General features: G+C 66.0%; 55 protein-coding genes and 1 pseudogene (1 of these 56 only partly in view). 30 read left to right on the top strand and 26 right to left on the bottom strand.

Annotated elements, in window-relative coordinates; genetic code table 11:
* The 5 genes from NA2_RS12000 to NA2_RS11980 form a co-directional block, all read right to left on the bottom strand.
* Positions 1-576 carry the 5' portion of a Gfo/Idh/MocA family protein gene (locus tag NA2_RS12000; RefSeq protein WP_008597160.1) on the bottom strand. It extends 531 nt beyond the left edge of the window, so the window shows 576 of its 1,107 coding nt (coding positions 1-576); the start codon lies at positions 574-576; its stop codon lies off the left edge, out of view.
* The gene (locus tag NA2_RS11995) at positions 573-1,967 is read right to left on the bottom strand and encodes an L-fucose/L-arabinose isomerase family protein (RefSeq protein WP_040677620.1); all 1,395 of its coding nucleotides are present in this window, start codon (positions 1,965-1,967) and stop codon (positions 573-575) included. The genes NA2_RS12000 and NA2_RS11995 overlap by 4 nt, the downstream gene beginning before the upstream one ends.
* Positions 1,960-2,994 carry a tagatose 1,6-diphosphate aldolase gene (locus tag NA2_RS11990; protein WP_040677618.1) on the bottom strand — a complete coding sequence of 345 codons (1,035 nt, stop codon included), beginning with the start codon at positions 2,992-2,994 and terminating at the stop codon, positions 1,960-1,962. The genes NA2_RS11995 and NA2_RS11990 overlap by 8 nt, the downstream gene beginning before the upstream one ends.
* Positions 2,995-3,024: 30 nt before the next feature.
* Entirely contained in the window at positions 3,025-3,930 is a 906-nt protein-coding gene (locus NA2_RS11985) for a PfkB family carbohydrate kinase (protein ID WP_008597157.1), read from the bottom strand.
* A gap of 97 nt (positions 3,931-4,027) precedes the next feature.
* Positions 4,028-5,029, bottom strand: a complete 1,002-nt coding sequence (locus tag NA2_RS11980) for an aldose epimerase family protein (RefSeq protein WP_008597155.1) — start codon at positions 5,027-5,029, stop codon at positions 4,028-4,030.
* A 108-nt stretch (positions 5,030-5,137) separates the two neighbouring features.
* On the opposite strand from NA2_RS11980, the gene NA2_RS11975 reads away from it, so the two are divergent.
* The 6 genes from NA2_RS11975 to dctP all read left to right on the top strand — a co-directional run bounded on the left by NA2_RS11975 (position 5,138) and on the right by dctP (position 10,844).
* Positions 5,138-5,929: a GntR family transcriptional regulator gene (locus NA2_RS11975; protein WP_008597154.1), complete on the top strand. Its 792-nt coding sequence runs from the start codon at positions 5,138-5,140 to the stop codon at positions 5,927-5,929.
* 84 nt (positions 5,930-6,013) lie between these two features.
* A complete protein-coding gene (locus NA2_RS11970) occupies positions 6,014-6,865 on the top strand; it encodes a sugar phosphate isomerase family (RefSeq protein WP_008597152.1) in 852 nt (283 codons plus the stop codon).
* 2 nt (positions 6,866-6,867) lie between these two features.
* Positions 6,868-7,722, top strand: a complete 855-nt coding sequence (locus tag NA2_RS21280; protein WP_008597151.1) for a ChbG/HpnK family deacetylase — start codon at positions 6,868-6,870, stop codon at positions 7,720-7,722.
* Positions 7,710-8,354, top strand: a complete 645-nt coding sequence (locus tag NA2_RS11960; protein ID WP_008597149.1) for a TRAP transporter small permease — start codon at positions 7,710-7,712, stop codon at positions 8,352-8,354. The genes NA2_RS21280 and NA2_RS11960 overlap by 13 nt, the downstream gene beginning before the upstream one ends.
* A gap of 3 nt (positions 8,355-8,357) precedes the next feature.
* Positions 8,358-9,725 carry a TRAP transporter large permease gene (locus NA2_RS11955; RefSeq protein WP_008597148.1) on the top strand — a complete coding sequence of 456 codons (1,368 nt, stop codon included), beginning with the start codon at positions 8,358-8,360 and terminating at the stop codon, positions 9,723-9,725.
* Positions 9,726-9,782: 57 nt separating this feature from the next.
* Positions 9,783-10,844, top strand: coding sequence for a TRAP transporter substrate-binding protein DctP (gene dctP, locus NA2_RS11950; RefSeq protein ID WP_008597147.1), 1,062 nt, complete (start codon positions 9,783-9,785; stop codon positions 10,842-10,844).
* A 268-nt stretch (positions 10,845-11,112) separates the two neighbouring features.
* Here dctP and NA2_RS11945 read toward each other — a convergent pair whose 3' ends face one another.
* From NA2_RS11945 to NA2_RS11915, 7 genes are all read right to left on the bottom strand, one after another.
* Positions 11,113-12,111 carry an Ldh family oxidoreductase gene (locus NA2_RS11945; protein ID WP_008597146.1) on the bottom strand — a complete coding sequence of 333 codons (999 nt, stop codon included), beginning with the start codon at positions 12,109-12,111 and terminating at the stop codon, positions 11,113-11,115.
* Complete coding sequence (locus NA2_RS11940; protein WP_008597145.1) at positions 12,111-13,040, bottom strand: hydroxyacid dehydrogenase; 930 nt, start codon at positions 13,038-13,040, stop codon at positions 12,111-12,113. Before NA2_RS11940 ends, NA2_RS11945 begins: the two co-directional genes overlap by 1 nt.
* 11 nt (positions 13,041-13,051) lie before the next feature.
* Complete coding sequence (locus NA2_RS21780) at positions 13,052-13,525, bottom strand: tripartite tricarboxylate transporter TctB family protein (protein WP_040677616.1); 474 nt, start codon at positions 13,523-13,525, stop codon at positions 13,052-13,054.
* Positions 13,522-15,042 carry a tripartite tricarboxylate transporter permease gene (locus NA2_RS11930; protein ID WP_040677614.1) on the bottom strand — a complete coding sequence of 507 codons (1,521 nt, stop codon included), beginning with the start codon at positions 15,040-15,042 and terminating at the stop codon, positions 13,522-13,524. The genes NA2_RS21780 and NA2_RS11930 overlap by 4 nt, the downstream gene beginning before the upstream one ends.
* Positions 15,043-15,111: 69 nt before the next feature.
* Positions 15,112-16,089 (bottom strand): tripartite tricarboxylate transporter substrate binding protein, encoded by a 978-nt coding sequence (locus NA2_RS11925; RefSeq protein ID WP_008597144.1) that lies wholly within the window; start codon positions 16,087-16,089, stop codon positions 15,112-15,114.
* Between the two features lie 98 nt (positions 16,090-16,187).
* Positions 16,188-17,369: a UxaA family hydrolase gene (locus NA2_RS11920; RefSeq protein WP_008597143.1), complete on the bottom strand. Its 1,182-nt coding sequence runs from the start codon at positions 17,367-17,369 to the stop codon at positions 16,188-16,190.
* Positions 17,370-17,386: 17 nt separating this feature from the next.
* Complete coding sequence (locus NA2_RS11915) at positions 17,387-17,674, bottom strand: UxaA family hydrolase (RefSeq protein WP_008597142.1); 288 nt, start codon at positions 17,672-17,674, stop codon at positions 17,387-17,389.
* Between the two features lie 163 nt (positions 17,675-17,837).
* Here NA2_RS11915 and NA2_RS11910 point away from each other — a divergent pair, with 163 nt between their 5' ends.
* Entirely contained in the window at positions 17,838-18,545 is a 708-nt protein-coding gene (locus tag NA2_RS11910; protein WP_008597141.1) for a GntR family transcriptional regulator, read from the top strand.
* Positions 18,546-18,620: 75 nt separating this feature from the next.
* Here the strand turns inward: NA2_RS11910 and NA2_RS11905 are convergent, their stop codons facing one another.
* The 8 genes from NA2_RS11905 to NA2_RS11870 all read right to left on the bottom strand — a co-directional run bounded on the left by NA2_RS11905 (position 18,621) and on the right by NA2_RS11870 (position 26,668).
* A complete protein-coding gene (locus tag NA2_RS11905; protein ID WP_008597140.1) occupies positions 18,621-19,331 on the bottom strand; it encodes a GntR family transcriptional regulator in 711 nt (236 codons plus the stop codon).
* A 60-nt stretch (positions 19,332-19,391) separates the two neighbouring features.
* Positions 19,392-20,561: a pyridoxal phosphate-dependent aminotransferase gene (locus NA2_RS11900; RefSeq protein ID WP_040677612.1), complete on the bottom strand. Its 1,170-nt coding sequence runs from the start codon at positions 20,559-20,561 to the stop codon at positions 19,392-19,394.
* A gap of 71 nt (positions 20,562-20,632) precedes the next feature.
* A complete protein-coding gene (locus NA2_RS11895) occupies positions 20,633-21,895 on the bottom strand; it encodes an ABC transporter substrate-binding protein (RefSeq protein WP_008597138.1) in 1,263 nt (420 codons plus the stop codon).
* Position 21,896: 1 nt separating this feature from the next.
* Positions 21,897-23,228 (bottom strand): NAD(P)/FAD-dependent oxidoreductase, encoded by a 1,332-nt coding sequence (locus NA2_RS11890; protein ID WP_008597137.1) that lies wholly within the window; start codon positions 23,226-23,228, stop codon positions 21,897-21,899.
* Positions 23,225-24,175, bottom strand: a complete 951-nt coding sequence (locus tag NA2_RS11885) for a branched-chain amino acid ABC transporter permease (protein ID WP_008597136.1) — start codon at positions 24,173-24,175, stop codon at positions 23,225-23,227. The genes NA2_RS11890 and NA2_RS11885 overlap by 4 nt, the downstream gene beginning before the upstream one ends.
* Positions 24,172-25,077 carry a branched-chain amino acid ABC transporter permease gene (locus tag NA2_RS11880; protein WP_008597135.1) on the bottom strand — a complete coding sequence of 302 codons (906 nt, stop codon included), beginning with the start codon at positions 25,075-25,077 and terminating at the stop codon, positions 24,172-24,174. Before NA2_RS11880 ends, NA2_RS11885 begins: the two co-directional genes overlap by 4 nt.
* A complete protein-coding gene (locus NA2_RS11875; protein ID WP_008597134.1) occupies positions 25,077-25,808 on the bottom strand; it encodes an ABC transporter ATP-binding protein in 732 nt (243 codons plus the stop codon). Before NA2_RS11875 ends, NA2_RS11880 begins: the two co-directional genes overlap by 1 nt.
* Positions 25,805-26,668: an ABC transporter ATP-binding protein gene (locus NA2_RS11870; protein ID WP_008597133.1), complete on the bottom strand. Its 864-nt coding sequence runs from the start codon at positions 26,666-26,668 to the stop codon at positions 25,805-25,807. The genes NA2_RS11875 and NA2_RS11870 overlap by 4 nt, the downstream gene beginning before the upstream one ends.
* Before the next feature lie 84 nt (positions 26,669-26,752).
* On the opposite strand from NA2_RS11870, the gene NA2_RS11865 reads away from it, so the two are divergent.
* A complete protein-coding gene (locus NA2_RS11865; RefSeq protein ID WP_008597132.1) occupies positions 26,753-27,142 on the top strand; it encodes a RidA family protein in 390 nt (129 codons plus the stop codon).
* A 176-nt stretch (positions 27,143-27,318) separates the two neighbouring features.
* Here NA2_RS11865 and NA2_RS11860 read toward each other — a convergent pair whose 3' ends face one another.
* The gene (locus NA2_RS11860; protein WP_008597131.1) at positions 27,319-28,056 is read right to left on the bottom strand and encodes an IclR family transcriptional regulator; all 738 of its coding nucleotides are present in this window, start codon (positions 28,054-28,056) and stop codon (positions 27,319-27,321) included.
* Positions 28,057-28,186: 130 nt separating this feature from the next.
* Here NA2_RS11860 and NA2_RS11855 point away from each other — a divergent pair, with 130 nt between their 5' ends.
* The 8 genes from NA2_RS11855 (at position 28,187) to NA2_RS11820 (ending at position 36,860) form a co-directional block, all read left to right on the top strand.
* The gene (locus tag NA2_RS11855; RefSeq protein ID WP_040677608.1) at positions 28,187-29,944 is read left to right on the top strand and encodes an ABC transporter substrate-binding protein; all 1,758 of its coding nucleotides are present in this window, start codon (positions 28,187-28,189) and stop codon (positions 29,942-29,944) included.
* Positions 29,945-30,016: 72 nt separating this feature from the next.
* The gene (locus tag NA2_RS11850) at positions 30,017-30,976 is read left to right on the top strand and encodes an aldo/keto reductase (RefSeq protein WP_008597129.1); all 960 of its coding nucleotides are present in this window, start codon (positions 30,017-30,019) and stop codon (positions 30,974-30,976) included.
* A gap of 16 nt (positions 30,977-30,992) precedes the next feature.
* On the top strand, positions 30,993-31,904 hold the full coding sequence (locus NA2_RS11845; RefSeq protein WP_008597128.1) for an ABC transporter permease: 912 nt from the start codon (positions 30,993-30,995) through the stop codon (positions 31,902-31,904).
* Complete coding sequence (locus NA2_RS11840; RefSeq protein ID WP_040677650.1) at positions 31,904-32,866, top strand: ABC transporter permease; 963 nt, start codon at positions 31,904-31,906, stop codon at positions 32,864-32,866. The genes NA2_RS11845 and NA2_RS11840 overlap by 1 nt, the downstream gene beginning before the upstream one ends.
* A 33-nt stretch (positions 32,867-32,899) precedes the next feature.
* On the top strand, positions 32,900-33,670 hold the full coding sequence (locus NA2_RS11835) for an arylmalonate decarboxylase (protein ID WP_008597126.1): 771 nt from the start codon (positions 32,900-32,902) through the stop codon (positions 33,668-33,670).
* A 10-nt stretch (positions 33,671-33,680) separates the two neighbouring features.
* Positions 33,681-34,703, top strand: coding sequence for an ABC transporter ATP-binding protein (locus tag NA2_RS11830; RefSeq protein WP_008597125.1), 1,023 nt, complete (start codon positions 33,681-33,683; stop codon positions 34,701-34,703).
* Positions 34,700-35,707 (top strand): ABC transporter ATP-binding protein, encoded by a 1,008-nt coding sequence (locus NA2_RS11825; protein WP_008597124.1) that lies wholly within the window; start codon positions 34,700-34,702, stop codon positions 35,705-35,707. The genes NA2_RS11830 and NA2_RS11825 overlap by 4 nt, the downstream gene beginning before the upstream one ends.
* A gap of 334 nt (positions 35,708-36,041) precedes the next feature.
* Positions 36,042-36,860 (top strand): IclR family transcriptional regulator, encoded by an 819-nt coding sequence (locus tag NA2_RS11820; protein ID WP_008597123.1) that lies wholly within the window; start codon positions 36,042-36,044, stop codon positions 36,858-36,860.
* A 123-nt stretch (positions 36,861-36,983) separates the two neighbouring features.
* Here NA2_RS11820 and NA2_RS11815 read toward each other — a convergent pair whose 3' ends face one another.
* The 3 genes from NA2_RS11815 to NA2_RS11805 are packed head-to-tail and all read right to left on the bottom strand — an operon-like array spanning position 36,984 to position 39,450.
* Positions 36,984-37,769, bottom strand: coding sequence for an HpcH/HpaI aldolase family protein (locus NA2_RS11815; protein WP_008597121.1), 786 nt, complete (start codon positions 37,767-37,769; stop codon positions 36,984-36,986).
* A gap of 49 nt (positions 37,770-37,818) precedes the next feature.
* Positions 37,819-38,616, bottom strand: coding sequence for a creatininase family protein (locus NA2_RS11810; protein ID WP_081582672.1), 798 nt, complete (start codon positions 38,614-38,616; stop codon positions 37,819-37,821).
* Positions 38,617-38,676: 60 nt separating this feature from the next.
* Positions 38,677-39,450 (bottom strand): creatininase family protein, encoded by a 774-nt coding sequence (locus tag NA2_RS11805; RefSeq protein WP_192814178.1) that lies wholly within the window; start codon positions 39,448-39,450, stop codon positions 38,677-38,679.
* Positions 39,451-39,647: 197 nt separating this feature from the next.
* Between NA2_RS11805 and NA2_RS11800 the strand changes: the two genes are divergently transcribed.
* The 7 genes from NA2_RS11800 (at position 39,648) to NA2_RS11770 (ending at position 47,034) form a co-directional block, all read left to right on the top strand.
* A complete protein-coding gene (locus NA2_RS11800) occupies positions 39,648-41,198 on the top strand; it encodes an ABC transporter substrate-binding protein (RefSeq protein ID WP_008597118.1) in 1,551 nt (516 codons plus the stop codon).
* 181 nt (positions 41,199-41,379) lie between these two features.
* Positions 41,380-42,300, top strand: a complete 921-nt coding sequence (locus tag NA2_RS11795) for an ABC transporter ATP-binding protein (protein ID WP_008597117.1) — start codon at positions 41,380-41,382, stop codon at positions 42,298-42,300.
* A complete protein-coding gene (locus NA2_RS11790; protein ID WP_008597115.1) occupies positions 42,297-43,334 on the top strand; it encodes an ABC transporter ATP-binding protein in 1,038 nt (345 codons plus the stop codon). The genes NA2_RS11795 and NA2_RS11790 overlap by 4 nt, the downstream gene beginning before the upstream one ends.
* Positions 43,331-44,764 carry a dipeptidase gene (locus tag NA2_RS11785; RefSeq protein ID WP_008597114.1) on the top strand — a complete coding sequence of 478 codons (1,434 nt, stop codon included), beginning with the start codon at positions 43,331-43,333 and terminating at the stop codon, positions 44,762-44,764. Before NA2_RS11790 ends, NA2_RS11785 begins: the two co-directional genes overlap by 4 nt.
* Positions 44,761-45,195: a GlcG/HbpS family heme-binding protein gene (locus tag NA2_RS11780; RefSeq protein WP_008597113.1), complete on the top strand. Its 435-nt coding sequence runs from the start codon at positions 44,761-44,763 to the stop codon at positions 45,193-45,195. Before NA2_RS11785 ends, NA2_RS11780 begins: the two co-directional genes overlap by 4 nt.
* Positions 45,196-45,228: 33 nt before the next feature.
* On the top strand, positions 45,229-46,149 hold the full coding sequence (locus tag NA2_RS11775) for an ABC transporter permease (protein WP_008597112.1): 921 nt from the start codon (positions 45,229-45,231) through the stop codon (positions 46,147-46,149).
* Between the two features lie 3 nt (positions 46,150-46,152).
* A complete protein-coding gene (locus NA2_RS11770; protein ID WP_008597109.1) occupies positions 46,153-47,034 on the top strand; it encodes an ABC transporter permease in 882 nt (293 codons plus the stop codon).
* 24 nt (positions 47,035-47,058) lie between these two features.
* Here NA2_RS11770 and NA2_RS11765 read toward each other — a convergent pair whose 3' ends face one another.
* Positions 47,059-47,706, bottom strand: a complete 648-nt coding sequence (locus NA2_RS11765) for a GntR family transcriptional regulator (RefSeq protein WP_008597108.1) — start codon at positions 47,704-47,706, stop codon at positions 47,059-47,061.
* A 146-nt stretch (positions 47,707-47,852) separates the two neighbouring features.
* Between NA2_RS11765 and NA2_RS11760 the strand changes: the two genes are divergently transcribed.
* The 6 genes from NA2_RS11760 to NA2_RS11735 all read left to right on the top strand — a co-directional run bounded on the left by NA2_RS11760 (position 47,853) and on the right by NA2_RS11735 (position 54,688).
* A complete protein-coding gene (locus NA2_RS11760; RefSeq protein ID WP_008597107.1) occupies positions 47,853-48,836 on the top strand; it encodes a TRAP transporter substrate-binding protein in 984 nt (327 codons plus the stop codon).
* A gap of 61 nt (positions 48,837-48,897) precedes the next feature.
* Positions 48,898-49,464, top strand: a complete 567-nt coding sequence (locus NA2_RS11755; RefSeq protein ID WP_008597106.1) for a TRAP transporter small permease subunit — start codon at positions 48,898-48,900, stop codon at positions 49,462-49,464.
* Positions 49,461-50,780, top strand: a complete 1,320-nt coding sequence (locus NA2_RS11750; RefSeq protein WP_008597105.1) for a TRAP transporter large permease — start codon at positions 49,461-49,463, stop codon at positions 50,778-50,780. The genes NA2_RS11755 and NA2_RS11750 overlap by 4 nt, the downstream gene beginning before the upstream one ends.
* Positions 50,777-52,177 carry a malonyl-CoA decarboxylase gene (locus NA2_RS11745; protein ID WP_008597104.1) on the top strand — a complete coding sequence of 467 codons (1,401 nt, stop codon included), beginning with the start codon at positions 50,777-50,779 and terminating at the stop codon, positions 52,175-52,177. The genes NA2_RS11750 and NA2_RS11745 overlap by 4 nt, the downstream gene beginning before the upstream one ends.
* The gene (locus NA2_RS11740; RefSeq protein ID WP_008597103.1) at positions 52,174-53,712 is read left to right on the top strand and encodes a malonate--CoA ligase; all 1,539 of its coding nucleotides are present in this window, start codon (positions 52,174-52,176) and stop codon (positions 53,710-53,712) included. The genes NA2_RS11745 and NA2_RS11740 overlap by 4 nt, the downstream gene beginning before the upstream one ends.
* 112 nt (positions 53,713-53,824) lie before the next feature.
* Entirely contained in the window at positions 53,825-54,688 is an 864-nt protein-coding gene (locus NA2_RS11735; RefSeq protein ID WP_008597102.1) for a lytic transglycosylase domain-containing protein, read from the top strand.
* A gap of 76 nt (positions 54,689-54,764) precedes the next feature.
* Here the strand turns inward: NA2_RS11735 and NA2_RS11730 are convergent, their stop codons facing one another.
* Entirely contained in the window at positions 54,765-55,010 is a 246-nt protein-coding gene (locus NA2_RS11730; RefSeq protein WP_040677605.1) for a hypothetical protein, read from the bottom strand.
* A 333-nt stretch (positions 55,011-55,343) separates the two neighbouring features.
* Here NA2_RS11730 and NA2_RS11725 point away from each other — a divergent pair.
* Positions 55,344-55,719, top strand: a pseudogene (locus NA2_RS11725) (homoserine dehydrogenase); the annotation flags it as partial.

Raw genomic sequence — 55,719 nt, 5'->3', positions numbered from 1 at the left:
GCCGGTCATCAGCCGCATCAGGTCGAAGAAGTGGCAGCATTTCTCCACCAGCGTCCCGCCGGAAGAGGCGTTGAACCGGTTCCATGAACCGACCTTCTCGAGGAAGGGATAGCGGCGCTCGATGATCGAGACCATCTTCAGTTCTCCGGAGCGCCCGGCCCGCAGTTCCTCCAGCAGCCGGGAGACCCCGGGCATGTAGCGGTATTCCATCGCCACCCAGATCGGCGCACGGGCCTCGCGTGCCTTGGCGGCAATGCGCCTGGCCTGCGCTAGGTCCTTCACCACGGGCTTCTCGATCAGCACAGGGCGCCCGTCGTCGATCAGCCGGTCGAGGATGTCGGCATGGGTGTGGTTGGGCGAGGCGACCAGGAACGCGTCCGCATCGGTGCTGCCGAGCAGATCGCGCATGTCGGCGTGGAGGGCGACGCCCGGGCCGGCCAGCGCCGCACCCGCGGCGCGCATCGCCGCATCGGGCTCGGCGATGGCGACGATCTTCGCATCCTCCACCAGCGCGAGATTGCGGATGTGTTCCTGGCCCATCATGCCGGAGCCGATGATGGCGTATCTTATGGTCATTGCGTGAGATCCAGAACAGGCAGGCCGAGGCCATGCGCGACGTGTTCGAGCGCATCGCGATGGTCGCCGTAGACGAGGGCGAGATGATGTTCCAGTCCGGCAGCGAGGAGGCGCTGCCGGACTGTCTTCGCCGCGGTGTCGAAGCGCACGACACCGGACGTTCCCGAAAAGGAGGGCGGTGCGGCGATCATCTCGCCGCCTGCCACCACCATGGATTGCGCGCCGCGCGCCTGGCTGATGCGCGCCAGCGTGACGCGCCCCGGCTTCAGCGGAAACTGGAACAGCAGGGGCATGCGGCGGTTGGAGTGTATCGTCGCCTCCAGCGGCGCTGCCGGATCGGCCATCGAGGCGGGGGCCTGACCGCAGTGCCAGACGACGCCCGTATCCGTGGCATCGTCGATGTCGACGATGTCGGCCAGAAACGCCGGAGCGTCCGAAAGCGCCTGCAGCATCAGCGAGGTGAGGGCGCCGTAGACATCGGCCTCGCAGGCGCAGGGCGTCCGCTTCTCTCCCATCATGCCGACAGGACCGCAGATGGCGCCGCCATATTCCGTGAAGGTCTCCGGCCAGCAGCGCAGGGCAAAGCCGTCGAACCGTCCCCGTTCCTTCAGCGCATCCAGGGCGCCCTTGAGCCGGAGCGAGCGAAGGAGCTGGTCCGGGTCGAGTTCGCCGATCCCCGAGACGGCGGAGCATTCCTCCAGAAGCGCGCCGACGGCGCTGTCCGGCACTTCGCGGGCGGCGGCGAACAGGTCCTCGAGCGCCACCGGCTCCACATGGGCATCGCAAAGCCTTGACAGGCGCGCCGGCTCATAGGCGCAGGTATCGAAGCCCGCCGGATGGGCGCCGATGCGTCCGATGCGGGCGCCCCGCAGGGCGTCCAGCCCCCTCGCTCCCGCCTCGGAGGGAACAGGCTCCGCCACGCGTGTCCGGGGCGGCGCGGCGGGTTCCGCCGCGAGCCAGCCGGCGATTTCGGTTTCGATGGCGGGCGCATCCGGTGCCGCGTAGAGGCTGATGCAGGGCACGTTCCTCAACCCGAGCGCGTGCGCCGCCAGATTGAGGCCGCAGAAGGCATTGAGCCTCAGGCGTCCGCCGGTGCGCGGTTCCGGAAGCGCCCAGATGTAGAGCGGCAGTCCCGTCCGCTCGGCGATCATGCAGACGGCTTCCGCGTCGGTGAAGGTGCTCTGCACGACGACGATGCCGTCCAGTTTTTCCTCCGCGATATCGTCCAGCGCCGCCGTGACCTCGGCATTGTCGAAGAGGATCGCGCCGGTTCCGGCAAGCCTGCAGTCCTGCATGCGCAAGACCTCGACCGCACGCGCGGCGCAGGCGCGCGCGTAGTCCACGTCGAAGGTGGCGCGCCCGAGGACGAACAGGCCCAACTTTCTAGCCATGGTCGAATTCCGGGTAAACGGCGCGGAACCCGGCATCGTCCGGCGCGAAAAGCTTCTGGCCGGCAAAGCGCGGGTGGTCGAACCAGGGCTGCGCATGGTCGTCGGTCAGGCGGTTGATGCGCTCCATATAGGCGACGGCGTCACCGCGCAGGCCTTCCTCTATCCGCTGCCAGTCCGGGAAATGCGCGAAGGCGTCCAGCCAGATCGCGCGACCGGCGAGATAGCCGGAGGCGCCGGCGGCATAGGCGTGCCGCAGGATGGTCTCGAATTCCGGCTTGCCCGCACCCGCCGAAAGCATGACCCAGGGCCTGCCGGCAAGCCGCCCCATCTCGCGGAACAGGCCCGCCACGTCGATCGTATCGTTTTCGAGATCACCTGCCGCGACCGGGCTCTCCAGCTTGAACACGTCCACCCCGTATTCCGGTCGGGCGAATTCCTCGACGCTGGCGAGGACGTGATCGGCGCGCTTGGTCTTCATCTCCACATAGTCCCGCGTCTGCTCCGCATCGGAGGCCAGCGGGTAGACGAGCAGCTCGAACAGGAAGGGAATGTCGTAGCGCGCACAGGCTTCGCCGATCCGGCGCGTGAAGGCCTGCTGGGCCTGGCGGATTTCGGCCGCGGCGTCGGGCCGGTACCAGGCCAGAACCTTCACGGCGTCGCCGCCGGCGCGCTTGATCTTGCCGACGGACCAGTTGTCGATTTCCGAGGAAATCCGCCCGCCCGGCGTTTCCTCGAACAGAGAATCCTCCAGGGTGAGGATCAGCCCCTTCTGCGGGGACAGGACATCGACGGCGCGCGGATAGGCGAAATGCGGATCGAGCAGGAGGGCGGTGGACTGGTCCTGCAGCGTCTCTACGAGAAGGCGCTTGAATTGCGCCACGTCGTCATAGGGCGCCTCGGCGGTTCCGCGCGCCTTGGCGATGGGGTTCTTGATCGGGGGGCGCTGGTCGACCGCCGTCATCTTGAAACGCCCGGCGGCATCCGCCATGCGGCGAAGCCCCCAGTATTTTCCGGCTGATACGCTCATTGTCGCTCCCCTTGTGATTCTATCGGCGGCTCAATGCAGCGTGCCGCCGCCGGTCATCAGCGCGAGCGTTTCCTCGCGCCCCGGCAGGGCTTCCTGACCGGTGCCGTTCATGCATTTGAGGCCGGCCGCCGCATTGGCGAACCGCACCGCCTGGAAGACCGAACGCCCCTCGCCGAGGCCCAGCGCGAAGGCGCCGTGCCAGACATCGCCGGCACCCAGCGTGTCCAGCGTGCGCACGGCAAAGGCCGCGACATGCGCGACGCCGCCCTGGTCCAGATAGATCACGCCCTTCTCGCCATGGGTCACGCCGAGCCAGGCCTTGAAGCGTTCGGCGCAGTATTTGAGGCCGAGCACCACGTCCTCCTCGCCCGAATAGCTGCGCAGCCCCTGGGTGGAGAAGGCGATGTGCGTGCAGAGCGCCATGGCGCCCTCGAGCGCCTCCAGATCGCTTTCAGCGTCGAGCACGGACGGGATGCCCCGCCTGGCGGCCAGGGCGGCGAGGCGCTCGGCCCCTTCGGGCCAGCGCGGATCGAGCAGGACCGCGTCCACGCCATCCAGCAGGCTTTCGCTCAGCATGTCGGCGGAAACGGCGAGGTCCTTGCCGCGAAAGTTCACGATCTGCCGTTCGCCGTCCTCGTCGATATAGACCGCCGAAACCGGGGCGACAGCACCCGGCAGAACGACCGAGGGCGACCAGTCCACGCCCGCGGCGTCGAGTTCCGCCATGATGGTCCGCGAGTTGGCGTCTTCGCCGAGGCGGGCGCACAGGCTCGCCGAGCCGCCCAGCCGCTGGATCGCCAGCGCCGCGACGGTCGCCGGCCCGCCGATCTGAGCGCGGTAGCTCTCCGCGCGGTATTTCTCGCCGCTTTCGGGAAAAGCAGGGAGTTGGAACACATGGTCGAGAACGGCCATGCCGAGGGTCAGGATGCGAGCCATCGAGAACTCTTATATAGGAATCTGACATTCTGATATGTCAGAATTCTTCTATAGGATATTCATATGTCTTTTACAAGACTGATGGCGCGATCCGCATTCAGCCGATCTCGATGGCGCAGCGATGCCGGTAGGGCGCGCCCGGCTCCACGAAGGGGTTCGGGAAATGCGCATGGTTGAGTGAGCCGGGGAAATTCTGGTCCTCGAGACACACGCCGCCGAACGCTTCGTAGCGCGCTCCTGCCAGCCCTAGCGCGGGAACGTTGAGCTTCCAGCCATTGTAGACCTGGATGCCCGGCTGGTCGGTGAAGAGGCGCAGCGACAGCGACCCATCCGGCGCGGTGAGGATTGCGGCGGGCTGCGCGCGGTCGCGGCGCGTGTCGAGCACGAGATTGTGGTCGAAGGACAGCGGCTCCCCGTCACCGTCGCGCAGGGTCTTTTCCGTCCGGAAGTCGTAGCTCGTGCCGTCGACGGGGAGGATCGCGCCCGTGGCGACCTGGCCCTCGCCGACCGGCGTATAGGCGCCGGCCTCGATTTTTAGCCGGTGATCGAGCACATCGCCGCGTCCCATCAGGTTGAAGTAGTTGTGCTGCACCAGATTGACCGGCGTCCGGCAGGACGGATCGGCGGTGAAGGTGATTTCGAGCCGGTGCCCGGTCAGGCGGTAGCGGACCGCGATGGCGAGCGCGCCGGGATATCCCATGTCGCCATAGGGGCTTTCCAGGGAGAGCTTTACGGAGGCGCCGTCATGGTCCTCGATGCGCCAGACCTGCTTGCCGACGCCGCGCGGCCCGCCATGCAGATGGTTGCTTCCCTCATTGGCGACAAGGCGATGCAGCCGCCCATCGAGCATGAACGCGGCGCCGGCGGTGCGGTTCGCCACCCGACCGGCGACGGCGCCGAAATAGGGGCTGTGCTTCGGGTAGGAATCGAAGTCGTCGAAACCCAGCGTGACCGATCGCAACGTGCCGCCGACCGGCACTTGCCAGTCGCGGATCGCCGCCCCATAGGTCATGATGGCGACCCGAACCCCCTCCCGCGAGGAGAGAACGACTTCCTCCACGTCCCGTCCCTCGAACGAGCCAATCACCCGACGCTGCATCCGTTTCCTCCCGATTGCGTCCTGCCCCTCGGAGACAATATGGTTGGCACCAGCCGGCAGACGCGGTATCAATACCTATAACTTTTATATAAGAGTTTGGACATAGGCGTGACCGACAGCAATGATGGCAACGGCGGAACCGGAGCCGCGACCGCCTCCGTTTCATCTTCGTCCGGGCGCGCGGGCATGCAGCTCGGATACACTCCCCTTTACATGCAGGTCCGGCAGCAGCTTCTGGACAAGCTGATCTCGGGGGAGTGGCAGCCCGGCACGCTGCTGCCTTCCGAACAGCAGCTTTCGGTGCAGATGGGCGTGTCGCAGGGCACTGTCCGCAAGGCGCTCGACGCGCTGTCGGCGGACCGCATCGTCGTCCGCCACCAGGGTCGCGGCACGTTCGTGGCGGAGCACGACCAGCGGCGCACGCTCTTCCAGTTCTTCAAGATCGCCGACGACAAGGGTGACCGGGTTCTGCCGGAAACCGTCTACAGCCAGCTGAAACGGGCCGAGCCGAGCGCTTCGGAAAGCAGACTGCTTGGTCTGCGCCCGAAGGGTGACGTCTGGCGCATTGTCCGCCACCGCGCGCTGAAGGGACGGGTCATGCTCAGCGAGCAGATCGTGCTTTCGGCGGATCGGTTCCCGGGTCTCGACGTGCATGTACCGCTGCCGAACAACATCTACGAGCTGTACGAGCGGCATTTCGTGACGACCGTCACGCGCGCCGCCGAACAGCTTCGGGCGGTGGCCGCCTCCGCCGAGGATGCGGACGTGCTGGGCTGCTCCGAGCACATGCCGGTGCTGCAGATCGATCGCCAGGCATTCGCCCTCAACGGGGCGCTGGTCGAGCTGCGCCGCAGCAGGTGCCTTACCGAGCAGTTCCACTATGCCTCGGATCTTCGATAGGCCGATCGAGGAGGTAATCGGGCGTGATTGACGGAATTCATATATAAGAGTTATAAGAGTCGTTCACTGTGGGAGGAGGACGCCTTGGGAGCGTATCAGGGCATAGACGCGGATACCCAGGCCGCGCTGCGGGCGGACGAGCAGGCCCTGCGCGCCTTCGACCGTCCGGCCCTTTCCGTTCACGACGATGCGGAGGCCCTGTGCCTTGCCATGGCAGAACGGCTGTTCGCCGACATCCGCGACTGTCTTCGGGAGAAGGGCGTCTGTTCGCTGATCGTGCCGGTCGGCCCGGTGGGGCAGTACCAACTGCTGGCCGAGCGCTGTGTGAAAGAGCGCCTTTTCCTGTCCGGCGTCACCTTCATTGTGATGGACGAATATCTCCAGGGCGACAATACCTGGATCGGCGAAGACGATCCGCTGAGCTTTCGCGGCCATATGCGGCGTAACTTGGTGGAACGGCTGCCCGAGACCATGCGGCCCCGCCTGATCGTGCCCGACCCGCACGAGCTGGATGCGATCCCGCGCCTGATCGAGGCGCATGGCCTCGACTTCGCCTATGCGGGGGTCGGCATCACCGGACATCTGGCGTTCAACGACCCGGTGGAAGGGGTGACCGACGCGGACTGGTTTGCCGCGCTGCCGACGCGCATCGTGCATCTGTGCGAGAAGACGCGCCTGATCAACGCCGTCACCGCGGCGCGCGGTAACATCCAGAGGATCCCCGTCATGGCCGTCACGGTCGGGATGAAGGAGATCCTGAGCGCGCGCAGGCTGCGCATCTGGATGAACCGCCACTGGCAGTCGGCGGCGATCAGACGGATGCTGCTCGCCCCGGAGACTGCGGCGTTTCCCGCGTCGCTGGTGCGCCGCCACGCTGATTTCTCGGTGGATGTCACCACGGAGGTTCTGACCATGCCCGAACCGGGATTGAGGTAGCGATGACCGCCCGGACCTTCCTGCCGCATCTCGACGATGTCGGGGCCACCGCCGGCTCGGTGACCGCATGGAAGGCCCTCCGCGCCGCGGGCACCGTGACCAGCGCGTCCGCCATGGTGCCCTGTCCCTATTATCCGATGGCCGTCGAGGACCATCGCGAAAATCCGGGCCAGGACATGGGCGTCCACGTTACCCTGACATCGGAATGGAACCGCTATCGCTGGCGGCCGCTGTCGGGGAAAGCGGGCGGTCTGGTCGATGACGAGGGCTTCTTCCACCGGCGGCCGCAGGAGGTGCTGAAGAGCGCCGACCCGAACGCGGTGGAGGATGAGATCGCCGCGCAGGTGGAGCGCGCCATCGCCGACGGTCTGAACCCGACCCATCTCGACGCGCATATGGGGACGGCCTATCTGCCGGGCTTCATGGAGCGCCTGTGGGCGGTGGCCTCACGGCACGGGATCCCCGTCCCCTTCTTCCGCAATGCGGGCCAGCTTTTCGACGCCGTCCGGGTGCTTCCCGCCGATGACGGGCTTCACCGGGAATATCTCGCCGAAGCCAGCCGGCGCGGAGACCCGATCTTCGACGATTTCATGATCGGCTTCACGCCGGAGGGCGAACCCGCCGGCGCCTTCTTCGCGTGTCGCATAGCGGCGGCCGGTCCCGGCCGGCACTGGCTGGCGCTGCACGCCAACGCGCCGGACGATACGGCGACCTTCGCCCCGCACATGGTCTGGCCGCGCACGCAGGAGCATGCGCTGTTCTCCGGAGTGGCCGGGGCCGAACTCTTCGCGGGCAGCAGCGTGATCAACTGGCACGACCTTCCGAAGCGACAGGAGGACGGCGCATGCGTCTCCTGATTGATCTCATGGGCCGGCTGAACCGCGTGATGTCGAATCTCGGCGTCATGATCGCCTGCATCTTCCTGACGACGATGACGGCGGCCATCATCCTGCAGGTGATCAGCCGCGAGCTGCGCGCGCCCATCGGCTGGACCGAGGAGATCGCGCTCGCTTCGATGGTCTGGGTTTCGTTCCTGATCGGGCCCTGGGCCTATCGCCATCACCAGTTCACGCGGATCGACGTTCTGGTGGAGGCGATGCCGGTGCGCCCGCGAACCTTCTTCAACGTTCTGATCCACCTGCTCGAGGCCGGCCTCCTGATCGGCGCGATCTACTACAGCTGGCTGTTTTTTTCCGGCGGCAACAGCCTGCTTCCGCAGACGACCCGGCTCATCCGCACGCTTGCCGCACCGCTCATCGGCGCGGAGGCCGCAGGCTCGATCGTCGTCAAGAACAAGTATGTCTACGTCATCCTGCCGATCGGCTTTGCCGGTCTCCTGATGATCTCGGTCGAGCATATCCTGAAATCCGTCCGCGCCTTCGTCAGCGGCGAGGAGGACATACGCAATTTCGACCTCGACGGGATGGCGCGCCTGCCGGAGGGCGAGGCGGCCGCCAGGGACGCGGACGACGCAGAGGGGAGGGGCTGAGACATGGGCGGCTTTGCATTTGCCTTCAAGGGCCTCACTGTCTTCTGGGGCTTCCTGATCCTGCTGGCGCTCGGCGTGCCGGTCTTCTTCGCGATGATCGGGGCCGGCGTGTTCCAGCTCTGGCAGATCGAGCGCATGGCGTTTCTCGGCATGCAGGTGAACCGCGTCTATTCCGGCATATCCTCGTTTCCGATCATGGCGGTGCCGTTCTTCATCCTCGCTGGCGAGATCATGAATTCGGGCATGGTGACGCGGGCGCTGGTCGATTTCTCCCGCGCCATGCTCGGCCATATCCGCGGGGGGCTGGCGCATGTGAACATCGCGGCCAGCGTCCTGTTCGCCGGTCTGTCCGGCTCCGCTGTCGCCGACACGTCGGCGCTCGGCTCGATGCTCATCCCGGCGATGGAGAAGAACGGCTATTCGCGCAAGTTCGCCGCCGCCATCACCGCTGCCAGTTCGGTCATCGGGCCGGTGATCCCGCCGTCCGGGCTGATGGTGCTCTATGCCTTCGTGATGAATGTGGACGTCGCCCGCATGTTCCTCGGCGGCATCGTTCCGGGCCTGATGCTGGCCGGCGCGCTGATGGCGGTCACCGCCTTCATGGCGCACCGGTTCGATTTTCCCGTCGCCAACGAGCGGATGGCGTGGAAGCAGCGGGGGCAGGCGGGCCTGCGCGCCTTCTTCCCGCTGCTCACGCCCATCATCCTTCTCGGCGGCATCCTGTCGGGCTATTTCACCCCGACCGAGGCCGCGGCCGTCGCGGTCGCCTATGCGCTTCTCCTCAATATCGGGGTGAAGCTTGGCCACCGGTTTGGCCTGATCGACGAGGACGGTTTCGGCCTGCGCGCCTTCTACGGAATCCTGAAGCGCACCTCCATCCAGTCGGGCGTCGTCCTGCTCCTGGTGGGCGTCGCGAGCGGTTTCAGCCAGATCGTCGCCATCGCGGGCGTTCCCGCCATGCTGACCAATGCCATGCTGTCGGTGTCCGACAACGTGCTGGTGTTCCTGCTGCTGGTGAACATCTTCCTGTTCATCGTCGGCATGGTGCTCGACGCGGGGCCGGCCATCCTTATTCTCGGGCCGATCCTGGCGCCCGCCGCCACCGCCTACGGCATTGAACCGGTGCATTTCGCCGTGATGATGTGTCTCAACGTGACGGTCGGCCTGGCGACGCCGCCGATGGGCCTCGTGCTGTTCGTCGCCACGTCGATCTCCGGCGCGCGCTTCTCGGAGATCGTCCGCGCCATCATCCCCTTCTTGATCGCCGAGATCGTGGTGATCCTGCTCGTGGCCTACATCCCGGTCCTCACGCTCGGCCTGCCCTGGCTGTGGGACAACTGGGGCACCATCGTTTCCGGCATCGGAGGATGACCGGCAAGTCTCAACAAGAGCACTGGGAAAGTGCCGTGCAAATCAATGGAGGTATGAATGAGTGTTCTGAAACGCGCCCTTGCGGCTTCTGCCGTGGCCCTGAGCCTGTCGGCCCTGCCGGCATCCGCCCAGGAAGCTGAATTCAAGCTGGTCACGCCGCTCGCGACCGGCGAGGACAACTACAACTACCAGGCGGTCCAGGCGTTCCGCCATCTGGTCAATACCAAGTCGAACGGACGCATCGACGTGGAGATCTACACGGGCGGGACGCTGTGCGCTTCCGGCCGCGAGTGCTTCGAAGGCATGCAGGCGGGCCTGGTCGACATCTATCAGTCGAACTTCGGCGAGCCGGGCAATCTCTGGCCGGCCTTCGCGGGCCTCGACCTGCCCTACATGCTGCGCGATGACGAGGTCGCCGAATGCGTGTTCGATGATCAGGACTTCATGAGCATGCTGCGCAAGGGCATGCTGGATGAGACCGGCAACATCCGTCTGATGGTGGTGTCCAACTCCGGCGGCTGGCGGAACTTCGCCACGACCGGCAAGCCGATCAAGACGCCGGAAGACGTCAAGGGAATGAAGCTGCGCACCATTCCCGCCGAGATCCAGCAGGAACTCGTGCGCCAGCTCGGCGGCGCGCCGACGGGCATCTCCTGGCCGGAGGTCTATACCTCGCTTGCGACCGGCGTCGTCGAAGGCACCAAGAACGGCATCACCGACATCGTGGCGATGAACTTCCAGGAACACCTGAAGCACATCACGCTCGACGGGCATGCCTATATGGGCGGCACCTGGTTTATCAACAACGACAAGTTCATGTCGATGCCGGAGGACCTGCGCAAGATCGTCGTCGAGGGCTTCGACGTGATCGAGCAGTATCTGCGGGCCTATCCGAAATACCACGAGGTGCGTTCCTACAAGGCCTTCACCGATGCCGGCGGCACGATCCATAGCCTGAGCAACGAGGAGAAGGCGGCCTTCCGCCAGGCGGCCAGCGGGATGGAGACGTGGTTCACCGGCCAGGACCCGGCGAACCAGGCCTTCCTCGACAGCTACAATGCCGCCATCAACCAGTGCACGGCCTCCGTGGATGCGAGGCTTGGTGCGGCCGCGCAGTGAGCTGAAACCAGCAATGCGATGACATGGCCCCCGGCCTGCCTGGCCGGGGGTTTTTTCGTTTGAAGAGCAATCGGGTGGGTCGGGGGCCGGGTTCCTGCCTTGTGCCTGGCAAGGGTGTTGTGCGTGGTTCGACAAGCTCACCATGAGGACGGGTGGGGGCTGCATGACTTACCCGCGCCGCTACGGAGCCGGACTCACTGCAATGCCCGGCATCCCTCATGGTGAGCTTGTCGAACCACGCACAACGTCAATGCAGCAGCATCCTGAACTACCGGCCCAGCGCCTCGATCTCCCGCAGCAGGGCGTCGTCGCAGGGCACGCCTTCGGCAAGCAGCCTCGCCTTGAGCGCCTGCCGGCGTCGGCCGGGAAGGCGTGCGCCGTCCATTCCGTCGATGGCCCCGGCCAGAACCGCGAAACGGTCCAGCGCGCCATCGCCGAACGCCGTGGGATCGATGGCGATGACGAGCTGGCCGGTGCCCGGCGCGGCGCCCTCGCCGTCGAAGAAGGAGCTGGCCTCGTAGCCGTAATTGGCGCCGGTCAGCCCGGCGCAGAGCAGCTCCACCATGATCGCGAGCGCCGTGCCCTTGGCGTCGCCCATCGGCACCATCGTGCCCTTCAGCGCTTCCTTCGCGTCGGTGGTCGGGTTGCCGTTCGCATCGAGCGCCCAGCCCTCGGGGATGTCCCTGCCTTGCTGGCTGGCCGCCATGATCTTGCCGCGGGCGACCTTCGACAGGGAGATGTCCACGACCACGGGATCGGCGCCGTCAAGCGGCGCGGCGAAGGCGATCGGGTCCGTGCCGAACAGGGCGTGCCGGCCGCCCCATGGCGCCATGGCGCCGGGCGTGTTGGCGAACAGAAGGCCGACCAGCCCGTCCTCCGCGAGCTGCTCGACCACCAGACCCGCCACGCCGCAATGATGCGAGCGGTGGATGCCGGCCATGGCGATGCCGTTCCGCCGGGCGGCGGCGGGCAGCCATGCGAGCGCCAGCTCCAGCGCGGGATAGGCGAAACCGTGCGCGGCGTCGACCGAGAGGGCGGCGGGCCGCGTTTCCCTGGAACGCGCGGCGGCCATGCCGTCCACCTTGCCTGACAGCGCCTGCGCGCAATAGGAGGGCATGCGGCGAAGTCCGTGGCCCGCCTGGCCCGCCAGCTCTGCGCCGAGCAGGGCGCGCGCCACGGCCTGCGCGTTCTCCCGGCTGGTGCGGCAGCGAATCAGCGTCTCGGTGACCAGCGCCGTGATCTCATCGGCGGAGAGAAGTCTCGTCATCACTGACCCCGCAGGTGCTTGAGAATGGTCTCGGCCGTGACGCGGCTGACCCGAACATTCGATTCCACTGTTACGCCGGCGATGTGCGGCGTCAGAACCAGATTGCGGATGCCTTCGAACTTCGTGCCTGCCGCCGTCGAAAGCGGCTCTTCCTCGAAGACGTCGAGCGCCGCGCCGGCGAGCTTGCCCGCCCGCAGGGCCGCGCACAAGGCGTCCTCGTCCACCACGCCGCCACGGGCCGCGTTGATCAGGATGCCTCCCGGCTTCATGGCCGCGAGCAGCGATGCGTCGATCATGTGCCGCGTCTCGGGCGTCAGGGGCGTATGCAGGCTCACCACGTCCGCCTCGCGGACGAGCGCCTCCAGCGTGCGCCTGCCCGCCGATTGCCAGGCCGGATGATTCTCCGGCAGGAACGGATCATGGGCGATGACCGACATGCCGAGCGCCTGCGCGCGCGTCGCCACCTCGCGGGCGATCGCGCCGAAGCCGACGAGGCCCATCACCTTGCCGGAAAGCTCGCGCCCGATGAGCGCCGAACGGGGCCATTCGCCGGCGATCACCCGGTCGCTATAGAGATAGGCGTCGCGCAGGAGGTTGAACGCATTGGAGATCACATATTCGGCGACAGCCAGATCGTTGGCGCCCGTCGCAGGATAGACGGCCACGCCGCGCGCGCCGCAGGTATCGGTGTCGATGTTGTCCAGCCCGACGCCGAGACGCCCGACGCATTCCAGCCGGCCGGCGGCCTCTAGGAGCGCGCCGCGCAGCTGGGTGCGGTTCCGCACCACCAGCGCCCGCGCCGTGGCGACCATGTCGCGCAGCGCCCCGGGATCGTCCACCAATGCGGGATCGTAATGCGTGTCGAATTCCGCGCGCAGCATGTCGACCGCCGCCTCGTCCATGAATTCCGTGATGATGATGTCCGTCATGATCGTCCAGTTCAGAAGAGAATGCCGCGTGGCATCGGTATGTTGAGAACGCTGTTCATCAGGAGATAGAAGCAGATCACGAGCGCGAGCACCGCGCCAAGCTGGATGGCGAGGCGTCCGGGCGACAGCCGTTCGAAAAGGCCCGTGAACATCAGGATCGCGCAGGCGGCGAGACTGGTGACGAACATGCCGATGACCGGGAAGAGGAGCGCCCAGCCGATCATCGTCGCCAGCAGGACGATGCGGCGGCCGAGGCCCTCAGCCTGATCGCCGACCGTGCTGCCGTTCTCGACGGCCTCGCCGCGATATCCGCGCATGGCGGCGAAGACATAGAATGCGGCAAGAAGCGCGAGCGCGGCGCCCACCGTGCGCGGGAACATGGCCGCCAGCGGCGTCATCTCGAAGCTCATGGCGAAAACCGCTGCCCCGACGAGGAAGAAGAAGACTGAGCCGACGATCCCGGCGATATCCCTGCCCGCGTTCATGGTTGTGCCTCCTTGCCGTTGCCGGACCTTGCGCGCAGCAGCCTCAGGAGCGGCAGGCCGAGCGTGATGACGATCAGCGCCACGATGGCCCAGCTGATCGGGCGGTCAAACAGGAGCTGCCCGCCGAAATTGTCGCGTGCGCCGCCGATCATGTAGGCGCGGATGAAGCCCTGCTCGGCGATCTGGCCGAGAACCAGGCCGAGCACGATGGGCGAGGGGCCGAAACCGCCGAGGCTGAGCAGCCACCCCAGAACGCCCATCAGGACCATGACCACGACATCGTGCGGGTTGGAATGGATGGCGAAACTGCCCACCACCGTCATGAAGGCGATCAGGGGCACGAGCAGCGATTTCGGCGTGTTGACGATGAAGCGATAGGCGTAGCGGCCGATGAGCAGGCCGACGGGCAGCATCATCAGCGTGGCGATGAGCAGGCCGAACATGAAGATGTAGACGATGCCGCTCTGCTGGGTGAACAGTTCGGGTCCGGTGCGGATGCCCTGGACGAGGAGCGCGCCGAGGATGACCGCGTCCGGCGGAGTGCCGGGAATGCCGAGCACCAGCGTCGGGATGAAGCCGCCGCCGACGGTCGCGTTGTTGGCGCTTTCGGTGGCCAGAAGGCCGCCCGGTTCTCCCTTGCCGAAACGCTCGGGATGGCGGCTCGAGCGCCGCGCCTCCGAATAGGAGACGAGCGATGCGATCGAGCCGCCGGCCCCCGGCAGGATGCCGATAAGCGTGCCGATGGCGGAGGACCTGACGAGATTGACCGTGTTCTTCGCGCAGAGGCCCAGCGCCTCGAAAAAGCGGAAGCCGCGCCCGAGCGGCGCCGGCTCCAGATGCCGGTCGGGCCGGGCGACGAGATCGATCAGGACGGGAATGCAGTAGAGTCCGATCAGGGCGGAAACGATGTCGATGCCGCCGAGCAGCGCCGACGAGCCGAAGGTGAAGCGCACGTCGCCGCCGACGACCGCCACGCCGATCATGGACAGGATCAGGCCGAAGGCGCCGCCGATCAGGCCCTTGATGACGTTGCCGGTGGAAAGGCTGGCGATCAGGGTCAGGCCGAGAATCGCGAGCCAGAAATACTCGCTTGACTGGAAGGCCAGCGCGATGTTGGCGAGAAGCGGCGAAAGCGTCATCAGCGCGATGGCGCCGATCACGCCGCCGACCACGCTGGCGAGCGTGGCGAGCGTCATCGCCAGATCGCCATCGCCGCGCTTGGCCATCGGGAAACCGTCGAAGGTGGTGGCGATGGCCGAGGGCGTGCCCGGCGTGTTGACGAGAATGGCGGCATAGGCGCCGCCATAGATGGCGCCGGTGTAGATCGCGCCCAGCATGATCAGGCCGGAGGCCGGATCCATGGCGAAGGTGAACGGTACCAGGACGGCGATGGCCATCGTCGCGGAAAGCCCCGGCAGCGCGCCGATGATCGTGCCGAGGACAACACCGAGCAGAGCCAGCAAGAGATTGAACGGGCTGAAAGCCTGGACGAGAACGGAACCGAGATCGAAGGCCAAGGACAGCTCCCTGCAATGACCGGGGGACGGGCAGCCGGCGGCGTACCATGCCGCCGGCGCTAATGGCTGTTACTTCAGCGAGCCCAGCTGACGGGCCACGTCCTCGTAGATCTTCTGCCGCTCGCCCATGAAGGCTTCCATCCCGTCATAGGGAACATCCAGCATGGCGAAGCCCGCCTGTTCCATCTCCTTGATGAATTCGGGGTCGGCATTGATCTGGCCGATGATGTCGGAGAGCTGCTGGCGCACCTCCTCGGGCGTGGATTTCGGCACGGCGATGCCGCGATAGGCGCCGCCCACCATGTCGATCCCCAGTTCCTTGAAGGTCGGAACGTCCGGGAAGAGGGGATGCCGCTTGTCCTGTGCGACGGCCAGCATGCGCACCTTGTCGCCCTGACCGGCGGCCACGGTGGTGTAGCCCCAGAGCAGTTCGACCTCGCCGCCGAGCAGCGCGGGGATGGTGGCGCCGGTGCCGGTGTAGGGGATGTATGTCATCTCGGCGCCGGTCAAGGTCGAGAAGCGCTGGTTGGCGATGTGGTTCGCCGTGTTGGTCGCCGTGCCGCCGACCGTCAGCGCCCCGGGGGTCTCCTTCGCCGCGTCGATCACCTGCTGGATCGTTTCGAACTTGCTGTCCGCGCGGACGAGAAGCGCATCCGGCGTGAAGTGGAACATGTAGATGTTCGTCAGGTCGGCGGTCTCGTATCCCGGCTTCTGCAGGAGCGGCTGCAGGATGATGTGGGGCAGGTTGGTGCCCATGATCGTGTAGCCGTCGCCCGGCTGGTCGTTCAGCACGGACCAGGCCTGCGCGCCGCCGGCACCCGCCTGATACTGGATGATCAGGTCGTCTCCGGTGATCTTCTTGAAATAGGGTTGCTGCAGGCGGGCGGAAATATCGCTTTCGCCGCCGGCATTGAACGGAATGATGTAGTTGACGGGCTTGTCCGGAAACGCGAATGCGCCGCCCGTTGCCCAGAGGACCGTGGCTACGGTCGCCAGTACGCCAAGTTTTTTCTGCCCGAGTTTCTTCAGCCCAAGTTTCTTCAGCATTGTCATCCTCCCATGATTTCCTGAAGCGTATCGCCATCGCCTGCTCGTCAGGCGATGGAAAACGGCGAGGCCCCGCAACGCGCGGGGCCTCGGTGGAATCAGGCGCTTCGGTAGAGTTTGGTCATCACGAATTCGCGGTGACCCAGCGCCTCGGCGGCGGTGTTCCGCCCGTTGGACGTGCGCACGATCATGTCGATCAGCGCGTCGCCGGCATCGTCGATGGTCATCTCGCGGCGCAGGATTCCCGACACGTCGACATCCACATGCTCACCCATGGTGCGCACGGTGCGCGGGTTCGCGGTGATCTTGATGACCGGTACGATCGGATTGCCGATCACGTTGCCCTGGCCGGTCGGGAAGGTGTGCACCACATAGCCGCCCGCGGCCATCAGGGTCACGCATTCGGCGGCGGCCGAAGACGTGTCCATGAAGTAGAGACCCTTGCCCGACTGCGGCGCCTCCGCCGGCTCGAGAATGTCGATGTATTTCGACGTCCGGCCGATCTTTTCCAGATTGCCGAGCGCCTTTTCCTCGATGGTGGTCAGGCCGCCCTCGATATTGCCCTTGGTGGGCTGGGATTCGGAAAGATCGTCGGTCTGGTTGGCGAAGATGACGTCGTCCTGATAGGCCTTCCACATCTTGTACCAGCGCTCGCCGACCTCGTCGTTGACAGCCCGCGCCTTGCAGATGTGCTCGGCGCCGGTGATCTCCGAGGTTTCGCCGAAGCACCCGTAGATGCCTTCGGGCAGGAGCTTGTCATACATGTTGCCGACGGTCGGGCAGGAGCCGAGGCCCGTGGTCGTGTCGCTCTCGCCGCATTTGGTGGAGACCCAGAGTTCAGAGATCGAGCATTCCTCGCGCTGCAGCTCGGATGCGTAGTGGACGAATTCCTTCGCCTTGCGCGAGGCATCCATGATCGTCTTCAGGTCGCCGTTCTGCTCGATCGAGAAGCCCGCCACCGGCTTGCCGGTCTCGGCGATGCCGTCGGCGATCCGCTTGGTCCAGCCCGGTTCGATGCCGATGACGATCACGGCGGCGACGTTGGGATTGGCACCGGTTCCGATCATGGTGCGGAAATGCAGGTCGAGGTCGGCGCCGAACTGCAGGCGTCCATAGGCATGCGGCAGCGCCAGCGTGCCCTTGATGTTGTTGGCGACCGCCTCGCAGGCGGCGTTGGAGATGTCGTCCACCGGCAGGATCACGACGTGATTGCGGACGCCCACGCGGCCATTGTCGCGCCGGTAGCCCTTGAAGGTGAGGTTTGCGTATTTCGATGCCATCGTGCTTGCTCCCCGGCCTACCAGCGCTTGGTCTTCAGATTATGGACATGGACATGGCCGCCCTTCTTCACGTCGGCGACGAACTTTCCGATGTCCTCGCCGTACTTGATGGCCGTGTCGCCGGAGCCGATATCGCTCAGCGCCACCTTGTGACCGATCGGAACGTCGTCGTTCACCTCCAGCTCGAAGCTCGAATTGTCGTGCGTCACCACGCAGAGCATCTTCGTGCCGGCTTTCAGGTTTTCGACGACGACGACGCCGACATTGTCCTTCTTTTCATGAACCAACAGGTGGGGAACCGTCACGAATGATCTCCTCTCAAACGGTGTCTGGCCGGTGTCTGGCGCAAGACTTATGTCTTATATAAGATATAAGCTAGAAGAGAATGGATTTGTCAAGCAGGGTGCGGTAAACCGGATTTACCGGTATGGAAGCGGCAGCCCGGCCGCACCGCAGTTGAGAGACGCCATGGAATACAAGCCGCTTTACATGCAGATCCGCGACCATCTGGTGCGCCGCCTCGTGGACGGGAGCTGGTCGCCGGGGATGCTGATCCCCAGCGAGATGGAGCTGGCGCGCCAGCTTGAAGTCAGCCAGGGCACCGTGCGCAAAGCGCTGGACACGATGACGGCCGACAATCTCCTCATCCGGCGCCAGGGCAAGGGCACCTTCGTCGCCGAGCCCGAGGACGCGCGCATCCTGTTTCAGTTCTTCCGACTGGTTCCTGACGGCGGGCAGGCCGTGTTCCCGCAATCGCAGGTGCTGTCGCGCGCGGAGTCCACGGCCAGCTACGAAGAGGCGCGGGCGCTGGACATCCTGGAGAAAAACCCCGTGTGGCGCATCGAGCGGCTCCGCCATCTGGCAGATGCCTGCGTGCTCGTGGAGACCATCGTGCTGCCGACGGAGCGGTTCCCGGATTTTCCGGAGATGGCCGAGATCCCCAACAACATCTACCAGATGTTCTCGGTCCGCTGGCGCATCACGATCGCGCAGGCGGAGGAAAGCATCAAGGCGATCGCGGCGAGCGCGACCGACGCCGGCCATCTGGCGTGCGCCGCGGGCACGCCGCTCCTGCGCATCCACCGGGTCGCGCGCGACCTGGAGGGCCGGCCGGTGGAGCTGCGCGTCTCGCGCTGCCTGACGCAGAACATCCAGTACTCGGTGAACCTGCGCTAGACTCATTCAGCCTCTCATGGACCCGTCCAGCGTTTCTGCGAAACGGTGAATGGGTCCAGGCGGCCCGGACCGCGGTCAGGCGACCGCTTCGTTGACGCAGAGCTGGCGCAGCAGCGCGTGGGTGCCGTCGATATCGGCCACGGTGTGCCTGCGCGCGGCGGCGGCGTCGCCCGCCTTCAGCGCATCGAGGATCGCGTGGTGGTGTTCGGAGAAGGGTTCGTGCAGGCCCGTTTCAAGCCGCGGCGCGATGTATGAGGACAGCGCCCGCATATAGGGGCCATAGCGCAGCCAAAGCGTGTCGATCAGCTGGACGAGTACCTCCGACCGCGACGCCCGGTAGATCGCGAAGTGGAAATCCCGGTTCTTCATCAGCATCTCGTAGACGTCGCCGGCCGCGCGGATCGATTCATGCGCCAGCATGAGCCGTTCCAGCTCGGGAAGCTCGGAGGGCCTGATGCGCTCGGCCGCCTGCTCCGTGGCGAGGCCTTCGAGCGCGACGCGGGCGTTGCGGATGTCGTCCAGCCGCTCGACGGAAATGCTCGGCACGCAGGCCGACCCGTTCGAGGCCATCTCCAGCGCGTTCTCCGCGCCCAGCCGCCGCAGCGCCTCGCGCACCGGCATCTGGCTGGTGCCGAACGTGTCGGCCAGCGACCTGATGGTGAGGACCTGGCCGGGATCGAAGCGCCCCACGGTGAGGGCGTCGCGCAGCTGCTGGTAGACGCCGTCGCTGATGGTGACCCTGGAAGAGACAGGCTCGAATCCGTTCTCGATGTGTCGCTCGTGCATGTCCTGTCCCCATTGTCGCCGGCGAACCGGTGGCGGATCTATATGCGCCGTGACGCGAGCCTACAAGCTGTTGAAGAAGCGGCTCAGTCGGTCCATCGCCTCTTCCAGCCGTTCATAGGTCTGCGAGCCGAAGCAGACGCGCAGGTGATGCTCGCCCGCGCCTCCGTAGAAGCTGCCGGCCTCGACCACCACGTCGGCCCTGTCGAGGATCGCCTCGGCCGCCGCCTGCGCCGTCAGCCCCGTGCCGCCGATATCGGGGAACGCATAGATCGTGCCCTCCGGCCGCGCGCAGGTGACGCCCGGCATCTGGTTGAGGCGGGAGACGACCAGATCGCGCTTGCGGCAATCGTCCTCGACCATCTCTTCCAGGGCGGAAGGAGGCCCCTTCAGCGCGGCGATGGCGGCATGCTGGATGAAGGTGTTCACATGGGTGACTTCGGTCGTCGTGACCTTCATCAGGGCCGGGATCGCGTGCGCGTCGGCGACGAGATAACCGAGACGCCAGCCGTCCATCGCATAGGCCTTGGTGAAGGCGAACATGGTGATCGTGCGTTCCTTCATGCCCGGCAGCGAGGCGATGCTGACGTGCTTCGCGCCATCGAACAGGATCTGTTCGTAGACCTCGTCGGCCACCACCCAGAGATCGTGCTCGATGGCGAGATCGGCGACGATCTGGAGTTCCTCGCGCGTGTAGACCCGACCCGTCGGGTTGCACGGATTGACGATGGCGATCATGCGGGTCTTCGGCGTGATGTGCTTCTCGATCAGGTCGCGCCGGATGGCGAAGCTCGCCTCCTTGTCGAGCTGTGCCAGCACGACCCGTCCGCCGGCCATCTCGATCTTGCCCACATGCTGCGGGTAATAGGGTTCGAGGAGGATGCATTCCTGATCGTGGTCGAGAAGCGCCATGAACGCGGCGAACGACGCCTGCGTCAGGCCGTTGGTCACGATGATCTCGGACGCCTTCGCGTCGATGCCGTTATAGGCGCGGACCTTCTCGGCCATCGCCTCGCGCAGCGGCAGGATGCCCTGCAGGTCGCTGTAATGCACATGCCCGTCCTGCAGCGCCTTGATGGCGGCCTGCTTGATATGGGCCGGCGTGTCATGGATCGGCTGTCCGAGCTCGAGATGGATCAGATCCCGTCCCTCGGTCGGAACCGATGCCGCCCTGGCGACCATGCCGTAGCTCTTCTTCGACGTGTGTGTGATGCGTTTTGCGAAACTCGGCATGGTTCGTCCGGTCCTGTTGTTGTCTCAAAGCGGGCGCCGGCCGGCGGGTTTCGGCGGCCGGCGCCTCGGGTCTATTGCAGCTTCTCGAGCGCGGCGCCGACGCGCGCCTTGTCCCAGCGGTCGAGCGTGGCGAGCTCGCCGTCCTTCACGCCGTAGATCAGGTAGGGGCCGGTTACGTCGCCATTGGCGTCGAAGGTGATCGGTCCGGTCGCGCCGACATAGCGGATCGGCTTGCCCTCGGCGATCAGCGCCTTGGCCTTCTTGAAGCCCTCGACGCCCGGATAGACCGGCTCGCCTTCGCCGCCGGTCACCTTGCGGACATTGTCGCGGATGGCGGTGCCGTCGGGCTTGCCGGCCTGCTCCATCGCGAGCAGCGCGACCGCCGCGGCGTCATACATGGTGTGGAGGCCCGGGCCGTTCGGATCGGAGCCCTTCGTTTCCTTCCAGCTTGCGTTGAAAGCCTCGACGGATTCGCCCTCCACCTGGGCATTGTCGATGCCGTAGGCCTCGGTCAGATACTGCGCGCCGACGGATTCGACGAACTCGTCGGCCCTGAGCGCGTTGCTCAGGATCAGGTTGCGGCTGCCGCCGAACGAGATCCACTCGCGGGCGACGGTCGCGCCATCGGCGGGGAAGGCGACGAGGAAGAGCGCATCCGGCTCGCCCTGCAGCGCGGCGTTCACCTCGGCGCGGTAGGAGGCCTGCTCCTGATTGTAGGCCACCATGTCGGTCACCTCGGCGCCCAGCTTCTGGACGTCGTCCCGGAAGCGCGCGGCCAGGCTGACGCCGTAGTCGGAGTTCACGTGGATGATGGCGACCTTCTTGTAGCCCCGCTCCGCCGCGATGGTGGCGAGCACGCCGGCCTGCGGGCGGTCGGTCGGCAGGGTGCGGAACCAGTAGCCGCCGGTGCCGCCCTCCTCGGCCAGCGCGGTGAAGCTCGGCGCGCTGGAGCAGCAGGAAATCTGCGTCACCTTGGCCGGAACCGTGACCGAGGTCAGGATCGGCAGCGAAACGCCGGACTGGATCGCGCCCAGCAGGATCGGCACCTTCTCGATCTCGACGAGCGTCTTGGCCGCGTCGACGCCGACATTGGGCGATCCCTGGTCGTCGCGCAGGATGTAGTTTACCTGGCAGCCGGCGACGCCGCCGGCAGCGTTGAAATGGTCCACGGCAAGCTTGCCAGCGTCGCCGATGGCGGAGCCGATGGCCGCCATCGACCCGGTGATGGACAGAACCGAGCCGACGGAGATCTTGCAGTCCTGCGCGGAAGCCCCTGAAGATGCGGCCAGCAGCACGCCCGCACCGATGAAGCATGAGGTGAGAAGTGTCTTCATGTCATGTCCTCTGTTGTCTGGAGGTGGTTTCGCGGCGTTGGGGCCGTCTTCTTGTTGCTCGCCGGTCGTCCCACATGCCCTTCGCAAGGTAGGCGGACGGTGCGAGGCTCGATATGGCTCGAAACGGAACGGGCTGCGCCCTGGCCATCGGCACCGGCAGCGCCTCGAGGGGCGTCCCGGTCGCGGCATCGGCGAGCACTTCGCCGAGCATCGTGGTCATGGCTACGCCGCGGCCGTTGCAGCCGATGGCGCCGAAAAAGCCCGGCGCGAACATGTAGAGATGCGGCAGGAAATCGGTGGTGATCGCCGCCGTGCCGCGCCACACATGGGCAAGGCGCGGCCGCGTCGGAAGGTCCAGCTCATCGACGAGGCGCTGCAGGATGCGCGGCCCCATGCAGGCCTCGCCGCTCAGCGGGTTCAGAGCCATCCCGCCGGAAATCAGGCGGTCGTCGGCGTCGAGGCGGTAGGTGAAGATGTTGGCGCGGGTGTCGGACACCGACTCGCGTCGGGGAGCGATGCGCTGCACGGTCTCCGCCGGCAGCGGGTCGGTGGCGATCTGGAACACGGTCAGCGGAATTGCCGAGAGTCCGAGCCGCGACGCCGCGCCCTGCGTCTCCCCGTTGGTGCACAGGATCACCTTCGAAGCGGAAATCCGGCGATCGCCCGACACCAGAACCCAGGAAGCGCCCTCGCGGGTCACGCGATCGACGCCGGCATTCTCGATGATGGTCGCGCCGGCCTGCATGGCGAGCCGGGCGAGGCCATGGACATAGGCGAGCGGGTTGATCATACCGCCGGACCGGTCGCGGAGCGCGCCGTGATAGAGAGGCATCCCGGTCCGCGCCGCGGTCTCGTCGGCGTCGAGCCATTCGACGGGACGGCCGAGCGCCTGCCAGTCGGCGGCGGTTTCCCGAAGCGCGCGCGCGGCTTCGGGCGTGTGCGCGGGCTGCAGCCAGCCGGTCTGCTCGGCCTGCCGGCCAAGCCCCGCCCGCTCCGCCAGTTGGAAGACCCGGTCTCCGCCGGCGCCGACGAGACGCAGCAGCGCGTCGCCTCTCTCGTTTCCGAGGCGCGTCCGCACGGTCTTCGGGCTTGCCTTGGAGAAGTTTGGTACGACGAAGCCGGCATTGCGCCCGCTGGCGCCGAAGCCGATCTCATACGCCTCCAAAAGAACGACCTTCACGCCACGCTCCGCGAGCGCCAGGGCGGTGCCGAGGCCGGCGATGCCGCCGCCGATCACTGCGACCTCAGCCTTCACATCGCCTGCCGGGGCGGTGAAGGAGGGTTTTTCGCCGGCGGTCGTGCGCCAGAGCGTGTCGGGGAGGGGAGCCGTCATCGCGCGCCGGTGTGCTTCGATACGGAATCGGATTCGCCGATCAGGCCACGCGGGCGGAAGATCAGCGTCACGACGATCAGGAGGCCGATCAGGATGACCTGGATCGCACCGCCCTGCGACTGGTAGGCGACGGGCAGAAGACGGCTGATCGCCAGCCCGCTCATGGCCCACAGCGCCCACACGCCGATGGCGCCGGTCACGGCCCCCAGATTGTTGCCGCTGCCGCCGACGATGAGCATGGCCCAGATCTGGAAGGTGAGGATCGGCAGGAAGTCGAGCGGGCTGACATAGCCGATGAAGCCGACGTAAAGCCCGCCGGCCAGTCCCATCAGCACGCAGCCCAGCACGAAGACCTCGAGGCGGATGGCGGCGGGATTCTTGCCGAGCGAGCGCGCCGCGGTCTCGTCCTCCCGCACGGCCTTCAGGACACGCCCCCATGGGGAGCGCACCGCCGTTTCCAGCGCGAGGAACACCAGCCCGGCGACGGCGGCCACCACGCCGAGATAGAAGAGATTGTAGCTCGCCGGGCTGTCGAACAGGCCGAACAGGGGACGCGGCAGGCCGACAAGGCCCTGCGCGCCGCCGGTCAGGCTCTCGAAGTTGAGCGCGACGAGCTGGATCGAGATGGCGATGCCGAACGTGGCGATCGCGAGATATTCCTCGCGCAGCCGCAGGGTCGCCATGCCGACGATCAGCGCCGCGACGGCGCAGAGGGCCATGCCGCCGAGCACGCCGACAGGAAAGGGCAGGCCGAAGCCGCCGATCAGATGCGCGCGGTCGGGGCCGATGAGGATCGCCGTTCCGTAGGCGCCGATGGCGAAGAAGCCGACCACGCCGGCATTGAACAACCCGGTGTAGCCCCATTGCAGATTGAGGCCCATCACGACGATGGAATAGGTCAGCGCGACGATGAGGAAGAAAACCAGATAAGCGGCAAAACCGGTCATTTCGCGCCTCCGACGGTGCCGGCGAAGATGCCCGTGGGGCGGATGTAGAGCACCAGCAGCAGGATCATGAAGGGGACGGCGAGCTTGTAGCCCGCGGGGATGACGAGCACGGAAAGGGATTCCGCAAGTCCGACGATCAGGCCGCCGATGACCGCGCCGAAGACGTTCCCGACGCCGCCGAGGATCGCTGCGGCGAACAGCGGAAGCAGCAGGTGGAAACCGATCTCCGGCCGCAGCTGCACGGTCAGTCCGTAGAGCACGCCCGAGATGGCGGCGAGCGAGGCGCCGATGATCCAGGTCCAGCGGACGACCACCTTGGTGTCGATGCCGTTGACGCGTGCGAGTTCCGGGTTTTCCGCCAGCGCCCGCATGGCCAGCCCCAGCCGGGTCTTCTGCAGGAAGAGGTGAAGCGCGACGACGATCACCGCCGTCAGGCCGAGCGTGAACACCTGGTCCGGGAGGATGCGCAGGCCGGGCGCCACCGGAATCGCGATCTGCAGCGTGTTCGAATAATACTGCGCGCCGCCGCCGAAGATCAAAAGGATGATCATCCGCACGAGAAGCGACACGCCGAAGGAACCGAACACGAGGGTGAGGTGATTGGCGCGGCCGCGCAGCGGCCGGTAGACCAGCCAGTCGATGGCCAGCGCGAGGGCCGCGGTCAGGACCATCGCGACGAGCGTCGCCATGATCAGGGGCACGCCGAAGGAGAAGGGTTCCAGAGGCCCCATGAACGCGCCGGTCAGCGCCAGGACACCGAGCGCCATATAGGCGCCCCATGTGACCAGCTCCGCATGGGCGAAGTTGGCGAAGCGCAGGATCCCCATGGTCAGCGTCAGTCCGATCGCGCCAAGCGCGATGATCGAACCGCTCAGAATGCCGTCGGCAATCGCTTGAAGCATCAGCGTTTGCGCCCCCCTGCGCCCAGATAGATGGATGTGACTTCCTCGTTGCTCGCCATTTCCTGCGATGGGCCGTCGATGCGGTTCCGGCCTTCGGCGAAGACGTAGGTGCGGTGCGATATGGCGAGTGCCGCCTTGGCGTTCTGCTCGACCATCAGGATGGCGACGCCGGTGTCGACGAGCGCTTTCAGCCGCTGGAACACGTCGCTGACCATCAGCGGCGAAAGGCCGGCACTCGGTTCGTCGAGCATCAGAAGGCGCGGTTCGGTGAGCAGCGCGCGCGCCACCGCCAGCATCTGCCTCTGCCCGCCCGAAAGCACGCCGGCCTTCTTGTGGCGGAACTTTTTGAGGTCTGGAAAGGCTTCGTAACCGCGTTCGATCCGGCGCGCCGCGTCCTCCTTGGAAAGCGCGGTCGCGCCGACCTTCAGGTTTTCGTTGATCGTCAGCGTCGTGAAGACGTTCGCCACCTGCGGCACATAGGCCATCGAGACGCTGGCCATGCGGTGGGTCGGCAGGTTGGTTATCTCCTTGCCTGCAAGGCGCACGGTTCCCCGCGAGATTGGCAGGATGCCGGCTACGGCCTTGATGAGCGTCGACTTGCCCGCCCCGTTGGGGCCGATGATGGTGACCATCTCCTCCGGCGCGACGGTCAGCGAGATGCCGTGGATGATCGGCAGGTCGGGGCGGTAGCCGGCGACCACGCCGTCGACGGCGAGCAGCGGCGCCGTCATTGGATCGCCCCGCCCAGATAGGCGTCGATCACCTGCGGATCGGCGATCACCGTGTCCGGTTCCCCTTCGGCGATGACCCTGCCGGTCGCCATCACGACGATGTGGTCGCAGAGCGACATGATGAAATCCATGTTGTGCTCGATGATGAGGAAGGAGAGACCGCGCTTGTTCAACTCGACGATGCGGTCGACGATGGTGTCGAGAAGCGCGGGGTTCACGCCGGCGCCGGGCTCGTCCAGCAGCACGATCTTCGGATCGGCCATCAGCGCGCGCGCCAGTTCCACCAGCTTCTGCTGGCCGCCCGAGATCGCGCCGGCCAGTTGCCGCTCGACCTTCGTCAGGCCGCAAAACTCGATGATCTCGCGGGCGCGCTCCATGTTGCGGCGTTCCTCGCGGGCCACCAGCCCCGGCCGCAGCCAGCTGTTCCAGAAGCGCTCGCCGGCCTGCCGCTCGGGAACGCACATGACGTTCTCCAGAACCGTCATGCCGCCGAAGGGGCGCGGGATCTGGAACGTGCGGGCGAGGCCGTGGGAGAAGACGCGATAAGGGGGGAGCGAGCCGATCTGCTCGCCGTCGAGACGCACGGAGCCGGCGTCGAGCGGGTACTCGCCGGCCACCGCGTTGAACAGGGTGGTCTTGCCCGCCCCGTTGGGGCCGATCAGGCCTGTGATCCGGCCCGCCTCCGCCACGAAGCTGACGCCGTCCACCGCCCTGTTCGCACCGAAAGCCTTGACCACGTCGGCGACTTCCAGGCGTCCCGCGCCGCCATCTCCGGCCGGGCGACCGGTGCCGCCGCTGGTTGCCGGGCGGCCATTGCCGCCGTGTGCGGAAAGCTCCGGCGGGCGTGTTCCTCCGCTCATGCCGTTCCCCTTTGTCCGTCTTATTGACCATGAACCCTATCTGTGATCATATGATCACGTCAAGATATTTTGAGGTTAAAGTTTATGGGCGACAGCCAGCGTTGGACGATCAATTCGGGTTCGAAGTTCGAGGAGATGGCCGGTTACTCGCGCGCGGTCATCGACGGGGAATGGATCTTCGTCTCGGGCACGGCGGGCTTCAATTTCGAGGATGGAAGCATTTCGGACGATGCCGCCGAGCAGGCGCGCCAGGCGCTGCGCACCATCCGGACGACGCTGGAGAAGGCCGATGCAGGCATGTCGGACATCGTGCGGGTGCGCGTCTATCTCGCCGACCGGGCGGATGTTGTCAGCGTGTCCAAGGTGCTGGGGGAGACCTTCTCGGATCCCCGTCCGACCAACACCACCATCATCTGCGGTTTCGCCGAGGAGGTGATGAAGGTGGAGCTGGAGGTCACGGCGCTCAAGCGCTGAGACCCCACGCGGCCGGGCGCTCGCGCGGCGCCGCGAGAACGCGGGGCGCCCGGTGTGTCGACACGGGTGCGCGTCGATCGTGAATCCCGCCGCAGCGGAATCATCGCGGCGGCGCGTTGCGGATACCGGGGCGGGCGAAGGCGCGCCTCAGCGCCATTCGCAGAGGGCCTGCCCGGTCAGCCCAGCCTTTCGTTGATCTGCCGTCCATGGTCGAGAAGCAATTGTGCCTGCGTCCGGCGGTTCTCCTCATCCGAACGGGTTTCCGGCGTCGATATGCTCAGGGCGGCGATGGGGCCGCCGGACGGGCCGATGATCGCGACGCCGGTGGCGAAAACGCCGTCGCGCCAGGATGAGGTGGTGGCGTAGCCGAGACGCCTGACCTCCTCCAGTTCCAGTTCGAGGGCATCCCGCTGCGGCACCGGGGTTCCCGGGTCGTTCCGCTCCACGGTCGCCGCGTGGATCGCGTCCACCTCCTCGGTTGAGAGCCTCGCCAGAATGGCCTTGCCGGTTGCCGTGACGAGCATCGAGGCCCTGCCGCCCAGCGGCTCGACATGGCGCACGGCATGCGGGCTCTCCAGGCGCTCGATCAGGACGATCTCGCTGTCGTCGAACACGGCCAGGTGAACCGTCTCGCTGGTCTGGCGGCGCAACTCCTCCATATGCGGCAGGACGGCCTCGCGAAGGCCGAAATGGCTGCCCGCCTTGCGCGCGAGCCGGCTGGCGCGGAAGGTCAGTTCCCAGCGCGTGCGCTCTCCCGACGACGGCCTGATCCAGCCCGCGCCATGCAATGTCTCGAGCGCGCGCTGCACGGAACTCTTGGGCTGCCCGAGCTGCGACGCCAGTTCCGAAACCCCCACCGGCTGATGGTCCGCTACGGCTTCGAGCACGAGCAGGGCCTTCCTCACGCTGTTCATGTCTTGACAACCTCGTTTCGTCTCAAATAGGTTTTGTTCCACAATGCAATATCACGTACCGTATTGTGGAACAGAAATGAAATCAAGCGCATTGTTGCCCGAGGGCGGCAATGATGATGGGAGGACAGTCATGAACATTCGTTTGCGTTCTGGCGTATTGGGGCTCGGCGTCGCCGCGATCGCGGCAGCCGGTTTGGCCACCGTCGCGCCGACCCGGGCCGAGGAGCCGAAGACGGGCGGCACGTTCAAGCTCGTCGGCGCCGGCGACGTCTACAGCTTCGATCCGGCTTCGGCGCGCACCGCGGCGCTTTTCCTGCACCGCGGGCTGACGCGGACGCTGCTGGCGTTCCCGACGAGCGACGACGCCGCGGTCGCCGGCGCGCCGGTCGCTGATCTGGCGGAAGCCGTGCCGGAGGCTGAAGAGGGCGGGCTGGTCTACCGTTTCACGATCCGTGAGGGCGCGCAGTGGGGCAGCGACCCGGCCCGGCAGATCACGGCCGAGGACGCGGTGCGGGGCTTCAAGCGCCTGTGTAATCCCGTCCAGCCGACCTACGCGCCGACCTATTACATCGGCATCATCTCGGGCTTCGCCGAATTCTGCCAAGGTTTCGCTGCGGTGTCGCCGGAAGTGGACGCCATTCGCGACTACATCCAGAACAACGACGTCGCCGGCCTCGAGATCGAGGACGACCGCACGCTGAAGATCACCCTCGAGCAGCCGACCCCGGACTTCCTCTCCATCCTGGCGCTGATGTCTTCCGCGCCGGTCGCCGCGGAGATGCTCGACCACCTCCCGAACTCCCCGGATTTCCGGCGGAACTACGTGTCCTCCGGTCCCTACCAGGTCGAGGATTATGTGCTGAACGAGAGCGTGAGCCTCGAGCGCAACCCGGCCTGGAACGCCGACAGCGATCCGCTGCGCAAGGCCTATGTCGACCGTATCGAGGTTGCCTTCGGCACGCCCGACGCCGGCAAGACCCAGCGCATGATCGAAGCCAGCGACATCGACGGCTATTTCGATCTCTCGATCGCCACGGCAGACCTGACGCGGATCATGGCCAATCCCGAGGATCCGCAGCTCCTGCAGTTCGCCGACGGCGCCGTCAATCCGGCGCTCGTGCTGAACATCCAATCGCCCAACAACAACGGCGCCCTGGCCAATCCGCTCGTGCGGCAGGCGATCAGCCACGCGGTCAACAAGGCCGCCGTCGTCCAGGTTGGCGGCGGGCCAGCCGTGAAGCGCCCCACCGCGCAGATCCTGACTTCGAATGTGGACGGCTATGAAGAGTTCGACCTCTATCCGACGCCCGACAGCGAAGGCGATGCGGCCAAGGCCAAGGCGATGCTCGCCGAGGCCGGCTATCCGAACGGCGTCGAACTGAAGTTCTCCTACGCCGCCGGCGGGCGCTACGAGCTCTATGCGGCGGCCCTTCAGGCAGACCTGGCCAAGGCCGGCGTCAATCTGATCATGCAGCCGGCGCCCTCGCGCACCGTGTACACGCAGATGTACCAGAACAAGAACGCCGTCCGCGGCGGCGCCTGGGACCTCGGCATGACCAGCGTCAAGCCGGACTGGGTGGGCGATTCCGCCCGCACCATGATCGTGCCGATGTTCCACGGGGAAGCCTGCGAGAGCAGCAGCACCAACTGGATCTGCTACAACAACCCCGAGGTCAACGCGCTGATCGATGCCGCGCTCACCGCCACCAGCGGCGAGGAAGCGGCGGAGGCCTGGCGCAAGGCGGACCGGTTGATCATGGCCGACGCGCCGATCATCCCGCTGATCACGGGCAAGATCTCGCTCTACGCCTCGGCGCGGCTGCGCAACACCTCGATCAACCTGCTCTTCAACAACGTCGATCCGACGCTGGTCTGGCTCGACGAATAGAAAAGCGAGAGAGCAGGTTCTACTGGCCGGCGGCTCTTCCGCCGGCCCTTTTCAGTCACGATGGAGACCTTGATGGAATATCGCCGCATCGGCACGACCGATCTCAACACGTCCGTACTGTCCCTGGGGTCCTATCAGACCTATTCGCGCATGGAGTATCGCGACGTCGTCGGCGTCATCCGCCGCGCGGCCGAACTCGGCATCAACCTGTTCGACGTGGCGCATTACCGCACGGCACCGCACACCGAGGTGGTTCTGGCCCGGGCGCTTCGCGACGCAGGCCTGAAGCGCTCCGAGGTGATGATCATGGACAAGGTCTGGTGGTACGACCACGATGACCCGTCGCTCAGCCAGCAGCTCGACGACCTGCTGTACCGCCTGGACACGGACTATGTGGACGTCCTGATGTGCTACGGGATGCGGCCCGGCCGTGACGATCCGGCCGAAACGGCCCGCCTCGTCGCGGGTTTCGTCACCGACGGCAAGGCCCGGGCCTGGGGCGGTCTCAACTGGTCGGCGAAGGACCTGCGCATCGCCCACGAGACCTGCAGCCGCGAGGGCCTGCCGCTGCCGCAGATCGTCCAGCTCAAGTACAACATCGCCCGCCGCCACATCGTCGAGGCGGAGGACTACACGGCGCTCCGCGCCGAGACCGGCATCTCGATCCATGCATCCGACAGCATCGAGGGCGGCATCCTGGCGGGCAATCTGGTGCGCGAGCGCAAGCTCGGCCGCGATCCCGGCAACATCCGCGAAAAGATCATCGCCCTGGTGCCGCGTCTGCGCGAGATCGCCGACGGCTTCGGCTGCTCGATGGCGCAGCTCGCCATCGCCTATTGCATCGCCAATCCGCAGACGGCGTCGCTGCTGTTCGGCGCGAGCCGCATATCCCAGCTCGAGGACAATGTCGGCGCCGTCGAGGTCGCGCAGAAGCACGGCGCCGCGATCCGCGAGGCGCTGGCCGACATGGGCGTCGCGGAGCACGAGTTCGACCTGCCGCCGAACCACGCCACGCCGCTGACGCAAGACTGACGAGCAGGTCCCGCAGATGCAAACGTCATCGACTTCGGTTTCCCAAGGGCTCACCGCCCGGCGCCGCGTCCTCCGACGGCTCCTGCGGGACCGATCGTTCATCATCGCCTTCGCGGTGATCCTCATCCTGGTGCTGACAGCGGTCCTCAATCCGCTGATCATCCACCTGATCGGCCACGGTCCCAACGAGCCTTTCCGCGAGACCGGGCTGACCGCCGGCGGCGTGCCGCTGCCGCCGGGCGGCGACTTCCTGCTGGGAACGGATGTCGTCGGCCGCGACCTGCTGGCGCGGCTGGTGGCCGGCACGCGCGTCACCGTCTTCGTCGCGGTGAGCTGCGCCATGCTGTCGATCAGCCTTGGCGTGGTGGTCGGCCTTTTTGCCGGCTATCGCGGCGGAATCGTCGATGCGATGCTTTCGGGCTTCATCGACGTCGTGCTGGGGCTGCCCTTCCTGGTGACGGCCATCGCGCTGGTGTCCGTCTACGGCGCGAGCTTTCCGGTGATGATGGGCACCATCGTCTTCTTCACCTGGGGGCCGATCGCCCGGATCGTGCGCAATCTCGTTGTGTCGGCCAAGGAGAACGAGTTCGTCGACGCCGCGCGCATGCTCGGCGCCGGCGACCTGCACATCATGTTCCGCGAAATCCTGCCCAACATCGCCGGGCAGGTCGTCGTCTATGGCAGCCTGCTCATTCCGCAGGTCATCGTCCTCGAGGCTTCGCTCTCCTTCCTCGGCCTCGGCGTGCCGCCGCCGACGGCGACCTGGGGCGGCATCATCGCCGAGAACCAGACCAACTATGCGGTGGCCTGGTGGTCGATCCTGTTTCCGAGCCTGGCGCTGCTCATGGCGACGCTCGCCTTCAACATCGTGGGCGACGGCCTGCGTGATGCACTCGACCCATCGGCCAGGAGCCGGGGAGGCGCATGATGGTCCATTTCCTTTTGCGCCGCGCGGCTTTCGGCCTGCTGACGCTCTGGCTGATCAGCCTGGCCGTGTTCATCCTGTTCTACGTGGCCACGCCCGGCGACCCGGCGCTGATGTTCGCCGGCGAATACGCCACGGCCGACCAGGTGGCGCTGGTGCGGGCGCGACTCGGCCTCGACCAGCCGCTGCACGTCCAGTACCTGACCTATCTGGGAGGCCTGCTGCGGTTCGATTTCGGCATGTCCTTCGTCAACCAGGAGGAGGTGCTGTCGGCGATCCTGCGACGCCTTCCAGCCACCGCATCGCTCGCCTTCGGCTCGATCCTGATCTGGCTGCTGGTGGCGATCCCGGCCGGGGTGTTCTCCGCCCGGCGCGCCGGCACGGCGGCCGACCGGCTGGTGACCACGGCGGCGCTCGCCGGCATGTCGTTCCCGACATTCGTGGTCGGCACGCTGCTGTTCTACGTGCTGTTCTTCATGCTGACCAATGCCGGCTATCCGATCTTTCCGTCCGGCGGCTACAAGCCGATCAGCCGGGACGCCCTGGAATGGCTGAGGCACATGATCCTGCCGTGGATGACGCTGGCCGTGGTCGGCACGGGCACCTACACGCGCATCGCCCGGGGCAGCCTGCTCGAGACGCTCAACCAGGACTATGTCCGCAGCGCGCGCGCCAAGGGCATTTCCGAGGGGTGCGTCATGTACCATCACGCCTTGCCGCCCTCCCTGACGCCGGTGGTGACGCTGATCGGGCTGGATCTCGGCGGCCTGCTCGGCGGGACGATCATCACCGAACGAATCTGGGGCATCAACGGCGTCGGATCCCTGGCCGTCCAGGCGGTGGAGAACGGCGATCTGCCGATGATCATGGGCACCGTGCTGTTCGCCGCCGTTTTTATCGTCGTCGCCAATCTGTGCGTCGACATCGTGCAGGCATTGCGCGACCCGCGGGTCCGTCTTGGCTGAAATTCTGAACTATGGTCGAGACCGGAGACTGGCATGAGCATGATTGAAGAACCCGTCAGTGGACGCGAGGGGGTGAGCGGGGCGGTGACGACGCCGATCGGCCTGCTGGTGCCGCCGGCGGACGGTGCGGTCCCGGCGGACGCGGCGGTGGTCTATCCCGGACTGTCGTTCAGGGCGCACGGCCTCGGCCTGCGGGAGATGACGCCGGAAGGCTACGATTCCGTGCTGGAGGAGGTCGGCCACGGCGCTCGCCTTCTCGCCGGGCAGGGTGTCTCCGTCGTGGCTTTGATGGGCACCTCGCTCAGCTTCTACCGGGGGCTTTCCTTCAACAGCGAGCTGGAGCGGGAGATCGAGCGCAGGTCCGGGCTGCCCGGCCTGACCATGAGCACGGCGATCATCGCCGCGTGCCGCGCGGTGGGCGCGCGCCGCCTGGCAGTCGCGACCGCCTATCAGGGCGTGGTCAACGAGCGCCTTCTGGCGTTTCTCGCGCAGAACGGCATGGAGGTGGTTTCGCTGGCGGCCCTCGACATCCTGTCCATCGAGGCGGTGCACAAGGTTCCCGACGACGAGGTGACGGGGCTGGGGCGCGAGGCGTTCGCCCGGGCCGAACGTCCGGACGCGATCCTGATCTCCTGCGGTGGCCTCTCGACGCGGCCGGCCGTCCGGGCGCTCGAGGAGGAGACGGGGGTGCCGGTCATCACCTCTCCGCTGGCGGGCCTCTGGGCAGCGGTGGCCAGGGCCGGCCACGACCCCCGCGTCGCAAGCGAAGGAAAACTCTTCCAGCAACACTTTCCGGTGACCTGACGGAGGAAGCATGTTTCTGCAGGTGAATGACCTCAAGGTCGCGTTTTCCACCGAGGATGGCGTGCTCAACGCCGTCGACGGGCTGAGCTTTTCGCTGGAGCGCGGGCGCACGCTGGCGATCGTCGGGGAATCCGGTTCCGGCAAGACGGCGACCATCCTCGCGATCATGGGCCTGCATGACGGCAATACGCGCGTCGGCGGCAGCATCCTGCTCGACGGCGAAGAGCTGGTGGGCGCTTCCGCCGGCAACCTGCGCCGGCTGCGGGGCGAGCGCATGGCGATGATCTTCCAGGATCCGCTGACGGCCATGCATCCCTATCACCGGATCGGCGCGCAGATCACGGAGGCCTATCGGGCGCACCACAAATCCGGCGCTGCCCAGGCGCGAAAGCGCGCCCTCGAACTGCTCGACCGGGTCGGCCTTTCCGATCCCGCCCGCTGCTTCGAAAGCTATCCGCACCAGCTTTCCGGCGGCATGCGGCAGCGCGCCATGATCGCGATGGCGCTGGTGTGCAGTCCCGACCTCCTGATCGCCGACGAGCCGACCACGGCGCTGGACGTGACCATCCAGGCGCAGATCCTGGAACTGCTCGGCGACCTGCAGAAGGAATTCAATTCGGCGACGATTCTCGTGACGCACGATCTCGGCGTGGTTGCCGACCTGGCGGATGACGTGGTGGTGCTCTATGGCGGGAAAGCGGCCGAGACCGGAAGCGTCCGGGACATCTTCTACCGCACCGGCCATCCCTATACGCACGGGCTTCTCGGATCGATTCCCCGGATCGACCAGCCGCGCCACCGTCTGGACGCGATCCCCGGCGCGCCGCCGTCCCTGTCGAACATGCCGACCGGCTGCCGCTTCAACCCGCGCTGCCGGTTCACCGCGGCGGTGCCGGACGACCGGTGCCTGCTCAGCGTGCCATCCCTCGTATCGGTGGAAGCCGGCCATTTCGTTTCCTGCCACCTTGGCGGTGACCTGCAGGCGGCTGCCGCCCGCGTGTCGGCACAGTCCGCGGAAGGAGATCGGGCATGACATCGACGACCCTGACCGAGCCTCTCCTGTCCGTTCGCGGCCTCGGCAAGTATTTCGGCGCCTCGCGGGGTCTTTTCCGCAAGACGCTGCCGACGATCAAGGCGGTGAACGGCGTCGATCTGGACGTCCGCGCAGGGGAAACGCTCAGCCTCGTCGGCGAGAGCGGCTGTGGGAAGTCCACCACCGGGCGCCTGATCGCCCGCCTTCTGGATGCCTCGCAGGGTGAGATCACCTTTGCGGGCCGCGATGTCACGCACACGCAGGGTGCCGAACTGCGCGCGCTCAGGCGCGACATCCAGATGATCTTCCAGGATCCCTATTCCTCGCTCAATCCGCGCCTGACCATCGGCGAGATCATCGGCGCGCCGTTCGCCATCCAGAAGGTCGAGCCGGCGGGCGGGGTGGAGCGCGCGGTGCGCGACCTGATGAGCCGCGTCGGCCTCAACCCCGACCATTTCGGCCGCTATCCGCGAGAATTCTCCGGCGGCCAGCGCCAGCGCATCGGCATCGCCCGCGCCCTTGCGCTGAAGCCGAAGCTCGTGATCTGCGACGAGCCGGTTTCCGCCCTTGACGTCTCCGTGCAGGCGCAGGTGGTGAACCTGCTGATGGACCTGCAGGGCGAGTTCGGCCTGTCCTATCTATTCATCGCGCACGATCTGGCCGTGGTGAAGCACATCTCGGCGCGGATCGCCGTGATGTATCTCGGGCAGATCATGGAAACGGCGCCGGCGGAAATGCTCTACTCGTCACCCGCCCATCCCTATACGCGCGCGCTGATTTCCGCCGCTCCGATCCCCGATCCGGATCTGGCGCGCGAGCGGAAGCGCATCGCGCTTACCGGCGACGTCCCGAGCGCCGGCAACCCCCCGGCGGGTTGCCCCTTTCATACGCGATGTCCTTCGGTGCAGGCCAGGTGCAGGTCGGAGAAGCCAAGGCTCGAGACCATCGGACAGGAACGCTCCGTCGCCTGCCATTTCCCCGAGGGGCAGGCGACGGGCACCTGAGGCGTCAGCGGCATACCACCGTTTTCCAATCGATCGCTGCCGGTTCCGGCACTCCCGCAAGCTGGCGTTTTCGAACCATGGTTTGGTATGGTGAGATCGCGCTAGGATGGGGCCGGAGAACGCGGAGCCGCGCGCTGCGGCGATGTGTGTGCAAATCCGTCCTGCCGGACGCGACTTGCCGACCGCCAGGTTTGCAGAGCTTCCCCTTTGGCGGCATCCCGTCTAAGACGGAGCGCGGACCGCGTCGTCCCTGCCACAGGGAAAGAGCGATCCTGCGGAGGCCCCGCAGTGTCCGGCAGCTCCCTTGCAGAGTGGAACTATGAGGAGGAAAGCGTTGCTCGGCGATCATCAGAACGAACCTTCTCCGCTCGCTGCCGGAAAGAGCGGTCAAAGCGGCGGCGTGCAATCGCTGGAGCGCGCCTTCGATCTGGTGGAGCTGATCGCCAGCGCACCCGGCCCGATTGCTCTCAGCCGGCTGGCCGAGCTTTCCCATCTGCCCCCTCCGACGATCCACCGGCTCGTGCGCACGCTGGTCAGGCGCGGCTATATCCGCCAGACACCGAACCGGCTCTATGTGCTGGGGCCGCGTTTCATGCGGCTGGGCGACGCCGCCCGCCGGGTGGTCGGTTCATGGGCCGAGCGTCACTTGTCCGATCTCGTCGATCTGTCCGGCGAGACGGTCCATGTGGCGGTGCTCGACTATGATGGCGCGCTCTACGTCGCGCAGGTGCCGTCGAAGCACCATATGCGGATCTTCACGGATGTCGGCAGGCGTGTGCGCCTGCATCTTTCGGCCGTCGGCAAGGTATTGCTGGCGCAGATGACCGACCAGCGCATCCGCGAGGCGGTTGACCGGCAGGGGATGCCGGCACAGACGCCGAAGTCGATCACCTCGTTCGACGTGCTGCAGAAGGAGATCGAGGAGGTCCGCGCGCGCGGCTACGCCATCGACAATGGCGAGCAGGAAGTGGGAATGCGCTGTATGGCGGTGCCGGTTCCCGGTATGCCGACGCTTTCGGCGCTGGGGATATCGAGCCCCGAACAGCGCCTGCCCGACGAGGCCATCGCGCGTATCCTGCCGCAGCTCAAGGAGACGGCGGCGCGGATTTCCGAGGATGCGCTGCGGCAGGGGGAAACCCCTAAGCGCGGTTAGACCACCCTTGCGTCCCCTCCGGACGCACGAACGAGGATCCAGACCATCGAGGGAGCGTCGAAGGCGCCGCCGGCGTGACCCGGCGACGCATTGGTTCTGTGGGAGGCTTTTTCCCGTTCTCCACTATCGACCGGCGGTCGCGTATGTCTCGCGGGCGAGGTGGAGGAAGCCGCGGGCCGCGCCGGTGACGAAACCGCTGTTGCTTGCCATGACCATGCGGACGCCGAGATCGGCCACATAGGAGAGGCTTTCCGCGTCGCCGGCGGCGGCGTTGAGCGGTTTGCCATGACGCCGGGCGATCTCTGCCGCCCTGGTGACGCATTCGGTCACCTGCGGTATCTGCTTCTCACCCGGATGGCCGAGCGATGAGGCGAGATCGCCCGTGCCCAGACAGATGACGTCAATGCCATCCAGCCCGATGATTGCTTCCGCGTTGTCGTAGGCTTCCTCGTCCTCCATCAATACGCAGATCACGGGATGCGTCTCGACCGCGTGAAAATAGTCCTTCGGCGTCTGGGTCGCGCCATAGTTGGCGGCGCGGGACGAGCCGGCGACGCCACGGCGTCCGTGCGGCGGGAAGCGCAGCGAGGAGACCAGACGCTCTGCATCTTCGAGGTCGCGGATGTGGGGCGCGATGATGCCGCTGGCTCCGGTATCGGCATAGGCGAGGACGACCTCAGGCCGGTTCTCGGGGACGCGGATGATCGAAGCCATGCCGACGGCGTCGGCGGCCATGACCATGCCGTAGCAGCTTTCGACGCCGAGGCCGTCATGTTCGGCGTCGATCATCACCCAGTCGAAGCCGAGCAGACCATAGAGTTCGACCAGCCGGGGCGAGGCGATGTCCGCCATGACGCCGAACATGGGTTCCGGCTGCTTGAGCCGCTCACGTAAGCGATTGATCCTCATTTGTTTCTTTCCTCCATATGCTGCGGACGCGGAAGCGGGGCTTCGCGCTTCAGAATGCGATCGCCGGCGGCGCTATGCGGGTGTCCATGCTGCGGAAATGCCGGGTGAACTCGGCGACGTAGTCGGACATGCGCCTGAACAGGGCACCGCCCCGCTCGGCGCAGGGTTGGCTGGCGTCTCCCCAGCCAGACGAGGGCGAGACACCCTCCATCTCCACGGGCAGGCCGACGCGGCTGTCACCGAACCTGGCTTCCATCGGCGACAGCAGGGGCAGCCCCTGGTAGTCGCCCTTGCCGCTTGGCCGGGCGAGATCGACGCGCACGGAGCCGGGGTGGAGATATTCGAGCAGCGATGCCCCCGGTTCCCCGCCATGACCGAAGATCGAGGCGTCGTCGGGGAACAGGTCTCCGCGCAGATCCGCCTGGATGCTGCCGGGATTCAGCGAGGCCATGATCACGCCGGTCTTCCGACGCACGTTGCGCATCGCGGCTGCGGCCGGGTAGTGGTTGGGGATGTGGTAGGTCAGCAGGCAGATATGGCTGAAGCCGCTGTCGATGAGGCCGGTGGCGATCGTCTCGACATATTGTTCGACGAGATCGGGCGACACTGCGATCGTGCCGGGAAACGCTAGGATGGAGTCCGAGACGCCATAGGTGAGCGGCGGCAGCCACACGTCGCCATTGGCTTCGGCCGCCGTGCGCGCCAGCGCTTCGGGAACCAGGTAGTCGTAGCCGAGCGGCAGCGGACCGTTGCCCTCGACGGTGCCGATCGGCAGCAGCGCAACAGCGCCGCGCCCGGCGGCCTCGCGCACTTCGCGCGTGCTCATTAACGGGAGATAGGTTTTCATGTCGCCTCACTGTTGTGGCAATGGATTGAGCGCTCTCGCGAACGGAGCGTTTCGCCGCGGCTAGAGTTGCGGCTCCGGAAACTTCAGACGGGTGTCGAGAGCGCGGAAGGTCTCGATGAAGGCCACGACGTGGTCGAGCATGCGCCCGAACAGGATTTCCCCGCGCTCGGCGGAGGCCTTGTGCGGGTTGCCCCAACCGGAGGTGGGCGAGAGCTCCTCAAGCTCGAGATAGAAGTTGACGCGGCTGGCGCCGAAACGGGCTTCCATCGGCGAGATCAGCTCCAGACCCTGCCATCGGGCCTTCGTCCGTTCTTCCGCCAGGTCGTCGCGCGACCCCTCCGGATGCAGGTATTTCAGCAGCGACGTGCCCGGTTCGGCGCCGTGGCCGATGGTCTCCGGCTCGAAGAGGTCGCCGCGCAGGTCGGCAAACAGCGCCATCGGATTGATCGAGGCCACATGGACACCAGTGTCGTAGCAGACACGCCTGCTCGCCTGCTCCACGGGATACTGGTTCGGCCCGTGATTGGTAATCAGCAGGATGTGCTCGAAGCCGCCACGGATCAGGGACTTGATGACCGATTCGACCATCTCGCCGAGCATCTGAGGCGTGATCCCGAGCGTGCCGGGGAACCCCTTGAGGCCATCCGAAACCCCGTAGGTCACCGGCGGCAGATAGATCGAACCGGTCTTCGCAGCGGCCCGTTCGGCGAGCGCCGACGACACCAGAAAATCCAGACCGGTGGCGTTCTGCGGGCCGTTGGCGTCCGTACTGCCGATCGGCACCAGTGCAACCGCACCAGCTTCCGCAGCTTCCCTTGCCTCGGTCCACGTCATCAGTGGCAGGAACGACTTCAATTCAACCCCCTTTTCATGGAATCCAAAATTCGTATTATGAAATAAGAATTTCATCAAGTGGAATTATTGGCGGTCAGAAATGCTGTCGACCATTGACAGGCTAAGGTGTTGCAGGTAGCCTTCAATAATTCCACAATGTGGATCAATAATTCCAAAAAATAGGAATGGGGAATCGGATGGGTAGCGTTTTTGGGAAGAGATTTCGCGCTGGCGCGCTGGCGGTTCTGGGGCTGACCACCTGCCTGGCGATGTCCGGAGTTACTGCTGCACAGACCAAGCTGCGTTTCGTGCAGCAGTCGGCGGTGCAGAGCTTGAATCAGAATGTCGAATCGACGCGCACCTCGGCCCGCATCGCCGAGGAGATTGTCGAGGCGGCCGTCGGTACGGAGATGGTCGACGGCAAGACGACGTTCGTGCCGAAGCTCGCATCCTCGTGGTCGCAAATCGACCCCAAAACATGGCGCTTCAAGGTGCGTGAAGGCATCACCTTCTCCAATGGCGAACCCCTGACGTCGGAAGCCTTCGTGAAGACCCTTGCCTTCTGGCGCGCGCTTCCGGGGGGCAAGTCAGCGGCCACCTTCGCCAATATCGAGATCAATGCCGTCGACGAGATGACGTTCGACGTGGTGACCAAGGAAGAGAATCTCTCGTCCCTGCCGGCACAGATGAGCTACTTCGTCGTCTTCCCGCCGCGCTATTACGAAGGGCTGGGCGAACCGGCCGACGCGGAGGTCGCCTTCGGCAACAATCCGGTCGGCACCGGACCCTACATGCTCGACGAATGGACGAAGGGCGTGGTCATCAAGCTCAAGGAAAACCCGGGCTACTGGGGCGAGAAGCCGGCGATCAAGGAGATCGAGATCCGCAGCGTTGCCGATGCGGCGACGCGGGTCAGCCTTCTCCAGTCGGGCGCGGCGGATGTGGTCGGCGACATTCCGATCAATCTCTATGAGCGCGTTGCCAGCATGAGCGGCAAGAAGATGGTTGGCGCGCCCAGCGACGTCCGGGTGTTCGTCGCGCTGAACCTGAATACGGCGCCCACCGACAATGTACTCGTGCGCCAGGCGATCAGCCACGCGATCGATCGCAAGTCAATCATCGCGCGCCTTCTGCGCGGCCATGCGCAGGAGGCCAACGGCCTGTTCCTGCCGGGCGAACTCGGTTACGATCCTGACTTCTCGGGCTATTCCTACGATCCGGAGAAAGCGCGCTCCCTGCTGAAGGAGGCTGGCTTCGAGGGATCTGTTCCGATCACGCTGAACTATCCGATCGGCACATTCGACATCGACAAGCAGCTTGCCGAGGTCGTCCAGGCCCAACTCCAGGAGGTCGGCTTCGAGGTGACGATGAACGGCGGACCCAACCAGTCGCTCCAGCCCCTGTGGCGCAAGGCCGGCTCCTCGGAGGGCATCTATCTGTATCAGATGAGTCCGGTCTACTCTGACTCCAACTTCCTGATGAACATCGCCTATTTCGGTCCAAACTCGGTTTACAAGGCGTTCGGTACCGACGACGAGCTGAACGCGATCACCGCCAAGGCGGCGACGGCGAAGACAGCCGAGGAGCGCCAGGCCCTCTATGAGCAGGCGCAGGCCCGCGCGATCGGCGAGATGGCCGTCTGGGTTCCGCTTTATGTGCGGGAGCTCGGTTATGGAATGGTCGAAGGCTTCGAGTGGAATCCTCCCGCGTCGAACCGGTTGAACTTCTCCTCGGCGAAGTTCAACTGATCGACGGACGATGCCGCGATGCTTCCTCCCGGCATTGCGGCATCGTAAACTTCCTACCCGCCTGCGGAGCCGAGACGCAATGGCAATGCCTGTTCCGACCCCATCGCAACCCGAAGCGCCGCTGCTTCGGGTCCGTGACCTGAGCGTGTGCTTTCACTCGAACGGGGAGACCGTTCACGCGGTGAACGGCGTTTCCTTCGATCTGCAGCGCGGCAGCGCGGTGGGCATTGTAGGAGAATCGGGTTGCGGCAAGTCCACCGTCGCGCTGGCCCTGATGCAGCTGCTGACCCGTTCAGCGGAGATCTCCGGCGGCAGCGTGTCCCTCAGCGGGCGTGAGCTGCTGAGCCTGAACGCAAACGAGATGCGGCACGTGCGCGGCCGCGATATCGCGCTGGTTTTCCAGGACCCCATGACGGCGCTGAACCCGGTGCTGACGATCGGTCAGCACCTGCGCGAGACCCTCAGCCTGCATGAGGGGCTGAGTGGCAAGGCGGCGCATGCCCGTTCAGTGGAGCTGCTGAAGCTGGTCGGCATCGCCGCGCCCGAGAGCCGCCTTGCGGCCTATCCGCACCAGCTCTCGGGCGGCATGCGGCAGCGTGTGATGATCGCCCTCGCCGTCAGCGGCAAGCCGAAACTCCTGATCGCCGATGAGCCCACGACCGCGCTCGACGTGACGATCCAGGCGCAGATACTGCAGCTTCTTTCCCGTCTGCGCGACGAGCTGGACATGTCGATCATCCTTGTCAGCCACGATCTGGGCGTCGTAGCCAATCTCGCCGACCGGGTGCTTGTCATGTATGGCGGAGCGGTGGTCGAAGACGGAACCGCCGAACAGGTCCTGCTGGAACCGAAGCATCCCTATACGAAAGCGCTGATCGCGGCCCGTCCCGAGATCGACAGCGATCGGGGCACCGCGCTTTGCGCCATCCCCGGGGCAGCCGGTCGGCTGACGGAGCAGCCGTCGTCATGCAGCTTCGAGCCACGCTGCGCCGTGCGCATGGAAGTGTGTTCGGCCAGGCTCCCGAAGCTTGCCTGGGATGGCGCTCACGGCGCGGCCTGTTGGCATGTCGCCGGCGCTAGCGGGGAAGGACAGGTGCCATGACCGGGGCCGGGGAGCCGCTCCTGCAGGTGCGTGACCTGCGGGTCCATTTCGGACAACGCAGGAGCCTGTTCTCCCGCAGCGCCTGGTCCGTCCGCGCCGTCGACGGCGTGAGCCTCGAGATCCGGCGGGGTGAAACGCTTGGTCTCGTCGGCGAATCCGGTTGCGGGAAAAGCACGGTCGGCCGCGCGGTCGCCCATCTGCTGAAGCCCAGTTCGGGCACGATCCGGTTCCGCGGCGAAGACCTCGGCAGTCTCGACCGGACGCGCCGGCGCAGCCTGCGCCGCGACCTGCAGATCATCTTCCAGGATCCCTATTCGAGCCTCGATCCGCGCATGCGGATCGGCGCGGCCATTCGTGAGCCGCTGACGATCCATGGCATCGCCAGGGGCGAAGCCGCACGGCTCCGGGTGCTGGAACTGCTCGATTCCGTCGGCCTGCCGGCATCGGCGGTCGACCGCTATCCGCACGAGTTTTCGGGCGGTCAGCGGCAGCGCATCGCCATCGCGCGCGCGCTCGCCCTGGAACCGGAGCTGATCGTCTGCGACGAACCCATCTCGGCGCTCGATGTCTCCGTCCAGGCGCAGATCGTCAATCTTCTCGGCGAGCTGCAGGAGCGGCGGCAACTCACCTATCTGTTCATCGCACACGACCTTGCCGTTGTACGCCACATATCGCACCGCATCGCGGTGATGTATCTCGGGCGCATCGTCGAGACCGGGCCGAGCGAGATCCTGTGCGGCGAGCCGCTGCATCCCTACACGAAGGCGCTGTTCGGCGCGGTGCCGCGCGCCAATCCGAAGGTCGAGCGCAACAGCGACCGTCCGGTCATTCAGGGCGAGATCCCGAGCCCGCTCAATCCGCCCGGCGGTTGCCACTTCCATACGCGCTGTCCCTACGCGAGGGATATCTGCCGGACCCGTGATCCATCGCTGGAAAGCGTCGGAACCGACCGTGGCGTCGCCTGCCATTTCTGGAAGGAGATAAAGGCGAACCCGGTTCCCAATGCATGCAACAGAACGGAAGCAGCCCTATGACAATCTGGAATGTCGAACAGGCGATCGCCCTCACGCGCGCCGAGGAAGATCAGAACATCGCGCGACTAGGGGATTTCGTCCGCATCGAGTCCGTGTCGATGGACCCGGCCAAGGCGCCGCAGGTGATGCAGGCTTCGCAATGGCTGGCGAAAGAGCTGGGGCGCATCGGCTTCAACAACATCCGGATCCACGAAACCGATGGTCACCCGATCGTCACGGCGGACTGGATGCAGGCGGAGCAGGGCGCGCCGACCGTACTGATCTACGGTCATGTGGACGTGCAGCCGGTGGAGCCCGTCGCCGACTGGACCGTTGCACCGTTCGACATCACCATGCGTGACGAGCGCCTCTATGGCCGCGGCTCGACCGACGACAAGGGCCAGGTCCTGATGCACCTGATCGCACTCGACGCCCTGATGCGCACCGGCGGCGGCAAACTGCCGTGCAACGTCAAGCTGGTGGTGGACGCCGAGGAGGAGATCGGCTCGCCGAGCCTGCTGGGCTGGATGAAGGCCAATCCGGAACTGGTGCAGGCGGATTTCGCCATCGTCAGCGATTCCCCGATGTACGACTACAACGTGCCGTCAATCGGCACATCGCTGCGCGGCATCGTCAATCTCGAGGTGCGGCTGCGCAGCGCCGGCGGCGACGTGCATGCCGGCCAGTTCGGCGGTGCGATACCGAATGCAGCGCGGTCGCTGGCACGCATCCTGGTGTCCCTGCACGACGAGGACGGGCGCGTCGCCGTGCCTGGCTTCTACGAGGGCGTTCCGGACATTTCTGCCGAAGAACGCGAAGGATATGAAAAACTCCCTTTCGAGGAAAAAGCCTGGCTCGCCTCCATCGGTGCCACCGGCACGGAGGGTGAAGCCGGCTTCTCGACGCTTGAGCGGACCTGGATCCGCCCGACGCTCGAGATCAACGGTCTGTTTTCCGGCCATACGGCGGAAGGCACCAAGGCAATCGTCCCGGCGACGGCAACGGCAAAGATCTCGTGCCGCATGGTCGCCGGCCAGAACCCCGAAGCGATCCAGAAGAAGGTCGCACGGCACATCGTCTCGCTCGCACCAGCCAATGTGCTCTGCGAGGTTCGGGAGTTGAGCATCGTGCCACCGGCGGCGATCGATCATCGCATGCCGGCGGTGCAGCTTGCTGTCGACAGCCTCCGCGCTGCGTTCGGGACGGATGTGTTCCTTGTGCGCGACGGCGGCGCCATACCCGCCGTCGCGCATCTCAAGGATCATTTCGCCATGGATACGCTGCTGATGGGTTTCGGCTGCCCTGACGAGAACAAGCATGGTCCCGACGAATGGCTGGCGCTGCTGCATTTCCGCAAAGGCATCGAGGCTCTTCTGGCCTATTGGCCGGCACTGGCGCAGAGCGCTGGTGCATCCACCACCACCACAGAGAAAACTCGGATATCCGCATGAACAGCGTCACCAATATCGATCTTGAAACCACCATCCGCCTGCTCGGCCTGTGCGCCGAACGCGCCGGCGAGATCGGCGTCGCCATGTCCTTCTCGGTCGTCGATACCGCGGGACACCCTGTCGCCATTCACCGGATGGATGGAGCCGGCTGGGCAACGCTCGGCTTTGCCCAGGGCAAGGCGACGGCTGCCGCCGCCATGCGCATGCCGAGCGCCGACCTCGGTACGCGGTGGAAGGACTTTCCAGCCCTGACCACGGCCGCGACCGTTCTGAACAACGGGCATTTCGTGCCCTTGCCGGGAGGCTTTCCCCTGAAGGTGGACGGCGTCGTGGTCGGGGCGATCGGCGCCAGCGGCGGCACCGGCGCCCAGGACGCGGACGCCTGCCTCACCGGCATCGCCAAGCTTGGCGGCCTCGATCCGCAGCAGTAAAGAAGACCGCGCAGCGCAGCGGCAGGGCAGGCAATGACACGGTTCCTCATCCAGCGGCTCATCCTCGCCATCGTCGTGGTCTTCGCCGTGGCGTCGCTGACCTTCTTCGCCCTCAATCTGAGCGGCGACCCGATCTCCAATGCGCTGTCGAGCGCTGGGGCGAGCGAGGAGCAGATCGCCGAGGTCCGTCAGCAGCTCGGCTACGACCGGCCGATCCTCGTCCAGTATGCCGATTTCATCGCCAGTGCTGCGACCGGCGATTTCGGCCGCTCGATCTACTATGGCGAGGAAGCCTTGCCTCTGGTCATCGACCGGCTGCCCTATACGATCCTCCTCGCCTCGGTGGCGATGCTGATCACCATCGTGGTGGCGTTTCCCCTCGGGGTGGCGGCGGCCATGTTCCGCGACCGGCCGATAGACCGCGCCATCGTTACCTTCGCCGCTTTCGGCCAGTCCGTGCCGATCTTCGTGGTCGGGCCGATCCTGATCCTGATCTTCTCCGTTCACCTGGGCATTTTGCCGGTATCGGGGGCGGAGGGGAGGGGCAGCGTGATCCTTCCGGCGCTGACGCTTTCACTCTATCCGCTGGCGCGCATCACGCGCCTTCTCCGGGCAAGCATGCTCGAGGTGGCAAACTCCGAATATGTGCTGACGGCGCGGGCGCGTGGCGCTTCGGAAATCCGCGTCGTGCTGCGCTATATCCTGCGCAACGCGCTGCTGCCCGTCCTGACGGTTCTCGGCCTGCAGCTCGGCAATCTGCTGGGCGGCGCGGTGATCGTCGAAACGGTGTTCGCCTGGCCCGGCATCGGCAGTTTCACGCGCGATGCGCTGATCAACAGCGATTTCCCGCTGGCGCAGACCGCCGTCATCCTGATCGCCGTCGCGGTGGTCGTCGTCAACGTCCTGACCGACCTGATCTATTCGCTGGTCGATCCCCGCATCAGACTGAGCTAGCCCATGGTATCGTCAGCCGCCACAGCCACGCAGACAGAAACCGGCTCGACCCGCCCGGCGCGCCCGCGGCGCAAAGTTGGCGTCTGGGTAGCCCTGTTCATCATACTGCTGCTGTTCGCCCTGGCGCTTTCGGCGCCGCTATGGGCCGACGACCCGGCCAGGCAGTCACTGATGGATGCGGAACTGCCGCCCTATCCGCTGGAGAACTCGACCGTCGAGCACCTGCTCGGCACGGATGAGCTCGGCCGCGACCAGCTCTCCCGCATCCTGTTCGGCCTGCGCACATCGATGTCCATCTCGATCCTCTCCATGCTGTTGGCAGCGGCGATCGGCACGAGTGTCGGCGTCATCGCCGGCTTCTTCCGGGGGATCGTCGATGAGGTGCTGATGCGGATTGTCGACATCCAGATGTCGTTCCCGGCGATCCTGCTGGTGGTCACCTTCGTCACGGCGATCGGGCCGAGCTTCCAGTCGATCGTGATCGTTCTGGCGCTTTCAATATGGGTCGTCTTCGCGCGCGTCGCCCGTGCCCAGGTTCTGGCGCTGCGCGACTCGGACCTGGTGCTGGCGATGCGGGCCATTGGCGCGTCGACGCCGCGCGTTCTGCTCCTGCACATCGTGCCCAACATCGCGGGGCCGCTCATCGTCATCGCCACGCTGGAGTTCGCGACGCTGATCGTCGCCGAATCCGCACTGGGTTATCTGGGGCTCGGTGTTCCGCCGCCGACGCCAAGCCTCGGGGCGATGATCGCCACCGGCCAGTTCGGGCTGATCACCGGCGTCTGGTGGCTGGTGCTTGGTCCGGGTATCGCCATGACGGCGTTCATCATGAGCATCAACATCCTGGGCGACTGGCTGCGCGACCGCCTCGACCCGCGTCGGTGAGGCCGCCGCGCGGCGAAGGGGTTCCTATTTCGACAGATTGGCGATCAGGTCGCTGAACCGGTCGCCCTGGACCGCGACATGCGTGCGGAGCAGGGCGCGGGAAAGCTCGGCGTCGCCGGCGAGAACGGCATCGACGATGCGGGCATGTTCGCCGAACGAGGCCTTCATCCGGTTGTGGACGCGCAGCTGCAGGCGGCGGTAGGGGCGCAGCCGCCGATGCATCGCGGTGCATTGCTCCTCGAGGAAGCCGCTGTGGCTGGCGGCGTAGATCGCGCGGTGAAACAGCTCGTTCTCGTAGTAGTAGGTATCGGTCTCGCCGGCGGCCACCGCCTGCTCGCATTTCTGATGCGCCGCCTTCAGAGCATCGCCGTCCGTCTCGGTGTGACGTCGGGCCGCCATGGCGCCGGCCATGCCTTCCAACTCCGCCATCACCTCGAACATCTCGAAGATCCGCTGCGGCGCCGGGTCGATGACGACCGCGCCGCGGCGCGGCCGGATCTCCAGGAGACCGATGGCGTTCAGCTGCAGGATCGCCTCGCGGATGGGCGTGCGCGAGACGCCGAAGCGCGTCGCGAGCTGCACCTCGTCCAGACGCTCTCCCGGCGCGAACCTGCCGGTGACGATGTCGTTCTCGATCTCGTCCCTCAGCTTCTGAAACGTGTTTTCCGCCATGCCGCGCCCCCAACGCTCTGATAATGCAAGAATCTTTATCTTGTATACAAGACTATTGACATTCCGCCTAGCCCGACCGCACACTTCGGGCAGGCCAGTGGAGTGGCGTGTCTAGGGAGGACAAGATGAAGAGACTTGCAACAAAAATGAGGATGCTGGGCTGCGCGGCGATCGCCGTGCTCGCGGCAACCGGCGCCGACGCGCAAACGGTGCTGAAGGCGTCGCATCAGTTCCCGGGAGGCAAGGGGGACATTCGCGACGAGATGGTTCAGCTCATCGCCCGCGAGGTCGCGGCGGCGAATGTCGGCATCGAGGTCCAGGTGTTCCCCGGCGCCTCGCTCTACAAGCCGAACGACCAGTGGAACGCGGTCACGCGCGGCCTGCTCGACCTGACGTCGTTCCCGCTCGACTACGCCGCGGGCCGGCATCCGGAGTTTTCCGCGACGCTGATGCCGGGCCTGGTCGGCAATTTCGACCGGGCGATGCGCCTGAACGATTCGGAATTCATGCAGGACATCAAGAAGATCATCGACGACGCCGGGGCGATGGTCATCTCGGACGCCTGGCTTTCGGGCGCCTTCGCCTCGAAGAAGACCTGCATCACGTCGCCGGAGACGATGAAGGGGCAGGTCATCCGCGCGGCGGGTCCGGCCTTCGAGGAGATGCTCGTGGCGGCCGGCGGGTCGATCGCCTCGATGCCGTCCTCGGAGATCTACACGGGCATGCAGACCGGCGTGCTCGACGCGGCGAACACGTCGTCGGCGAGCTTCGTCTCCTATCGCCTGTTCGAACAGGCCAAGTGCCTGACCGCGCCGGGCGAGAACGCGCTGTGGTTCATGTACGAGCCGGTGCTGATGTCGAAGAAGACCTTCGAGAAGCTGACGCCCGAGCAGCAGGCGGCCTTCATCGCCGCCGGCGAAAAGGCCGAGGCCTATTTCAACGAGGAGGTGCGCAAGGGCGACGACCTGATGATCGACACCTACAAGAAGGCCGGCGTCGAGGTGGTCGAGATGTCGAAGGCCGACTATGACGCCTGGCTCGAAGTGGCCAAGACATCGTCCTACAAGAACTTCGCCGAGAACGTGCCCGGCGGGGACAAGCTGATCGAGAAGGCCCTGGCCGTAGAATAGTCCGGCTCCGGTGGCGCCGGCGGGCGCCACCGGTTCCGTTCCAGAAGCCAGGGATTCCCGAATGATCAACACCTATGTCCGGGCGGTCGGCAATCTGTCGCGCCTGCTGGCGGTCGTGTCGACGGCCCTTCTCGTCGCGGCCATGCTGGTCGTCTGCCAGATGATCCTCATGCGCTACGTCTTCCGCCAGCCAACCATCTGGCAGACCGATTTCGTCGTCTTCTCGGCGACGGCGGCGATGTTCGTCGGCGCGCCCTATGTGCTGCTGAAGGGCGGGCATGTGGGCGTCGATGTCGTCGAACTGATGGTCGGCGACCGGACGCGCAGATGGCTGCGCGTCATCGGCAGCCTCCTCGGGCTGCTGTTCTGCGCGATCATGCTCGTCGCCTGCTGGATCCAGTTCCACGAGGCCTGGGCCGGGAACTGGAAGCATTCCAGCGTCTGGGCGCCGCCGCTCTGGGTGCCGCTCCTGTCCCTGCCGATCGGCTTCGGCATGCTCTGCCTGCAATATGTGGCGCAGATCCTGCGCCTGATCTTTCCGGAAAGCCGCGAGGCGGCAATGCTCGTCGGAATGCACGGCGTTCCGGTCAATGACGATCCCACCGAGACGCGGGAGACCCTGCGATGAGTTCCACCCTTGCCGGCCTCCTGATCATCGCGGTCCTGTTCACGCTGCTCGGAACGGGCATGCCGATCGCCTTCGCGCTGGGCCTTGCCGCCTTCGCGGCGCTGTTCGTGCAGAACGGGTTCGACATCTTCTACGTCCTCGGCGACACCATGTTCTCCGGCATCGGCAACCTGGCCTATGTGTCGATCCCGATGTTCGTGCTGATGGGGGCGGCGGTCGCCTCCTCGCCGGCGGGCGGAGATCTGTACACGGCCCTCGACCGTTGGCTGAACCGGGTTCCCGGCGGACTGGTGCTGTCCAACATCGGCGCCTGCGCCATCTTCTCGGGCATGACCGGGTCGTCGCCCGCGACATGCGCCGCGATCGGCAAGATGGGCATCCCCGAAATGCTCGGTCGCGGCTATCCCAATTCGGTGGCGGCCGGCTCGATCGCAGCGGGCGGGACGCTGGGCATTCTGATCCCGCCCTCGGTGACCCTGATCGTCTACGGCATCGCCACGGAAACCTCGATCGGGCGCCTGTTCATGGCCGGCGTCTTTCCCGGCATCATGCTGACCGCGATGTTCATGACCTGGGCGATCATCGACTGCCGGCGCAAGGGCTATGAGTTCGGCGGTGCGCGGGCGATCCGCTATACGCTCGGCCAGAAGCTCGCCAGCCTGCCGCGCGTCCTGCCGTTCCTTCTCATCATCGCCGGGACGCTCTACGTTCTCTATGGCGGCCTGGCGACGCCGTCGGAGGCCGCCGGTGCGGGCGCGTTCCTGACGCTGGTGGTCGTCATCCTCGGTTACCGCCTGTTCCGCCTGCGGCCTATCGCGGGCATCTTCGGCTCGGGCATGCGCGAAAGCGTGATGATCATGATGATCATGGCCGCCGCGGAGCTGTTCGCCTTCGCGCTGTCCTCCCTGTTCATCACGCAGACCGTGGCGGCGGTCATCGCCGACATGGAGGTCAACCGCTGGGTGCTGATGGCGATCATCAACGTCTTCCTGCTCGTCTGCGGCATGTTCCTGCCGCCGGTGGCGGTGATCGTGATGACGGCGCCGATGCTGTTTCCCATCGTCACCCAGGCGGGCTTCGACCCCTACTGGTTCGCCATCGTGCTGACGATCAACATGGAGGTGGGGCTGATCACGCCGCCGATCGGGCTGAACCTGTTCGTCATCAACGCGATCGCGCCGACCATTCCGACGCGGGACATCCTCTGGGGATCGCTGCCCTATGTCCTGGTCATGTTCGCGGCGATCGTCCTCCTGTGCTTCTTCCCGGGCATCGCCACCTGGCTCCCGAACCAGATGATGGGGGTGGCGCAATGAATGCGACCGTGTCGTTCCTCGGCGACATGCTGCAAACCATCAGCGAACGCGGCCGGCGGCTCCTGGCGCTTGGCCCGAGGGACGCCGATGGCGACGATATGGAGGCGCTGTGCGACACGCTTCTTTCCAGCCGGGGAGAGGCGTCCGGCATGGCGCTGGCACGGGACATACTGGAGCGCTGGCAGGGGTATGACGCCGCCGCAAGGCGTACCTTCATGCGGATGCTGCTGGAGCGTTTCGGTCCGCAGACGAAGCTGGTCGAGAAGGCAATCGAGGCGTATCGGAGCATGCCCGGCCCGAAGGCCCTGCACGACCTGCACAAGGCCGCCGAACCGCGCCGCCAGGAGCTGATCCGCCGCCTCAACCTCGCGCCCGACGGCACGGCGATGCTGGTGCGCATGCGCGAGACGCTGCTGGCGCTGAAGCGCGCCGAACCGGATCTCGAACCGGTCGATTCCGATTTCGCGCATCTGTTCGGCTCGTGGTTCAACCGGGGCTTTTTGATGCTGAAGCCGATCAACTGGTCGACCCCGGCGGATATCCTGGAGAAGATCATCCGCTACGAGGCGGTGCATCACATCGGCGGCTGGGACGAGCTGCGGCGGCGGCTGGCGCCGGAAGACCGCCGATGCTTCGCGTTCTTTCACCCGCAGCTCGTCGATGATCCGCTGGTCTTCGTCGAGGTGGCGCTGACGCGGGAGATGCCGGCCGGCATCTCCGAGCTCCTGCGCGAGGACCGCGCGACGATCCGTCCCGCCGCTGCCACGACCGCCGTCTTCTACTCGATCTCGAACTGCCAGGCGGGCCTGCGGGGGATTTCCTTCGGCAACTTCCTGATTAAGCAGGTGGTGGAGGATCTGCGCCGCGAACTGCCCGGCCTGCAGAACTTCGTGACCCTGTCGCCGGTTCCCGGTTTCGCGGAATGGCTGGCGGAGGAACGGCGGGCGGAGGCTTCGTCCCTCCTGACCGAGGCCGACCGCGACAGGCTCGCGCTGCTCGACCGGCCGGGCTGGGAGACGCAGGCGGACACCGTCGCCGAGATCAGGCCGGCGATCACCGCCGCCGCCGCCTGGTATTTCCTCAAGGCGCGTGGTGGGGACGGGCGGGTGGTGGATCCGGTCGCCCGCTTCCACCTGGGCAATGGCGCCCGGCTCGAGCGGATCAATTTTCCCGGGGACAATGCGCCCGGGGCGTTGCGGCAGGCGCATGGGCTGATGGTCAACTATCTCTACAAGCTCGACGATATCGAGACCAATCATGAAGCCTTCATCGGCCGGGGCGAGGTCGTGGCGGCGGCGGCGATCCGCCGTCTGGTGCCGGCCGAGCGCGCAACCGCCGGCGCGGCGCGGCGCGAGGCGGCGGGTAAGACAAGAGCAGACGAGGAAGCGAGTTCATGAGCAATCACCTTTTCGATGCCATCCGGGCTGCGGCCAGACCCGAGGCGACCTTCATCGAAACGATGGATGGACGCCGCTGGACCTATGGCGACATGCTCGCGCAGTCCGCGCGCCTCGCCGGTGCGCTGACGCGGCTCGGAGTGCAGCCGGGCGACCGGGTGGCGGTGCAGGTGGAGAAAAGCCCCGAAGCGCTCATGCTCTATCTGGCGACGGTCCGGGCCGGCGCGATCTACCTGCCGCTCAACACCGCCTATACGCTCGCGGAACTCGACTATTTCATCGGCGACGCCGAGCCGCGGCTGGTGGTCTGCACGCCGGCCATGCGCGAGGGGGTGCTGTCGATCGCCACCGGTGCGCAGGCCCTGGTGGAGACGCTGGACCAGAACGGGGAAGGATCGTTGCTGACGCTGGCAGCCGGAGAGGCCGATGCGTTCGACGACGTGGCGCGCGGCCCCGACGATCTGGCAGCGATCCTCTACACGTCCGGCACGACCGGCCGCTCGAAGGGCGCGATGCTGAGCCACGACAACCTCCTGTCGAACGCCGAGACGCTGCGCGAGTACTGGCGCTTCTCGGCCGACGACCGGCTGATCCATGCCTTGCCGATCTTCCACACGCACGGCCTTTTCGTGGCCTCCAACGTGGTCCTCCTGTCCGGCGCGTCGATGTTCTTCCTGCCGGGCTTCTCGGCGGAGGAGGCGCTGCGGCTGATGCCGGTCTCGACCGTCATGATGGGGGTGCCGACATTCTATGTGCGGCTGATCCAGCAGGCGGGGCTGACGCGCGAGGCGACCGCGAACATGCGTCTGTTCGTCTCCGGGTCGGCGCCTCTGCTGGCCGAGACGCACCGGCGGTTCGAGGAGATGACCGGCCAGGCGATCCTCGAGCGTTACGGCATGACCGAGACCAACATGAACACCTCGAACCCATATGACGGGGCGCGGATCGCCGGCACGGTCGGCTTCCCGCTGCCCGGCGTCTCGCTGCGGGTCACCGATCCGGAGACGGGCAGACCGCTCGGCGGGGGCGAGACGGGGATGATCGAGGTCAAGGGTCCCAATGTCTTCAAGGGATACTGGCGGATGCCCGAGAAGACCGCGGCCGAGTTCCGTGCCGACGGCTTCTTCATCACCGGGGATCTGGGGCTGGTCGATGCGCAGGGCTATGTGCATATCGTCGGCCGCGGCAAGGACCTCGTGATTTCGGGCGGCTACAACATCTACCCCAAGGAGGTCGAAACCGAGATCGACCAGCTTGCCGGGGTCTTTGAAAGCGCCGTCATCGGCGTTCCGCACCCCGATTTCGGCGAAGGCGTGACGGCCGTGGTGGTGCGCGCGCCGGGCGCGGAGATCGACGAGCGGGCGATTCTCGACGGCCTGAAGGACCGGCTCGCCCGCTACAAGCAGCCGAAACGCGTGATGTTCGCCGACGCGCTGCCGCGCAACACGATGGGCAAGGTGCAGAAGAACATGCTGCGCGAGACCTATGCGGACCTCTACGCATCCCAGGAAAGCGCCCGGGCGGGTTCCGGCTGACGCGGAACGGGTGCAGGCGCAGCCATCAAGCGATGGCGCGGCTTGCGTGCTTCCCGCAACCGGTTCTACGCTGACCCCGGCAACTGGAGCTGGGTCCGTGCGGGAGCCGCGAATGTTCTGGCGCGATGGTTGGCTTGTCCTGACGGTGCTTCTGTCCGTGACGTTCCTTGCGGCGGGACAGGTCCAAGGCGCGGAGGATGAACCGTCACAGGCCGATCTGGTGGCGCGCGTCTGCGCGCTGATCGAGACGCATGCGGACGAGAACGGGCTCGACGCGGCGTTTCTCGCGCGCCTGTTGTGGAAGGAAAGCCGGTTCGACCCGAACGCTGTCAGCCCCAAGGGCGCGGAGGGCGTGGCGCAGTTCATGCCCGGTACGGCGGCGCTGCGGGGGCTGAAGGATGCGTTCGACATCGCCCAGGCCATTCCCGCCTCGGCCGCCTATCTGGCCGAGCTGAAGACGAAGTTCGGCAATCTCGGCCTGGCGGCCGCGGCCTACAATGCCGGGGAGAACCGGATCGCGCGCTGGCTTTCGCGAGGCGGGTTCCTGCCGCTGGAGACGGAAAACTACGTGCATGCGATCCTCGGCGAGCCGGTCGACAGCTTTTCCGATAGGTCGCATGTCGCAACCGTGCCGCCGCTCGACGGCGACAAGCCGTTCGGCGAGGCCTGCCGCGCCCTGCCGGTCAACGCCCGCGCGGTGGTGGCCATGGCCAGCGTTCCCACGCAGCCCTGGGGGATCCAGGTGGCGGGGCATTTCCGGCGCGACGTGGCGATCCGGCTGTGGCAGCAGGCACAGCGGCGCCATCGGGCATTGCTCGTGGGACATGAGCCGGTCGTCAGCCGGGTGCGGTCGCCGCGCGGCTGGCGCGGCATCTATGCCGTCAGGATCGGGGCGGGAAGCCGGGCCGAAGCGGCAAGGCTCTGCGGCAGGCTGCAGAATGGCGGCCAGCCCTGCGTCGTGCTGCGCAACCGCTGACCGCCGTGAAGAAGAACAGGCAAAGGAAAGGGCCCGAGGGGAGGTCTCGGGCCCTTTGCAAAGTACAGTACAGGACTTAGCCGTTGTTCGCGGTCGTGCGGCTGACCAGCTGGGCGCGGCCATCGGCACCGACGACGTAAAGTTCCTTGTAATCGTATCCCTGCGACGTGAACTGGTGCTGAAGCACCGAGCCTACCGGGGCCTTGCTGAAGGTGGACTGGGAGGGTCCATCATACGTGATGCTGCCCGGAATTGGCTCTACTGCAAAAGCAGGGACTGCAAGGAAAGATGAAAGTACAGCAGCGGAAATAACAGTCTTCATTTCTAATACTCCTGATGCCTTATAATAAGGCCGTCGCATTCCCGTCATGGGATGCCATCTATGTTATGCCGACCTTGGGTTATTCCTTGGCCGTGATCATCATTTAGGAGCGCCGACACCGAACTATCAGATCGGAGATTGGAAACAGTTCGTTCACAAATGCTGGAATGTTAGAATATCTCCTTCCCCTGCGTCAGCTATCGGTTGGCTTGACCAGCGGCGATGCGCCCGATGGTCGCGAAGCCCGGTGAATTGGACATTCGTATTGACACCAAAACAGATGTTCAATAAGCCTCTCCATGAGGAAACGTCCATCTGGGAGAGTGGTCAAAAATGCCTGCCAATGTTGCGCTCACCGGTCTTGCCCGGGATCTCGATGATCGGGCCAAGTCCGGCAAGCCGATCCGCATCGGACTTGTCGGCTCCGGCGAAATGGGCACCGATATCGTCACCCGCGTCGCGCATATGCCGGGCATCGAGATCGGCGCCATCTCCGAGCTGAACCTGCCGGCCGCAGCCCGGGCGGTGAACATCGCCTATCAGGAAGAGGGCCATGCGCGCGAGGTCGACAGCCAGTCGGCCATGTCCAGCGCCATAGAAGCGGGCAAGGTTGCCGTCACAGACAATGCCGACCTCCTGCTCGAGAACGGCCTGATCGACGTCGTGATCGACGCGACCGGCGTTCCGGCGGTGGGCGCCGAGATCGGCC

It is taken from the genome of Nitratireductor pacificus pht-3B (assembly GCF_000300335.1).
Lineage (GTDB): Bacteria > Pseudomonadota > Alphaproteobacteria > Rhizobiales > Rhizobiaceae > Nitratireductor > Nitratireductor pacificus.
The sequence above is the reverse complement of the archived record's forward strand: the minus strand, read 5'-3'. Positions and strand labels throughout refer to the sequence as shown.

Excerpts from the sequence above, each read along its gene's own strand:
- NA2_RS11995 (WP_040677620.1), bottom strand. The coding sequence starts at position 1,967 with ATGGCTAGAAAGTTGGGCCTGTTCGTCCTCGGGCGCGCCACCTTCGAC.
- NA2_RS11990 (WP_040677618.1), bottom strand. The coding sequence starts at position 2,994 with ATGAGCGTATCAGCCGGAAAATACTGGGGGCTTCGCCGCATGGCGGAT.
- NA2_RS11985 (WP_008597157.1), bottom strand. The coding sequence starts at position 3,930 with ATGGCTCGCATCCTGACCCTCGGCATGGCCGTTCTCGACCATGTGTTC.
- NA2_RS11980 (WP_008597155.1), bottom strand. The coding sequence starts at position 5,029 with ATGCAGCGTCGGGTGATTGGCTCGTTCGAGGGACGGGACGTGGAGGAA.
- NA2_RS21280 (WP_008597151.1), top strand. The coding sequence starts at position 6,868 with ATGACCGCCCGGACCTTCCTGCCGCATCTCGACGATGTCGGGGCCACC.
- NA2_RS11960 (WP_008597149.1), top strand. The coding sequence starts at position 7,710 with ATGCGTCTCCTGATTGATCTCATGGGCCGGCTGAACCGCGTGATGTCG.
- NA2_RS11955 (WP_008597148.1), top strand. The coding sequence starts at position 8,358 with ATGGGCGGCTTTGCATTTGCCTTCAAGGGCCTCACTGTCTTCTGGGGC.
- dctP (WP_008597147.1), top strand. The coding sequence starts at position 9,783 with ATGAGTGTTCTGAAACGCGCCCTTGCGGCTTCTGCCGTGGCCCTGAGC.
- NA2_RS11945 (WP_008597146.1), bottom strand. The coding sequence starts at position 12,111 with ATGACGAGACTTCTCTCCGCCGATGAGATCACGGCGCTGGTCACCGAG.
- NA2_RS11940 (WP_008597145.1), bottom strand. The coding sequence starts at position 13,040 with ATGACGGACATCATCATCACGGAATTCATGGACGAGGCGGCGGTCGAC.
- NA2_RS21780 (WP_040677616.1), bottom strand. The coding sequence starts at position 13,525 with ATGAACGCGGGCAGGGATATCGCCGGGATCGTCGGCTCAGTCTTCTTC.
- NA2_RS11925 (WP_008597144.1), bottom strand. The coding sequence starts at position 16,089 with ATGCTGAAGAAACTTGGGCTGAAGAAACTCGGGCAGAAAAAACTTGGC.
- NA2_RS11920 (WP_008597143.1), bottom strand. The coding sequence starts at position 17,369 with ATGGCATCGAAATACGCAAACCTCACCTTCAAGGGCTACCGGCGCGAC.
- NA2_RS11910 (WP_008597141.1), top strand. The coding sequence starts at position 17,838 with ATGGAATACAAGCCGCTTTACATGCAGATCCGCGACCATCTGGTGCGC.
- NA2_RS11905 (WP_008597140.1), bottom strand. The coding sequence starts at position 19,331 with ATGCACGAGCGACACATCGAGAACGGATTCGAGCCTGTCTCTTCCAGG.
- NA2_RS11900 (WP_040677612.1), bottom strand. The coding sequence starts at position 20,561 with ATGCCGAGTTTCGCAAAACGCATCACACACACGTCGAAGAAGAGCTAC.
- NA2_RS11895 (WP_008597138.1), bottom strand. The coding sequence starts at position 21,895 with ATGAAGACACTTCTCACCTCATGCTTCATCGGTGCGGGCGTGCTGCTG.
- NA2_RS11890 (WP_008597137.1), bottom strand. The coding sequence starts at position 23,228 with ATGACGGCTCCCCTCCCCGACACGCTCTGGCGCACGACCGCCGGCGAA.
- NA2_RS11885 (WP_008597136.1), bottom strand. The coding sequence starts at position 24,175 with ATGACCGGTTTTGCCGCTTATCTGGTTTTCTTCCTCATCGTCGCGCTG.
- NA2_RS11880 (WP_008597135.1), bottom strand. The coding sequence starts at position 25,077 with ATGCTTCAAGCGATTGCCGACGGCATTCTGAGCGGTTCGATCATCGCG.
- NA2_RS11875 (WP_008597134.1), bottom strand. The coding sequence starts at position 25,808 with ATGACGGCGCCGCTGCTCGCCGTCGACGGCGTGGTCGCCGGCTACCGC.
- NA2_RS11870 (WP_008597133.1), bottom strand. The coding sequence starts at position 26,668 with ATGAGCGGAGGAACACGCCCGCCGGAGCTTTCCGCACACGGCGGCAAT.
- NA2_RS11865 (WP_008597132.1), top strand. The coding sequence starts at position 26,753 with ATGGGCGACAGCCAGCGTTGGACGATCAATTCGGGTTCGAAGTTCGAG.
- NA2_RS11860 (WP_008597131.1), bottom strand. The coding sequence starts at position 28,056 with ATGAACAGCGTGAGGAAGGCCCTGCTCGTGCTCGAAGCCGTAGCGGAC.
- NA2_RS11855 (WP_040677608.1), top strand. The coding sequence starts at position 28,187 with ATGAACATTCGTTTGCGTTCTGGCGTATTGGGGCTCGGCGTCGCCGCG.
- NA2_RS11850 (WP_008597129.1), top strand. The coding sequence starts at position 30,017 with ATGGAATATCGCCGCATCGGCACGACCGATCTCAACACGTCCGTACTG.
- NA2_RS11845 (WP_008597128.1), top strand. The coding sequence starts at position 30,993 with ATGCAAACGTCATCGACTTCGGTTTCCCAAGGGCTCACCGCCCGGCGC.
- NA2_RS11840 (WP_040677650.1), top strand. The coding sequence starts at position 31,904 with ATGGTCCATTTCCTTTTGCGCCGCGCGGCTTTCGGCCTGCTGACGCTC.
- NA2_RS11835 (WP_008597126.1), top strand. The coding sequence starts at position 32,900 with ATGAGCATGATTGAAGAACCCGTCAGTGGACGCGAGGGGGTGAGCGGG.
- NA2_RS11830 (WP_008597125.1), top strand. The coding sequence starts at position 33,681 with ATGTTTCTGCAGGTGAATGACCTCAAGGTCGCGTTTTCCACCGAGGAT.
- NA2_RS11825 (WP_008597124.1), top strand. The coding sequence starts at position 34,700 with ATGACATCGACGACCCTGACCGAGCCTCTCCTGTCCGTTCGCGGCCTC.
- NA2_RS11815 (WP_008597121.1), bottom strand. The coding sequence starts at position 37,769 with ATGAGGATCAATCGCTTACGTGAGCGGCTCAAGCAGCCGGAACCCATG.
- NA2_RS11810 (WP_081582672.1), bottom strand. The coding sequence starts at position 38,616 with ATGAAAACCTATCTCCCGTTAATGAGCACGCGCGAAGTGCGCGAGGCC.
- NA2_RS11805 (WP_192814178.1), bottom strand. The coding sequence starts at position 39,450 with ATGACGTGGACCGAGGCAAGGGAAGCTGCGGAAGCTGGTGCGGTTGCA.
- NA2_RS11800 (WP_008597118.1), top strand. The coding sequence starts at position 39,648 with ATGGGTAGCGTTTTTGGGAAGAGATTTCGCGCTGGCGCGCTGGCGGTT.
- NA2_RS11790 (WP_008597115.1), top strand. The coding sequence starts at position 42,297 with ATGACCGGGGCCGGGGAGCCGCTCCTGCAGGTGCGTGACCTGCGGGTC.
- NA2_RS11785 (WP_008597114.1), top strand. The coding sequence starts at position 43,331 with ATGACAATCTGGAATGTCGAACAGGCGATCGCCCTCACGCGCGCCGAG.
- NA2_RS11780 (WP_008597113.1), top strand. The coding sequence starts at position 44,761 with ATGAACAGCGTCACCAATATCGATCTTGAAACCACCATCCGCCTGCTC.
- NA2_RS11775 (WP_008597112.1), top strand. The coding sequence starts at position 45,229 with ATGACACGGTTCCTCATCCAGCGGCTCATCCTCGCCATCGTCGTGGTC.
- NA2_RS11770 (WP_008597109.1), top strand. The coding sequence starts at position 46,153 with ATGGTATCGTCAGCCGCCACAGCCACGCAGACAGAAACCGGCTCGACC.
- NA2_RS11765 (WP_008597108.1), bottom strand. The coding sequence starts at position 47,706 with ATGGCGGAAAACACGTTTCAGAAGCTGAGGGACGAGATCGAGAACGAC.
- NA2_RS11760 (WP_008597107.1), top strand. The coding sequence starts at position 47,853 with ATGAGGATGCTGGGCTGCGCGGCGATCGCCGTGCTCGCGGCAACCGGC.
- NA2_RS11755 (WP_008597106.1), top strand. The coding sequence starts at position 48,898 with ATGATCAACACCTATGTCCGGGCGGTCGGCAATCTGTCGCGCCTGCTG.
- NA2_RS11750 (WP_008597105.1), top strand. The coding sequence starts at position 49,461 with ATGAGTTCCACCCTTGCCGGCCTCCTGATCATCGCGGTCCTGTTCACG.
- NA2_RS11745 (WP_008597104.1), top strand. The coding sequence starts at position 50,777 with ATGAATGCGACCGTGTCGTTCCTCGGCGACATGCTGCAAACCATCAGC.
- NA2_RS11740 (WP_008597103.1), top strand. The coding sequence starts at position 52,174 with ATGAGCAATCACCTTTTCGATGCCATCCGGGCTGCGGCCAGACCCGAG.
- NA2_RS11735 (WP_008597102.1), top strand. The coding sequence starts at position 53,825 with ATGTTCTGGCGCGATGGTTGGCTTGTCCTGACGGTGCTTCTGTCCGTG.
- NA2_RS11730 (WP_040677605.1), bottom strand. The coding sequence starts at position 55,010 with ATGAAGACTGTTATTTCCGCTGCTGTACTTTCATCTTTCCTTGCAGTC.